Source organism: Pseudarthrobacter sp. fls2-241-R2A-127, assembly GCF_030209355.1.
Lineage (GTDB): Bacteria > Actinomycetota > Actinomycetes > Actinomycetales > Micrococcaceae > Arthrobacter.
This window is the reverse complement of record NZ_JARVSF010000041.1, coordinates 57,075-113,270: the sequence shown is the minus strand read 5'-3', so window position 1 is coordinate 113,270 and position 56,196 is coordinate 57,075. Positions and strand designations below refer to the sequence as shown.

The 56,196-nt window shown below is 67.4% G+C and carries 56 protein-coding genes (2 of these 56 running past the window's edge); 42 read left to right on the top strand and 14 right to left on the bottom strand.

Annotated elements, in window-relative coordinates:
• Nucleotides 1–1,346, top strand: the 3' portion of a protein-coding gene (locus QRN53_RS19435; RefSeq protein ID WP_285245441.1) for a dihydrolipoamide acetyltransferase family protein. The gene continues 52 nt to the left of window position 1, outside the view; 1,346 of the gene's 1,398 nt are visible here — the last part of the coding sequence; its start codon lies beyond the left edge, outside the window; the stop codon is at nt 1,344–1,346.
• Here the strand turns inward: QRN53_RS19435 and QRN53_RS19430 are convergent.
• On the bottom strand, nt 1,343–2,023 hold the full coding sequence (locus QRN53_RS19430; RefSeq protein ID WP_285245440.1) for an SACE_7040 family transcriptional regulator: 681 nt from the start codon (nt 2,021–2,023) through the stop codon (nt 1,343–1,345). The genes QRN53_RS19435 and QRN53_RS19430 overlap by 4 nt on opposite strands.
• Before the next feature lie 145 nt (nt 2,024–2,168).
• Here QRN53_RS19430 and QRN53_RS19425 point away from each other — a divergent pair, with 145 nt between their 5' ends.
• The 7 genes from QRN53_RS19425 to QRN53_RS19395 are packed head-to-tail and all read left to right on the top strand — an operon-like array spanning nt 2,169 to nt 10,187.
• The gene (locus tag QRN53_RS19425; RefSeq protein ID WP_285245439.1) at nt 2,169–3,776 is read left to right on the top strand and encodes a carboxyl transferase domain-containing protein; all 1,608 of its coding nucleotides are present in this window, start codon (nt 2,169–2,171) and stop codon (nt 3,774–3,776) included.
• Nucleotides 3,777–3,783: 7 nt separating this feature from the next.
• Nucleotides 3,784–6,033 carry an acetyl/propionyl/methylcrotonyl-CoA carboxylase subunit alpha gene (locus tag QRN53_RS19420; protein ID WP_285245438.1) on the top strand — a complete coding sequence of 750 codons (2,250 nt, stop codon included), beginning with the start codon at nt 3,784–3,786 and terminating at the stop codon, nt 6,031–6,033.
• Nucleotides 6,034–6,035: 2 nt separating this feature from the next.
• Entirely contained in the window at nt 6,036–7,199 is a 1,164-nt protein-coding gene (locus tag QRN53_RS19415) for an acyl-CoA dehydrogenase family protein (protein WP_285245437.1), read from the top strand.
• Between the two features lie 48 nt (nt 7,200–7,247).
• On the top strand, nt 7,248–8,012 hold the full coding sequence (locus tag QRN53_RS19410; protein WP_285245436.1) for a CoA transferase subunit A: 765 nt from the start codon (nt 7,248–7,250) through the stop codon (nt 8,010–8,012).
• Nucleotides 8,009–8,788 (top strand): CoA transferase subunit B, encoded by a 780-nt coding sequence (locus tag QRN53_RS19405; RefSeq protein ID WP_502934862.1) that lies wholly within the window; start codon nt 8,009–8,011, stop codon nt 8,786–8,788. The genes QRN53_RS19410 and QRN53_RS19405 overlap by 4 nt, the downstream gene beginning before the upstream one ends.
• On the top strand, nt 8,785–9,351 hold the full coding sequence (locus tag QRN53_RS19400; RefSeq protein WP_285245434.1) for a MaoC family dehydratase: 567 nt from the start codon (nt 8,785–8,787) through the stop codon (nt 9,349–9,351). Before QRN53_RS19405 ends, QRN53_RS19400 begins: the two co-directional genes overlap by 4 nt.
• A complete protein-coding gene (locus QRN53_RS19395) occupies nt 9,348–10,187 on the top strand; it encodes an HpcH/HpaI aldolase/citrate lyase family protein (protein WP_285245433.1) in 840 nt (279 codons plus the stop codon). The genes QRN53_RS19400 and QRN53_RS19395 overlap by 4 nt, the downstream gene beginning before the upstream one ends.
• Here QRN53_RS19395 and QRN53_RS19390 read toward each other — a convergent pair.
• Nucleotides 10,184–11,650, bottom strand: coding sequence for a lipase maturation factor family protein (locus QRN53_RS19390; RefSeq protein ID WP_285245432.1), 1,467 nt, complete (start codon nt 11,648–11,650; stop codon nt 10,184–10,186). The two genes, QRN53_RS19395 and QRN53_RS19390, sit on opposite strands and share 4 nt — an antisense overlap.
• Before the next feature lie 73 nt (nt 11,651–11,723).
• On the opposite strand from QRN53_RS19390, the gene dxr reads away from it, so the two are divergent.
• The 8 genes from dxr (at nt 11,724) to QRN53_RS19350 (ending at nt 18,776) form a co-directional block, all read left to right on the top strand.
• Nucleotides 11,724–12,908 (top strand): 1-deoxy-D-xylulose-5-phosphate reductoisomerase, encoded by a 1,185-nt coding sequence (gene dxr / locus QRN53_RS19385; protein WP_285245431.1) that lies wholly within the window; start codon nt 11,724–11,726, stop codon nt 12,906–12,908.
• A 17-nt stretch (nt 12,909–12,925) separates the two neighbouring features.
• The gene (locus QRN53_RS19380; protein WP_285245430.1) at nt 12,926–14,254 is read left to right on the top strand and encodes a M50 family metallopeptidase; all 1,329 of its coding nucleotides are present in this window, start codon (nt 12,926–12,928) and stop codon (nt 14,252–14,254) included.
• A 97-nt stretch (nt 14,255–14,351) separates the two neighbouring features.
• Nucleotides 14,352–15,089 (top strand): MarR family transcriptional regulator, encoded by a 738-nt coding sequence (locus QRN53_RS19375; protein ID WP_285245429.1) that lies wholly within the window; start codon nt 14,352–14,354, stop codon nt 15,087–15,089.
• On the top strand, nt 15,086–15,568 hold the full coding sequence (locus tag QRN53_RS19370; protein WP_285245428.1) for a hypothetical protein: 483 nt from the start codon (nt 15,086–15,088) through the stop codon (nt 15,566–15,568). The genes QRN53_RS19375 and QRN53_RS19370 overlap by 4 nt, the downstream gene beginning before the upstream one ends.
• 62 nt (nt 15,569–15,630) lie before the next feature.
• Nucleotides 15,631–15,924, top strand: a complete 294-nt coding sequence (locus QRN53_RS19365; protein ID WP_285245427.1) for a YciI family protein — start codon at nt 15,631–15,633, stop codon at nt 15,922–15,924.
• Between the two features lie 34 nt (nt 15,925–15,958).
• A complete protein-coding gene (gene ispG / locus QRN53_RS19360) occupies nt 15,959–17,125 on the top strand; it encodes a flavodoxin-dependent (E)-4-hydroxy-3-methylbut-2-enyl-diphosphate synthase (RefSeq protein ID WP_141161002.1) in 1,167 nt (388 codons plus the stop codon).
• The gene (locus QRN53_RS19355; RefSeq protein WP_285245471.1) at nt 17,088–17,978 is read left to right on the top strand and encodes a GNAT family N-acetyltransferase; all 891 of its coding nucleotides are present in this window, start codon (nt 17,088–17,090) and stop codon (nt 17,976–17,978) included. The genes ispG and QRN53_RS19355 overlap by 38 nt, the downstream gene beginning before the upstream one ends.
• A 39-nt stretch (nt 17,979–18,017) precedes the next feature.
• Nucleotides 18,018–18,776, top strand: coding sequence for a hypothetical protein (locus tag QRN53_RS19350; RefSeq protein ID WP_285245426.1), 759 nt, complete (start codon nt 18,018–18,020; stop codon nt 18,774–18,776).
• Here the strand turns inward: QRN53_RS19350 and QRN53_RS19345 are convergent.
• Genes QRN53_RS19345 through QRN53_RS19335 form a run of 3 tightly spaced genes read right to left on the bottom strand, consistent with a single transcriptional unit; the run spans nt 18,769 to nt 20,971 of the window.
• Complete coding sequence (locus QRN53_RS19345; RefSeq protein ID WP_285245425.1) at nt 18,769–19,404, bottom strand: TetR/AcrR family transcriptional regulator; 636 nt, start codon at nt 19,402–19,404, stop codon at nt 18,769–18,771. The two genes, QRN53_RS19350 and QRN53_RS19345, sit on opposite strands and share 8 nt — an antisense overlap.
• Complete coding sequence (locus QRN53_RS19340) at nt 19,401–20,144, bottom strand: ABC transporter permease (RefSeq protein ID WP_502934864.1); 744 nt, start codon at nt 20,142–20,144, stop codon at nt 19,401–19,403. Before QRN53_RS19340 ends, QRN53_RS19345 begins: the two co-directional genes overlap by 4 nt.
• Before the next feature lie 11 nt (nt 20,145–20,155).
• A complete protein-coding gene (locus QRN53_RS19335; RefSeq protein WP_285245423.1) occupies nt 20,156–20,971 on the bottom strand; it encodes an ABC transporter ATP-binding protein in 816 nt (271 codons plus the stop codon).
• Between the two features lie 470 nt (nt 20,972–21,441).
• On the opposite strand from QRN53_RS19335, the gene QRN53_RS19330 reads away from it, so the two are divergent.
• A complete protein-coding gene (locus QRN53_RS19330; RefSeq protein ID WP_285245422.1) occupies nt 21,442–23,253 on the top strand; it encodes a proline--tRNA ligase in 1,812 nt (603 codons plus the stop codon).
• Nucleotides 23,250–24,044 carry a sulfite exporter TauE/SafE family protein gene (locus QRN53_RS19325; RefSeq protein WP_285245421.1) on the top strand — a complete coding sequence of 265 codons (795 nt, stop codon included), beginning with the start codon at nt 23,250–23,252 and terminating at the stop codon, nt 24,042–24,044. Before QRN53_RS19330 ends, QRN53_RS19325 begins: the two co-directional genes overlap by 4 nt.
• A gap of 18 nt (nt 24,045–24,062) precedes the next feature.
• Here the strand turns inward: QRN53_RS19325 and QRN53_RS19320 are convergent, their stop codons facing one another.
• From QRN53_RS19320 to QRN53_RS19310, 3 genes are all read right to left on the bottom strand, one after another.
• The gene (locus tag QRN53_RS19320; RefSeq protein ID WP_285245420.1) at nt 24,063–25,058 is read right to left on the bottom strand and encodes an aminoglycoside phosphotransferase family protein; all 996 of its coding nucleotides are present in this window, start codon (nt 25,056–25,058) and stop codon (nt 24,063–24,065) included.
• A 40-nt stretch (nt 25,059–25,098) separates the two neighbouring features.
• Nucleotides 25,099–25,866: a VIT1/CCC1 transporter family protein gene (locus QRN53_RS19315; protein WP_285245419.1), complete on the bottom strand. Its 768-nt coding sequence runs from the start codon at nt 25,864–25,866 to the stop codon at nt 25,099–25,101.
• Between the two features lie 82 nt (nt 25,867–25,948).
• Entirely contained in the window at nt 25,949–27,040 is a 1,092-nt protein-coding gene (locus QRN53_RS19310) for a DUF4439 domain-containing protein (RefSeq protein WP_285245418.1), read from the bottom strand.
• A gap of 107 nt (nt 27,041–27,147) precedes the next feature.
• Here QRN53_RS19310 and rimP point away from each other — a divergent pair, with 107 nt between their 5' ends.
• The 5 genes from rimP to rbfA all read left to right on the top strand — a co-directional run bounded on the left by rimP (nt 27,148) and on the right by rbfA (nt 33,150).
• Nucleotides 27,148–27,762 carry a ribosome maturation factor RimP gene (gene rimP / locus QRN53_RS19305; RefSeq protein WP_285245417.1) on the top strand — a complete coding sequence of 205 codons (615 nt, stop codon included), beginning with the start codon at nt 27,148–27,150 and terminating at the stop codon, nt 27,760–27,762.
• Entirely contained in the window at nt 27,762–28,742 is a 981-nt protein-coding gene (gene nusA / locus QRN53_RS19300; protein ID WP_285245416.1) for a transcription termination factor NusA, read from the top strand. The genes rimP and nusA overlap by 1 nt, the downstream gene beginning before the upstream one ends.
• Nucleotides 28,743–28,921: 179 nt before the next feature.
• Nucleotides 28,922–29,269, top strand: a complete 348-nt coding sequence (locus tag QRN53_RS19295) for a YlxR family protein (protein WP_285245415.1) — start codon at nt 28,922–28,924, stop codon at nt 29,267–29,269.
• Nucleotides 29,270–29,421: 152 nt separating this feature from the next.
• Nucleotides 29,422–32,322: a translation initiation factor IF-2 gene (gene infB / locus QRN53_RS19290; protein WP_285245414.1), complete on the top strand. Its 2,901-nt coding sequence runs from the start codon at nt 29,422–29,424 to the stop codon at nt 32,320–32,322.
• Nucleotides 32,323–32,640: 318 nt separating this feature from the next.
• The gene (gene rbfA / locus QRN53_RS19285; RefSeq protein ID WP_285245413.1) at nt 32,641–33,150 is read left to right on the top strand and encodes a 30S ribosome-binding factor RbfA; all 510 of its coding nucleotides are present in this window, start codon (nt 32,641–32,643) and stop codon (nt 33,148–33,150) included.
• A gap of 65 nt (nt 33,151–33,215) precedes the next feature.
• Here rbfA and QRN53_RS19280 read toward each other — a convergent pair whose 3' ends face one another.
• Nucleotides 33,216–34,343, bottom strand: a complete 1,128-nt coding sequence (locus tag QRN53_RS19280; RefSeq protein WP_285245412.1) for a ScyD/ScyE family protein — start codon at nt 34,341–34,343, stop codon at nt 33,216–33,218.
• A gap of 173 nt (nt 34,344–34,516) precedes the next feature.
• Between QRN53_RS19280 and QRN53_RS19275 the strand changes: the two genes are divergently transcribed.
• Nucleotides 34,517–34,999: a nucleoside deaminase gene (locus tag QRN53_RS19275; RefSeq protein ID WP_285245411.1), complete on the top strand. Its 483-nt coding sequence runs from the start codon at nt 34,517–34,519 to the stop codon at nt 34,997–34,999.
• Nucleotides 35,000–35,001: 2 nt separating this feature from the next.
• A complete protein-coding gene (gene trxA, locus QRN53_RS19270; RefSeq protein ID WP_285245410.1) occupies nt 35,002–35,439 on the top strand; it encodes a thioredoxin in 438 nt (145 codons plus the stop codon).
• Between the two features lie 85 nt (nt 35,440–35,524).
• Here the strand turns inward: trxA and QRN53_RS19265 are convergent, their stop codons facing one another.
• The gene (locus QRN53_RS19265; protein ID WP_285245409.1) at nt 35,525–36,682 is read right to left on the bottom strand and encodes a pyridoxal phosphate-dependent aminotransferase; all 1,158 of its coding nucleotides are present in this window, start codon (nt 36,680–36,682) and stop codon (nt 35,525–35,527) included.
• A gap of 76 nt (nt 36,683–36,758) precedes the next feature.
• On the opposite strand from QRN53_RS19265, the gene truB reads away from it, so the two are divergent.
• The 10 genes from truB to QRN53_RS19215 all read left to right on the top strand — a co-directional run bounded on the left by truB (nt 36,759) and on the right by QRN53_RS19215 (nt 46,885).
• On the top strand, nt 36,759–37,700 hold the full coding sequence (truB, locus tag QRN53_RS19260) for a tRNA pseudouridine(55) synthase TruB (protein WP_285245408.1): 942 nt from the start codon (nt 36,759–36,761) through the stop codon (nt 37,698–37,700).
• 2 nt (nt 37,701–37,702) lie between these two features.
• Nucleotides 37,703–38,056, top strand: coding sequence for a hypothetical protein (locus QRN53_RS19255; RefSeq protein ID WP_285245407.1), 354 nt, complete (start codon nt 37,703–37,705; stop codon nt 38,054–38,056).
• Nucleotides 38,057–38,071: 15 nt separating this feature from the next.
• Nucleotides 38,072–38,521 carry a hypothetical protein gene (locus QRN53_RS19250; RefSeq protein WP_285245406.1) on the top strand — a complete coding sequence of 150 codons (450 nt, stop codon included), beginning with the start codon at nt 38,072–38,074 and terminating at the stop codon, nt 38,519–38,521.
• Between the two features lie 79 nt (nt 38,522–38,600).
• On the top strand, nt 38,601–39,584 hold the full coding sequence (locus tag QRN53_RS19245) for a bifunctional riboflavin kinase/FAD synthetase (protein WP_285245405.1): 984 nt from the start codon (nt 38,601–38,603) through the stop codon (nt 39,582–39,584).
• 36 nt (nt 39,585–39,620) lie between these two features.
• Nucleotides 39,621–40,475 (top strand): tryptophan 2,3-dioxygenase, encoded by an 855-nt coding sequence (gene kynA, locus QRN53_RS19240; RefSeq protein WP_285245404.1) that lies wholly within the window; start codon nt 39,621–39,623, stop codon nt 40,473–40,475.
• A complete protein-coding gene (locus QRN53_RS19235) occupies nt 40,472–41,731 on the top strand; it encodes a kynureninase (RefSeq protein ID WP_285245403.1) in 1,260 nt (419 codons plus the stop codon). Before kynA ends, QRN53_RS19235 begins: the two co-directional genes overlap by 4 nt.
• A 201-nt stretch (nt 41,732–41,932) precedes the next feature.
• A complete protein-coding gene (gene rpsO / locus QRN53_RS19230) occupies nt 41,933–42,202 on the top strand; it encodes a 30S ribosomal protein S15 (protein WP_285245402.1) in 270 nt (89 codons plus the stop codon).
• 242 nt (nt 42,203–42,444) lie between these two features.
• A complete protein-coding gene (locus QRN53_RS19225) occupies nt 42,445–44,703 on the top strand; it encodes a polyribonucleotide nucleotidyltransferase (RefSeq protein ID WP_285245470.1) in 2,259 nt (752 codons plus the stop codon).
• Nucleotides 44,704–44,815: 112 nt separating this feature from the next.
• Nucleotides 44,816–46,159 carry a M16 family metallopeptidase gene (locus tag QRN53_RS19220; protein WP_285245401.1) on the top strand — a complete coding sequence of 448 codons (1,344 nt, stop codon included), beginning with the start codon at nt 44,816–44,818 and terminating at the stop codon, nt 46,157–46,159.
• A gap of 114 nt (nt 46,160–46,273) precedes the next feature.
• Entirely contained in the window at nt 46,274–46,885 is a 612-nt protein-coding gene (locus QRN53_RS19215; protein WP_350224189.1) for a DUF1579 family protein, read from the top strand.
• A gap of 99 nt (nt 46,886–46,984) precedes the next feature.
• On the opposite strand, the gene QRN53_RS19210 is transcribed toward QRN53_RS19215, so the two are convergent.
• The 3 genes from QRN53_RS19210 to moaA form a co-directional block, all read right to left on the bottom strand.
• A complete protein-coding gene (locus tag QRN53_RS19210) occupies nt 46,985–48,724 on the bottom strand; it encodes an HNH endonuclease signature motif containing protein (protein WP_285245400.1) in 1,740 nt (579 codons plus the stop codon).
• Nucleotides 48,725–48,798: 74 nt separating this feature from the next.
• Nucleotides 48,799–49,065: a MoaD/ThiS family protein gene (locus QRN53_RS19205; protein WP_285245399.1), complete on the bottom strand. Its 267-nt coding sequence runs from the start codon at nt 49,063–49,065 to the stop codon at nt 48,799–48,801.
• Nucleotides 49,066–49,069: 4 nt separating this feature from the next.
• Nucleotides 49,070–50,197 (bottom strand): GTP 3',8-cyclase MoaA, encoded by a 1,128-nt coding sequence (gene moaA, locus QRN53_RS19200; RefSeq protein WP_285245398.1) that lies wholly within the window; start codon nt 50,195–50,197, stop codon nt 49,070–49,072.
• Nucleotides 50,198–50,307: 110 nt separating this feature from the next.
• Between moaA and QRN53_RS19195 the strand changes: the two genes are divergently transcribed.
• The 7 genes from QRN53_RS19195 to QRN53_RS19165 all read left to right on the top strand — a co-directional run bounded on the left by QRN53_RS19195 (nt 50,308) and on the right by QRN53_RS19165 (nt 56,070).
• The gene (locus QRN53_RS19195) at nt 50,308–51,933 is read left to right on the top strand and encodes a molybdopterin-dependent oxidoreductase (protein ID WP_285245397.1); all 1,626 of its coding nucleotides are present in this window, start codon (nt 50,308–50,310) and stop codon (nt 51,931–51,933) included.
• 23 nt (nt 51,934–51,956) lie between these two features.
• Nucleotides 51,957–53,219: a molybdopterin molybdotransferase MoeA gene (locus tag QRN53_RS19190; protein WP_285245396.1), complete on the top strand. Its 1,263-nt coding sequence runs from the start codon at nt 51,957–51,959 to the stop codon at nt 53,217–53,219.
• Nucleotides 53,207–53,698, top strand: coding sequence for a cyclic pyranopterin monophosphate synthase MoaC (gene moaC, locus QRN53_RS19185; RefSeq protein ID WP_285245395.1), 492 nt, complete (start codon nt 53,207–53,209; stop codon nt 53,696–53,698). Before QRN53_RS19190 ends, moaC begins: the two co-directional genes overlap by 13 nt.
• Nucleotides 53,695–54,225: a MogA/MoaB family molybdenum cofactor biosynthesis protein gene (locus QRN53_RS19180; protein ID WP_285245394.1), complete on the top strand. Its 531-nt coding sequence runs from the start codon at nt 53,695–53,697 to the stop codon at nt 54,223–54,225. Before moaC ends, QRN53_RS19180 begins: the two co-directional genes overlap by 4 nt.
• On the top strand, nt 54,215–54,691 hold the full coding sequence (locus tag QRN53_RS19175) for a molybdenum cofactor biosynthesis protein MoaE (RefSeq protein WP_285245393.1): 477 nt from the start codon (nt 54,215–54,217) through the stop codon (nt 54,689–54,691). Before QRN53_RS19180 ends, QRN53_RS19175 begins: the two co-directional genes overlap by 11 nt.
• Before the next feature lie 132 nt (nt 54,692–54,823).
• Nucleotides 54,824–55,594 carry a 4-hydroxy-tetrahydrodipicolinate reductase gene (dapB, locus tag QRN53_RS19170; RefSeq protein WP_285245392.1) on the top strand — a complete coding sequence of 257 codons (771 nt, stop codon included), beginning with the start codon at nt 54,824–54,826 and terminating at the stop codon, nt 55,592–55,594.
• A 2-nt stretch (nt 55,595–55,596) separates the two neighbouring features.
• Nucleotides 55,597–56,070, top strand: coding sequence for a hypothetical protein (locus tag QRN53_RS19165; protein WP_285245391.1), 474 nt, complete (start codon nt 55,597–55,599; stop codon nt 56,068–56,070).
• 55 nt (nt 56,071–56,125) lie between these two features.
• Here QRN53_RS19165 and QRN53_RS19160 read toward each other — a convergent pair whose 3' ends face one another.
• Nucleotides 56,126–56,196, bottom strand: the final stretch of a protein-coding gene (locus QRN53_RS19160; RefSeq protein WP_285245390.1) for a heparan-alpha-glucosaminide N-acetyltransferase domain-containing protein. 1,180 nt of this gene lie beyond the right edge of the window; only the last 71 of its 1,251 coding nucleotides appear in the window; its start codon lies off the right edge, out of view; the stop codon is at nt 56,126–56,128.

Here is a 56,196-nt window from a genome sequence, read left to right as displayed (position 1 = left end):
TCACAGAGTCAGAAATCCTCAGCTGGAAGGTGGACGTGGGGGACACCGTCAGCCTGAACCAGGTCATTGCCGAGGTGGAGACTGCCAAAGCCGTGGTGGAGCTGCCCTCACCGTTCGCCGGGGTCATCAAGGAACTTCACGAGCAGCCCGGTTCCGTGGTGGAGGTAGGCAAGCCCCTCGTCTCGTTTGAGGTGCCGGACGACGCCGGGACGCCTCCTTCGGGCCCGGCCGGCCGGATGCCGGCGGGGCTGGGGGAGCGCGGGGCGGAGACGCAGAAACGGGAACCGAACCTGGTGGGCTACGGCGCCGTCGTCGAAGGTTCCGGCCGGCCGGCGCGCCGCCCCCGGACCTTCTCCGTCGCCCCGTTGGTTGAATCTGCGGGTACGGGCATCCCTTTGGTTGAGCCTGCCGAAACCAACCCTGCCGAAACCAAGCCTGTCCACGCCGCAACTGCGGACCGGCCCCGCTCCACGCCGCCGGTCCGCAAATTGGCCAAGGATCTCCACTTGGACCTTACCCAGGTCCCGGGGAGCGGCCCCGGCGGGCTGATCACTCGAGAGGACGTGCTCGGCTTTTCCCGGGATCACGACGAGCCGGACGCCGTGCGGCCCGGGGCGCCGGTGGTCTCAGGAACGAGGCTGGGGGAGCGGGAAACCAGGACTCCCATCAAGGGTGTCCGCAAATACACCGCGGCCGCTATGGTGAAGAGTGCGTTCACCGCACCACACGCCACCGAATTCCTGACCGTGGACGTCACGCCAAGCCTTGACCTGCTGGCCAAGCTCAAGGGCGGCCGGGATTTCGCCGGCCTCAAGCTCACCCCGCTGACGCTCGCAGCCAAGGCAGTCCTGGTCGCCCTGCGCCGGAATCCGGCACTGAACTCCCACTGGGATGAGGAACGCCAGGAAATCGTTACTTACAACTACGTGAACCTGGGTATTGCAGCAGCCACGCCAAGGGGCCTCACCGTTCCCAACATCAAGGACGCGGACACCATGCAGCTACCGCAACTTGCCCAGGCCTTGACGGCGCTCGCCGAAACGGCCCGCGCAGGCAAAACCACTCCTGCCGAGCTGTCTGGCGGCACCATTTCCATTACCAACATCGGCGTTTTCGGCATCGATGCCGGTACTCCCATCCTCAACCCGGGCGAAGCCGCCATCCTGGGGCTGGGCGCCGTCCGGACCCTCCCATGGGAGTACCGGGGCGAGGTGGCGCTGCGCCAGGTGATCACGCTGAGCCTGTCCTTCGACCACCGCCTGGTGGACGGCGAGCAAGGCTCCCGGTTCCTTGCCGACGTCGGCGCCATCCTGGCCGAGCCGGGAATGGTGCTGACCATGGTCTAAAGGGGGTGCGGTGCGCCCCCTGCGCTGTCCGCCATCAGGGCTGCCAGCGCCATGCGCTCAAGCAGGGGGCGGGCCGCGCCGGCCGCGATCCGCCGGCCGTGGCTGCGGACGGAGTGCGGCGTGGAGTTGATGAGGCCGAACGTGGCGTGTGCCCGCACCCGGAGTTCGGCGGCGTCCGTGCCGGGGTGGACCTTGGCGAGGACGTCCACCCATAACTCGACGTAGCTTCGCTGCAGGGAGCGCACAGCGGACTGGCCCTGTTCGGAGAGGTTGCTGAGGTCCCGGTCCTGGACCCGGATCACATCGGGCTTGCCCAGCGCAAAGTCCACCTGGAACTCCACGAGCCGGCGCAGTGCAGCCGCCGGGTCGGTGCTGCTTTCCACCACTTGGCGCCCGCCGTCGAGCAGTTCCTGGCTCACGGTTACCAGGAGGTCGGCGAGGACTGCCTGCTTCCCCGGAAAGTGGCGGTACACCGCGGGGCCGCTCACGCCTGCTGCAGCGCCCAGGTCTTCGAGTGAAACCCGGTTGAACCCGTTGAGCGCGAACAGGGAAGCCGCCGCTGTCAGCAGGGCCTGGCGCCGGTTCTCCTTTGCCTTGCCGCGCTGCGTGGTGGGAGCAGGCTGCGGCGTGACGGTTGGCTGCGCTGCATTGCTGGGTTGTGTTCCCGTGCTGGGCACTTTTCCTCCTCGGACCGACGCAGATTCTACCAAGACCGCCATGTGTTGGACATCACAGTTAATCGAGACTAACCTGAATTTCAGTTATTAGTCACTAACCGAGTTGGCGTCGAGCCGGCCCGGTCCAGACAGGAACGGATCGTCAATGGAGACCCTGGCCAGCCGGCTCGACCCCTCGAGCGAGTCCTTCCGCGCCAACCGGGAAGCGCAGCTGGCGCTCGCCGAAGACCTCCGGAAAAGGCTCGCGGACGCGGCGCTGGGCGGACCACAGAAATCGCGGGACCGGCACGTGGCCCGGGGGAAGCTCCTACCGCGGGACCGGATCGACCAGTTGCTGGATGACGGCAGCCCGTTCCTGGAGATCGCGCCGTTGGCCGCCAACGGCATGTACAACGACGATGCTCCCGGCGCCGGCGTCATCGCCGGGATTGGCCTGGTGCACGGGCGGCAGGTGTTGGTCATCTCCAACGACGCCACCGTCAAGGGCGGCACCTACTATCCCATGACCGTGAAGAAGCACCTGCGTGCCCAGGAGATAGCGCTCGAAAACCGGCTGCCCTGTATCTACCTGGTGGATTCCGGCGGGGCGTTCCTCCCCAAACAGGATGAGGTCTTCCCGGACAAGGACCACTTCGGCCGGATCTTCTACAACCAGGCACGGCTGTCCGCAGCCAAGGTTCCGCAGATCGCTGCGGTCATGGGGTCCTGCACCGCCGGCGGCGCCTATGTCCCCGCCATGAGCGACGAGACGGTGATCGTCCGGAACCAGGGCACCATTTTCCTGGGCGGCCCCCCTTTGGTGAAGGCCGCCATCGGAGAGATCGTGACCGCGGAGGAACTTGGCGGCGGAGACGTGCACGCCCGGATTTCCGGGGTAACGGACCATCTGGCCGAGAACGATGAGCATGCCCTGCAGATTATTCGGGACATCGTTGCCACGCTGCCGCCTCCCGCAGCCCCCGCCTGGCAGGTGGAACCCGTCGTCGAACCGGCCGCGGACCCGGGGGGGCTTTACGGCGCCGTTCCCACGGACGTCAATGCCCAGTACGACGTCCACGAGGTGATCGCCCGGCTGGTGGACGGGAGCAGGTTCCATGAATTCAAGAGGGAATATGGCACCACCCTCGTCACGGGATTCGCCTGGATCGAGGGGCACCCCGTGGGGATCGTGGCCAACAACGGCGTGCTGTTCAGCGAGTCATCGCTCAAGGGCGCCCACTTCATCGAACTCTGCGACCAGCGCGGCATCCCGCTGCTGTTCCTGCAGAACATCTCCGGCTTCATGGTGGGCAAGGACGCCGAACAGGGCGGCATTGCCAAGAACGGCGCCAAGATGGTGACCGCCGTGGCCACCGCCCGGGTGCCCAAGCTGACCGTGGTGATCGGCGGCTCGTTCGGTGCCGGCAACTACTCGATGTGCGGCCGCGCGTACTCGCCGCGGTTCCTCTGGATGTGGCCTGCCGCGCGGATCTCGGTCATGGGCGGAAACCAGGCCGCCAGCGTCCTGGCCACCGTGAAGCGGGACCAGTTCGAAGCGGCGGGGGAGGACTGGCCGGCCGGGGACGAGGAAGCCTTCAAGGCGCCCATCCGCCGCCAGTACGAGGACCAGGGCAGCCCCTACTACTCCACGGCCAGGCTCTGGGACGACGCCGTGATCGACCCCGCGGACACCCGCACCGTCCTGGGACTGGCGCTCGACGTCGTCTCCCGCACCCCCTTGCCGGAGACCTCCTTCGGCCTCTTCCGGATGTGAGCCAGCAATGACCATGCAAACCCGAACAGATCCAGCCCCCGGCGGCACGTCCAACCCACGCCTGTTCGGCACGATCCTGGTGGCAAATCGCGGTGAAATCGCCTGCCGGGTCATCCGGACCCTGCGCCGCCTGGGCATCCGGTCGGTGGCCGTATACAGCGATGCCGACGCCGGCGCCCGCCACGTCCGCGAAGCTGACGCGGCCGTACGCATCGGCCCGGCAGCCGCCGTCGAGAGCTACCTGAGCGCCGATGCGATCATCGACGCCTGCCGGCAATCCGGCGCCGGCGCCGTCCATCCGGGGTATGGCTTCCTCAGCGAGAACGTGGACTTTGCCCGTGCCTTGGAGAAAGCGGGCATCACCTTCATCGGCCCCGGCGTTGAGGCCCTGAACGTCATGGGCGACAAAATCCGGGCCAAGAACCACGTGGCCGGCTACGGCGTGCCCGTGGTACCGGGCATCGCCAAGCCCGGCATGACGGACAGCGAACTGGTGGAGGCCGCCGGCGGGGTCGGCTTTCCGCTCCTGATCAAGCCCTCCGCCGGCGGTGGCGGCAAAGGGATGCAAGCCGTGGAAACGCCCGAGGCCCTGCCCGCGGCGCTGGCAACGGCACGGCGCGTGGCCGCCGCAGCGTTCGGTGACGACACCCTGTTCCTGGAACGCCTGGTGACCACGCCACGGCACATCGAGGTGCAGGTGCTGGCGGACAGCCACGGCAACGTCGTCCACCTGGGAGAGCGTGAGTGCTCCCTCCAGCGCCGGCACCAGAAAGTCATCGAGGAAGCGCCGTCGCCCCTGCTGGAGGGCCTCCCGAACGGGGCCGACGTCCGTGCCCGGATCGGCGAGGCCGCCTGCAACGCTGCCCGCAGCGTGAACTACACGGGGGCAGGAACCGTGGAATTCCTGGTGTCAGATGACGCGCCGGACGAGTTCTTCTTCATGGAGATGAACACCCGCTTGCAGGTTGAGCACCCGGTCACCGAAATGGTCACCGGCATCGACCTGGTGGAATGGCAGGTGCGGATCGCAGCAGGTGCGGAACTGACGCTCCGGCAGGCCGACGTCGGACTTTCCGGCCACGCTGTGGAGGCGAGAGTCTACGCAGAGGTGCCGGAGAAGAACTTCCTCCCCTCCACCGGGACCGTGCTGGTGCTGGATGAACTGCCTGGGCCGAAGCAGCGGCCCAGCGCTCCTGCCCCGGTCGAAGCGGACCCTGCCGGCGCTCGGGTCCGAGTCGATTCCTCCCTCGTGGAAGGGTTGGAGCTCTCGGCCCATTACGACCCCATGATTTCCAAGGTGATCGCCTGGGGTGAGGACCGCACGGCCGCCCTGAATGCCCTGGACGGGGCCCTGGCCGGCTACACGGCCTTGGGTATCGACACCAACGTGGAATACCTGAGGCTCCTGCTCAGCGACCCCGACGTCCAGGCCGGCCGCCTGGACACGGGCCTGATCGAACGGAAGCTGCCCGGCATGGAATTCCGGACCGCCGGGGATGCGGAACTCGTGGCCGCCGCCCTGTACGCGCTCTCCCTGGAGGACCAAAACTCTCCTGCTCCGGGGAACGGTCCGTGGCGGGCCCGCAACGGCTGGCGCCTGGGCAAACCCGCACCACGCCGCGTCAGCCTGGGAACACCCGACGGCGGCGTGGCAACGGTGGCGGTCACCGGTACCCCCAACGGGGGAGGCACCGCCGTGGTCGCGGTCAACGACGGCCCCCCGATGCCGGCGTCCCTCCAGTGGTCCAGCCGGCAAAGCATCGAACTTGACCTTGACGGCCAACGCCACGCCTACCGGCTGGCGCCCGACTATCCAGGGGCCGCCGCTCCGGCATGGGACAACCCCGTGCCCGCCGGGCCCTCCCGGATTTTCCTGGGGAGTGATGGCTGGTCCTGCCGGCTGGAGGTCCTCACCCGGGAGGCACGGCTGGACCGGGTGCTGGCCGCCGTCCAGCGCGAAGAAGGCTCAGCCGACCCCGAGGTGCGCTCACCAATGCCAGGAACCGTAGTGGCCGTCCCGGTCAGCGACGGCGACACGGTACAGGCAGGAGAGGTCCTGCTGTCCGTGGAGGCCATGAAGATGGAGCACCACCTCGTTGCCCCGCTGGCCGGGACCGTGCACCTCAGCGCCCGCACCGGGGACCTGGTTAAGGCCGACCAGGTCCTGGCCACCGTGCACCCCCACCCCGCTGACGCGGAACCACCGTCCACAGACCCGGACGCAGACACAGCCACCACCCAAGGCGAAGGAGCCTGACCATGACCGGATTCGAACTCAGCGAGGAATACCAGGACCTCAGCGACACCGTCCGCGACTTCGCGGACAACGTGGTGGCCCCGGTGTCCGCCAAGCACGATGAGGAACACAGCTTCCCTTACGAAGTGGTGAAGCAGATGGCCGACATGGGCCTGTTCGGCCTGCCGTTCCCGGAGGAATTCGGCGGCATGGGCGGGGACTACTTCGCCCTGGCGCTCGCACTGGAACAACTCGGCCGCGTGGACCAGTCGGTGGCCATCACCCTGGAGGCCGGCGTTTCACTGGGCGCCATGCCCGTCTACCGGTTCGGCACGGACGCCCAGAAGCAGGAATGGCTGCCCATGCTGGCGTCCGGCCAGGCGCTCGCAGGCTTCGGCCTCACCGAACCCGAGGCCGGCTCTGACGCCGGCGGTACCAAGACCCACGCCCGGCGGGAGGACGGCCATTGGGTGATCAACGGCAACAAGGAATTCATCACCAACTCGGGAACCGACATCACCCGCCTGGTCACCGTCACCGCCGTCACCGGGCAGCAGGAACGCCCCGACGGCAGCATCAAGAAGGACATCTCCACCATCCTGGTGCCCACCGGCACCCCGGGCTTCAAGGCGGAAAAGGCCTACAACAAGGTGGGCTGGAATGCCTCCGACACCCACCCGCTGACCCTGAAGGATGTCCGGGTCCCGGAAGAAAACCTGTTGGGAACCGAGGGGCGCGGCTACGCGAATTTCCTGTCCATCCTGGACGAGGGCCGGATTGCCATCGCCGCCCTGGCCACCGGTGCCGCGCAAGGCTGCGTTGACCAGTCCGTCAAATACGCCCGCGAGCGCCGCGCTTTCGGCCGCGAAATCGGGAAGTACCAGGCCATCTCCTTCAAGATCGCCCGGATGGAGGCCCGGGCCCACACGGCCCGCCTGGCCTACTACGATGCAGCCGCCAGGATGCTCGCCGGGAAGCCGTTCAAGACGCAGGCGGCCATCGCTAAGATGGTCGCAGGCGAGGCGGCCATGGACAACGCGCGGGATGCCACCCAGGTATTCGGCGGCTATGGCTTCATCAACGAGTTCACCGTGGCACGCCACTACCGCGACTCCAAGATCCTTGAAGTGGGGGAGGGCACCACGGAGGTCCAGCTGATGCTGATCGCCCGCGAACTGGGACTGTAAGCGCCTGCGCCAGCAGCACGGACCGCAGCCGGCCTGAAAGGATCATTGATGATTGACAAGGTTGTAGCCAGCGCCGACGCCGCCGTGGCAGACATCCCGGACGGGGCGTCCCTGGCGGTTGGCGGGTTTGGGCTCTGTGGAATCCCGGTGGCCCTGATCGATGCCCTGCACCGCGCCGGCACCTCCGGCCTGGAAACGGTCAGCAATAACTGCGGCGTGGATGACTGGGGCTTGGGCATCCTGCTCCGCGATGGCCGCATCCGCCGCACCATCAGCTCCTACGTAGGGGAAAACAAGGAGTTCGCCCGCCAGTACCTTGCCGGCGAGCTCGAGGTGGTGTTGACCCCGCAGGGCACCCTGGCCGAGAAGCTGCGCGCCGGCGGCGCCGGCATCCCCGCGTTCTACACCAAGGCGGGGGTTGGGACGCAGGTGTCCGACGGCGGCCTGCCGCAGAAGTACGACGCCGACGGCGGCATCGCCATCGCCTCCGCACCCAAGGAAGTGCGCTCCTTTGGGGGCGTGGACTACGTCCTGGAGGAGTCCTTGGCGCCTGACTTCGGGCTGGTGCACGCCTGGAAGGGCGACCGGCACGGCAACCTGGTCTTCCATGCCACGGCCATGAATTTCAACCCGTTGTGCGCCATGGCCGGACGCATCACCATCGCCGAGGTGGAGGAACTCGTCGAACCGGGCGAGCTGGACCCCGAACACATCCATACCCCCGGAATTTTCGTGCAGCGGGTGGTGCTGGCGCAGAACGGCGAGAAGCGGATCGAAAAGCGTACGGTCGCACTCAACCAGGCAGGAGCATGACCATGGATCCCAACAGCGCTGAGGCGCCCCGCCCGGAAGCCGTCCGTCCGGAATACCGGCGTGCCGGGCAGCATCAGCCCGGGTCTGGCGGAGCGGCCGACGCTGCAGGCAGCAAAGGCTGGACGCGGAACGAACTGGCCGCCCGGGTGGCCCGGGAGCTCCGCAACGGCCAGTACGTCAACCTGGGCATCGGGATGCCCACACTGATTCCCAACTACATCCCGGCCGGGGTGGAAGTGGTGCTGCACTCGGAGAACGGGATTCTGGGCGTTGGCCCCTACCCGGCAGAGGACGCGGTGGATCCGGACCTGATCAACGCCGGCAAGGAGACCGTGACGGTCAACAGGGGTGCGGCGTTCTTCGACTCGGCGACGTCCTTTGGCATGATCCGCGGCGGCCACGTGGACCTCGCGGTCCTGGGCGCCATGGAGGTCGCCGCCAACGGAGACCTCGCCAACTGGATGGTCCCGGGAAAGATGGTCAAGGGAATGGGCGGCGCCATGGACCTCGTGTTCGGCGCCAAGCGCGTGATCGTGATGATGGAGCATGTGGACCGCAACGGCAATCCCAAGATCGTCCGGGAGTGCTCGCTCCCGTTGACCGGCAAAGGTTGCGTGGACCGGATCATCACCGACCTTGCCGTGATCGACGTCGTCCGGGACGGCGGTCCGTCCCGGCTGGTCCTGCGTGAGCTGGCACCCGACGTTTCGGTCGAGGATGTTGTGGCCGCCACCGGCGCGGAGTTGTACGAGGAAGACCAGGAACTCACCGTATGACCGGCGACAACCCCGCGGACACGGTTCCGGCAGGCTCAGCGGCAGGAGTGGGAGGCCGGCGCGTCATTGAGCAGCGCGGGCTCTACTTCGACGAGTTGGAAGAGGGTGTGCTGTATGCCCACCGGCCCGGACGCACCGTGACGGAAACGGACAACGTCCTCTTCACCACCCTCACCATGAACACGCAGGCACTGCACTTGGACGCGGCCTGGAGCGCGGGCCAGCCGTTTGGCCAGCGGCTGATGAACTCCATGTTCACCCTCGCCACCATGGTGGGGCAGTCCGTTACCCAGCTGACCCAGGGCACCATCATCGCCCAGCTTGGCCTGACCGACGTCTCCTTCCCGCACCCGCTCTACCATGGGGACACGCTGTACACCGAGACAGTGGTCACGGCCAAACGGCTTTCGGCCTCCCGTCCGGGCCAAGGCATCGTGACCATGGAGCACACCGGGCGCAACCAGGACGGAGCCGTCGTGGCACGGGCCACGAGGAGCTGCCTGATGTGGACCAGGGACGCGCACCAGGACCAGCCCGGCGCACAGGGGAGAATGCCCGTATGACATTTTCGATGGGCCCCTCCCTGCTCTTTTGCCCCGCCGACCGCCCGGAGCGTTACCTGAAAGCAGCAGCGCGGGCAGATGCCGTGATCCTGGACCTTGAGGACGCCGTGGCGCCGCCGGACAAGCAACGGGCGCGCGGTGCAATCCTTGCCCAGGTGGGCGCAGCCGGCGACGACCCCGAACTCGACCCCAGCCGGACCATCATCCGGGTCAACCCGGTCGGCACCGAAGACTTCGCGAAGGACCTGCACTGCCTGGCGCATACGCCCTACCGCACCGTGATGCTCGCCAAGGCGGAATCGGCTGAACAGCTCAAGTCGCTGGAGGGCTACCAGGTCATTGCCCTGTGCGAAACGGCCCTGGGCGTGCTGAACGCCCCTGCCATCGCCGCGGCCCCCAACGTGGTGGCGCTGATGTGGGGCGCCGAGGACCTCCTGGCCACGCTGGGCGGCACGTCCAGCAGGAAGGACGACGGCGGCTACCGGGCCGTGGCGCTGCACGCCCGCTCCGCGGTGCTGCTGGCCGCCAGGGCCTTCGGCAAGGAAGCCGTCGACGCCGTCTACACCAACATCCCCGACCTCGACGGGCTGGCGGATGAAACCGCCGACGCCGTGGCCTCCGGATTCGGATCCAAGGCGTGCATCCACCCCGGCCAGGCCGCCGTCGTCCGCCAAGCCTACGCACCCTCCCCGGAGGAGGTGGCCGCGGCCCGTGAGCTGCTGGACGCCGCCACGGCGGCCGGCAGCGGCGTTTTCCAGTACCACGGAAAGATGATCGACGGGCCAATCCTCAAGCACGCCGAAGGCATCCTGCGCCGCGCCGGAAGGGACGCCTAGCTCCCTTTCCGCCCCGACGGCCGGCGCAGGGACGTTGGCGGGATCGGTTCGAAGAGCAAGGTCCGCACCCAACGGTTCCCTGTCTGGCGGAACTCTAGCCGGCTGGCGAAACGGTAATGGAAGCTGCGCACGCGCACCAGGCGCGGCGCGGCGCCGTCGAACGGGTCACGCCGGAGCAGCCGCAGCACCTGCCGGTCCGCGGCGAGCAGCTTGCCCAGGAAGGCGTAGAACCATTCCTCGTGCACGCTCCGCAGCGGCAGGAACCACATCAGCCAGTCCAGCCGCAGGTGGTACGGAGCCCATTGCCGCGGAATGCGCCGGACATCGCCGGGTTTGCCCTTGAAACCGTACTCGCGCCAGTCCGAGTCGTCCCCGGGGTTGCCGTCCAGGGTCCCTTCCACCACGATCTCGATGCGCTGCTTGGTCACCGTGCCGAATGCGCCATAGGCATTGACCAGCTGCCACCGGTTGAAACTGGCGTTCATCAGCTGCCGGCGGGAGAAGAGGTTCCGCAGCGGCCAGTAACTCAGGACCAGCAGCAGGAGTGACGCCGCCAGCGTTATGGCCAGCCACCACGGGGGAGTGGACGGTGCGGTGCCGGAGTGCCAGTCCGACGGGACGGCCGGGACCACGGCGTGGGCTACGGGGTCGCTGACCGCGGCAAACGCCAGGACGATCGCCATCCAGTTCAGCCACGCAAAGTTGCCGCTCGCCACCAGCCACAGCTGGGTGGCGACCACGACGGCCGCCGCCGCTCCCGCCACCGGCTGTGGCGCGAACAGCAGGAACGGCACCACCAGCTGGGCGATGTGGTTGCCCACCACTTCGATCCTGTGCAGCGGCTTGGGCAACAAGTGCGCCTGCCGGCTCAGCGGCCCCGGCATGGGCTGGGTCTCATGGTGGTAGTACAGGGCCGTCAGGTCCCGCCACTCCCGGCCGCCGCGGATCTTGATCATCCCGGCCCCGAATTCCAGCCGAAACACCAGCCACACCACCAGGATGAGGATGGTGCGCGGCGGTTCCGTCTGGTCCGATCCCAGGAAGGCCACGGTGAAACCCGCCTCCAGCAGCAGCATCTCCCAGCCGAACCCGTAGAAGGTCTGCCCCACGTTCACGATGGACATGTACAAAAACCACAGGGCAAGGAATGCCAGCAACGGAACCCAGGGCGGTCCGGCCTGGGGAAGCCCGGCCACGAGCAGTGCCGAGACCGCCAGGCCCACGGCGCAGACACCGCGCAGCAGCCGGTCCGAGTACCGCCAACGGAACAGGGTGGGCCGGGACAACCGGGAAAACGCGGCAAGGAAATCCGGCACCGGAAGGAGGCCGCGCTCGCCGAGCAACGCCGGAAACTGGTTCAGTGTGGACAGGAACGCAACGAAATACAACGCTGCGACGCCCCGTTGCAGCACCTGCCGGGCAAATTCATACTCCGGCGCATCGAACCAGGTGAGCCAGTCCACGGATTCCACGTTACGCCCGGCCGCCGGACGGTCAAGGCACAGCAGGCCCGGCCGCGTGCGGGATACTTAACGGATGCAGCCACGCAGAATCGTCCTCCTCGGATCCACCGGTTCCATCGGCACCCAGGCGATCGACGTCGTCGACGGCGCCCCCCATCTGTTCGAGGTGGTGGCGCTCAGCGCCGGTGGCGGCAACCTTGAACTGCTGGCACGCCAGGCGGTCCACACGGGCGCCGCCGCGGTGGGCATCGCCGCCGGGGATCCCGGTCGGCTCGAATCGCTCATCCGGGAAGCAGCCTCCGCCGCGGGCCGCCCCGGGTACCGCCCGGAAATCGTGGCCGGACCCGACGCCTCGGCACGGATCGCCGCAGTGGACGCGGACGTGGTGCTGAACGGCATTACCGGGTCCATTGGCCTGGCGCCGACGCTTGCGGCACTCCGCTCCGGGGCCACCCTGGCCCTGGCAAACAAGGAATCGCTGATCGTAGGCGGCAGCCTGGTCAAGGCAGCAGCCAGGGACGGCCAGATCGTGCCGGTGGACTCGGAACACTCGGCGATCGCCCAGTGCCTCCGATCAGGTACGGCCGCCGAGGTGGACCGGCTCATCCTGACCGCCTCCGGGGGGCCGTTCCGCGGAAAGAGCCGGGAGCAGCTGCACTCCGTCACGCCCCGCGAGGCGCTGGCGCACCCCACCTGGGATATGGGGGTCATGGTCACCACTAATTCGGCCACGCTGGTTAACAAGGGCCTGGAAGTCATCGAGGCCCACCTGCTCTTCGACGTCCCGCTGGACCGGATCGACGTTGTGGTGCACCCGCAGTCCATCGTCCACTCCATGGTCCAGTTCGTTGACGGCTCCACCATCGCCCAGGCCTCCCCGCCGGACATGCGGCTTCCCATTGCCCTGGGCCTTGGCTGGCCGGCCCGGGTGCCCAAGGCCGCGCCCGCCTGCGACTGGACCCAGGCCGCCACCTGGACCTTCGAACCTTTGGATGCGGCAGCCTTCCCGGCCGTGGACCTTGCCAAGGACGCCGCCAAGCAGGGCAGCACCTTCCCCGCCGTATTCAACGCAGCCAACGAAGAAGCCGTCGCGGCGTTCCACGCGGGCCGGATCCGGTTCACCGACATCGTCGATACCGTGGACAGGGTGCTCAGTGAACATTCAGGTTCCTCCGGGCTGACAGTGGAGTCGGTGCTGGATGCTGAAAGCTGGGCACGCGCCCGGGCCCACGAACGTTTAGCAGTCAGCAGTCTCTAGGAAGCAGCAGCACCTCCATGACCCCTGTCCTACTTTTCATCCTCGGCGTCGTCTTCGTGGCCGTCGGCATTGCCGTGTCCATCGCCCTCCACGAGGTGGGCCACTTGGTACCGGCCAAGCTCTTCAAAGTGCGTGTCACCAAGTACATGATCGGCTTCGGGCCCACGCTCTGGTCACGCCGCAAGGGTGAAACCGAGTACGGCGTGAAAGCAGTTCCGCTGGGCGGCTACGTGTCAATGATCGGCATGTATCCGCCTAACAAGGAGGACGGCTCGGTGCGGCCCTCCAGCACCGGCATGTTCCAGACGCTGGCCACGGAAGCCCGGTCCATGGCCCACGAAGAGGTAGGGCCCGACGACCACAACCGCGTCTTCTACCGGCTCCCGGTATGGAAGAAAGTGGTGGTGATGCTGGGCGGGCCGGCCATGAACATCATCCTGGGGGTACTGCTCACAGCCGTGCTGATGATGGGATTTGGCGTTGCCACCGCCACCACCACCATCTCCGACGTCTCCAAATGCCAGGTGGCTGCCGGGCAAACCGTCGATCCCGACTCTGCCGCCTGCCAGCTGACACCGGCCGCAGCCGCGGGACTGAAACCCAATGACACCATCACCTCCTTCGACGGCAAGTCGGTCACCAGCTGGGACCAGCTGACGGAATGGATCCGCGCCTCTGCCGGCAAGGAAGTAGCCATCACTGTGCAGCGGGACGGCAGCCCGGTGTCCACCACGGTCACGCCGGTACTCTCGTCCAGGCCGGTGATGGGAGCCGACGGGCGGCAGGCCACCGACGCTGCCGGCACCCTCCAGTACCAGGACGTCGGGTTCCTGGGCATCGGCGCGCAAACGGCGTTGGTGCCCCAGCCGGCGTCGACCGTCCTGCCCATGGCGGGAGAAAACATCCGGCAGGTGGCCGGCGTTGTGTTCAACCTGCCCGCCCGTGTGGTGGGCGTGGCCAAGGCCGCCTTCAGCGAAGAACCGAGGGACCCGAACGGCCCCATCAGCGTGGTGGGCGTGGGCCGGGTGGCCGGCGAAGTCGCCGCCATGGAAGCGGTGCCGCTGCAGTCCCGGCTTGCCACCCTTGTGGGCCTGCTGGCGGGCCTGAACTTCGCGTTGGCGGTGTTCAACCTCATCCCACTGCTGCCTCTCGACGGCGGCCACGTGGCCGGAGCCCTGTACGAAGGGGCGCGCCGCACCGTAGCCAGGCTGCGCGGACGCCCGGACCCGGGAGCGTTCGACATCGCCAAACTGCTGCCCGTGACGTACGTCGTGGCCGCTTTGTTGATGGGCATGAGTGCCCTGTTGATCTACGCCGACATCGTCAAACCCGTCAATCTCTTCTAGCAACCAGCCTCTTCTAACAATCAGCCGATTTAGGCTGATTTAAATAAATCAGTCAGATTTGATTGATTATTGTGAATCAGCTAGCTATGGTTGAGCTATGTTCGTGATGACCATCGACCAGCGCGGCAGCACCGGTGACCTTGACCGGGTCCCGGGGTTCATTGAGCAGATCGTGCGCCTCCACCCTGCGGGACCCGGCGGGCCGGTCTTCGAGCGGTCGGTTGGCGACGAAGTCCAGGGGGTGGTGCGGGACGCTGATGCCGTGGTGGACATTGCCCTGTACGCGCTGCGCGAGGGGTACTGGTACGTCGGCATCGGCGTCGGAACCGTGGCGCTGCCGGGAGCTGCCAGCCCGCGGGAAGGGACCGGAACCGCGTTTGTGGCCGCCCGCAAGGCGGTTGAGAGGGCGAAGGCCGCTGCTTCCCAGGTGCCCTTGTCAGTGGTGGCCGGCATTATGGCAGGGGAGGCAGGCGGGAGTGCCCAGGCCGGGGAAGGGGAGCGGACATGCGCCAAGGCGGAAGCCGTGCTCAGGCTGCTGGGCCGTCTGGTCCAGGAGCGGACGGAAGCCCAGTGGCGCGTGGTTGACGCCCTGCGGCACCTGGATGCCGCGCCGCACGGGGCAAGCCGGCCTGGTCCGGCCCGGCATGGCAGCCAGAAGCAGGTGGCTAAGGAACTCGGAATTACGGAGCAGTCCGTGAGCCGTACCGTCCTTCGCTCCGGCTGGCAGGAAGAATGGGCGGCACGGCCTGCAGCATCCTTGCTGCTTGATCTCGCCCGGGTGCAGCTGGTCCCGGACGGGGAAGGTGCCGGAGCCGGCGATGGAGGAGACAAGTGACCGCAGTCTGGGTGGCCGTGGCCTTGGTGGTGGCAGGCTTTGTGGGGTGGCCGGTCACGGCCTTGGTGTTCAAACTCGCCAGGACCATTGACGACAAAGCCGATGCCGCCACCGCGGCAAGCGAAGCCGGCGCCGCTGCCCAAGACCCCTCTGCCGACGTCACCGTGGACGGTGAGCTGACGGCTCAACCCGGGCCGCCGGCGTCGGAGGGTGCTGACGGTGCAGCGTCCGCACCCGCCCAGCGCATCCTGCGCGGTGGTGCAATTATCGGCGTGCTGGAACGGCTCGGTGTGTGCCTTGCCATCCTGGCCGGCCAGCCGGTGGCGATCGCCTACATCGTTGCCATCAAGGGCCTCGGCAGGTTCGCCGAACTCAAAGAAACCCCTGTGGCGGCAGAGCGCTTCATCATCGGAACCCTCACCTCCATGCTCTGGGCCGCCGGAACCGCCGCTGCCTTCAAGGTCCTCTTCCTGCAGTAAGCCGTGCATTGTCCGGACAGCCCGGATGGGTGCGAAGGCGGGCAGAGAGATAGGGTAGCCGTATGACAGTTTTTGCCGTTGAGTACGTTTACGCCGCCGAATCCACCGAAACCCGCAACGAGGTCCGGCCCGCGCACCGCGAATGGACAGGCGGACTGGCCCAGGACGGCGTCATCGTGGCCAGCGGCCCCTACGGCGACGGCGCCGGTGCCCTCCTGATCTTCACGGCCGCGGACGAAGCAGCCCTGAACTCGATCCTCAAGCAGGACCCGTTCGCCGCGGCCGGCGTCATCGCCGGAACCCGCATCACTGAATGGTCACCGGTCACCGGCATGCTCGCCGGGCTCGCCGCGTAGCCGCATCCCTACCCTTTCAACTCAAGGAGTCCACGTGACCTCGGTCAGCCTGGGAATGCCGTCAGCACCGCCGCCCGTCCTTGCGCCCCGCCGCAAGACGCGCCAGATCAAAGTCGGCTCGGTAGGCGTGGGATCTGATTTCCCCATCAGCGTGCAGTCGATGACCACCACGCCCACGACGGACATCAACGCCACCCTCCAGCAAATCGCTGAGCTGACGGCGTCCGGATGCGACATCGTCCGCGTGGCGTGCCCGTCCGCGGACGATGCCGAGGCGCTGCCCATCATCGCCCGCAAGTCCCAGATCCCGGTGATCGCGGACATCCACTTCCAGCCCAAGTACGTCTTCGCCGCCATTGAGGCCGGATGCGCGGCTGTGCGCGTGAACCCCGGCAACATCCGGAAGTTTGACGACCAGGTCAAGGAAATCGCGGCCGCCGCGAAGGACCACGGCACCTCGATCCGGATCGGCGTCAACGCCGGCTCCCTGGAACCGGGCATCCTCAAAAAGTACGGCAAGGCCACCCCCGAGGCGCTGGTCGAGTCCGCCGTCTGGGAGGCGTCCCTCTTCGAGGAGCACGGCTTCCACGACTTTAAGATTTCGGTCAAGCACAACGACCCCGTTGTCATGGTGGCCGCTTACGAAATGCTCGCCGAAAAGGGCGACTGGCCACTGCACCTCGGCGTCACCGAGGCCGGCCCGGCGTTCCAGGGCACCATCAAGTCCGCCACCGCGTTCGGAGCGCTTCTGTCCAGGGGCATCGGTGACACCATCCGCGTCTCCCTGTCCGCCCCGCCGGTGGAGGAGATCAAGGTAGGAAACCAGATCCTCCAGTCGCTGAACCTTCGCCCCCGCAAGCTGGAAATCGTCTCCTGCCCCTCCTGCGGACGGGCCCAGGTGGATGTGTACACCTTGGCCGAACAGGTCACCGCCGGGCTGGAAGGGATGGAGATCCCGCTGCGCGTCGCCGTCATGGGTTGCGTCGTGAACGGTCCGGGCGAGGCTCGCGAAGCCGACCTTGGCGTTGCCTCCGGAAACGGCAAGGGCCAGATCTTTGTGAAGGGCGAGGTCATCAAGACTGTGCCTGAGAGCGCAATTGTTGAGACACTGATCGAAGAGGCCATGCGTATCGCGGAAGAGATGGGGGAGGCCGATGGCGAAGATGCTGTCAAGGGTAGCCCCGTGGTTAGCGTCTCGTAGGGACGTTCCAGACCCTGCGGGTATTTCCGTCCGTACGCTGGACGGCCAGGACACTGCGGCGCTGGGCATGCTGGCGCAGCAGGATCCCGTCACCAACGTATTCATCCTGGCGCATTTGCGCGCCACCGGCACCGCGGCACCCACCGCCGGGGGCGCCGGCGTGATTGGCGTCTTCGACAACGGAGTCCTTGCCGGCGCCTGTTGGGCCGGTGCCAACCTGGTGCCGGTCCAGCTGGACCCCGCATTGACGCCCCTGGTGGCCGAGGCAGCGAACAGCTCCGGCCGCCGGTATGCGTCCGCTTTCGGCCCTGCTGAAGCCGTCCTGGCCCTCAATGCCGAACTCGCCCAACTGGGCCACCGCGCCCATGAAGTCCGGGCGGACCAGCCGCTGATGGTCATCGAGGAGCCGCCCCGTGTCCAGCCCCACCCCGGGTTGGCCAAGGGCAACCTCGCCGACTTCGACCGCATCCTTCCCGCCTGCGCCGCCATGTTCGAGGAAGAGGTGGGTTACTCGCCCTATCTGGGCGGCAGGGAGTTCTACAGCCGCCGCGTGGAAGGCCTCATCCGGCAGGGCCATTCCCTGGTCCACCTCAATGAGGCGCAGGAAGTGGTTTTCAAGGCCGAACTGGGGGCTGTGACCGCCGACGTCACACAGGTCCAGGGTGTGTGGATGAATCCCCGGTATCGCGGACAAGGCCTGAGCTCAAGCTACATGTCCGCAGTGGTGGAAAAGGCGCAGCAGATCGCGCCCGTGACCAGCCTGTACGTCAACGGCTTTAACACCAAGGCCCGGTCCACCTACGAACGTGTTGGCTTCCGGCAGGTGGGGACGTTCGCTACAGTTCTTTTCTAGCGGCGTCCGCCGCAGGAGAACTGAAAATTTGGGGGAAAAATGAAGAAGACCGTGCTGGGAACATTCGGGGCTTCTGCCCTCCTGGCCGTGGCGGTATCCGGCTGCGGGGGTCCGGCAGCCCCGCAGGCAGCAGATTCCTCGACGGCAGCGCCTGCAGCGTCGCAGACCGCGTCAGCCCCGAGCCCCTCGGCAACGTCCACACCCACGGCCAAGGCCTATACGTCCGAGCAGCTGGCGGCCATCGTGGGACAGGTCAGGGACGGTGCCGACCGGAGGCTGAACGTCCTGCCGACCGGCGACATCGCCACGACACTGGAACAAACCAAGACCATGCTCGCCTCCATCGACGTCAAGCCTGCCGAGTGCAAGGAACTCGCTGCCGCCAGCACCGTTCCGTCCGTGGACGGCGCCACCATGGCGGTCGGCATGAGTACCGATACCGGCACCGGGGCGGTCACGGCACTATCGCTGATAGCGGGCCTCGACCAGAGCTTCATTTCAAAGGTCACGGACTCGTCCGAGCAGTTGGCGAAGTGTTCGTCCATGACCATGACTGCCTCCGGAATGGAGATCGCGGTCACCGTGAAGGCCCTGTCGGGAGTCAGTTCGGTTCCCGGCGCCGTCGCGTACCGTACGGACAGCAAGTTGCCGGACGGCCGCACGCAGTCCACGGTCACGGCACAGGTGGTGCAGCAGGGCGTGGTGCTTTCGTCTGTCGCCTCCGGGGGCGCGAGCGAGGCCGACGCCGTCCAGCGGGCGGGTGCGCTCCTCGATTCTGCCGCCGCCCTGGTCAAATAGGGCCGGTCAGGTAGCGTTGCACGGCCGGCGCCACCAGGCGCACCACGTCCTCCGCGGGCGCTGACGCGAGCGGTTCCAGGCGCACTACGTAGCGGACCATCATCAGGCCCACGATTTGGGTTGCCACGAGGGTTCCGCGCAGCGCCACCTCCTGCGGCGGCCCGGGAACCGAGGCGGTGATCCTGGTGATCACCCGGCGTGCCACTGCCTCCCGCAGCAGTGCCGTCTTGGCGGTGGATCCGATGGTTCCGCGGAGGAAGGCCAGGAGGCCGGCCTGGGCGGGGCTTTCCCAGAGCCGGAGGACCGTGCGGACCATCAATTCCGCCCGCTGGTCCGGGGAAGTTTCGGCCATGCCTGCCAGGACTTCTTCCGGGTCGGCGGGCAGTTCAACGCTGAGGGCAAACAGTTCGTCCTTGCCGTTGAAGAAGTGGTGGATCATGGCCGGATCCACGCCTGCTGCGCGGGCCACCTGGCGCAGGCTGGTCCCGTCGAAGCCGTGCTCGGCGAAAAGCTTACGGGCGGCGTTGAGGATGTGGTCCCTGGACGCGGTGGCACCCCCGCGGCGTCCGCGGCGGCCGGCGGATGCTGCCGCGTGGGTGGCAGGATTCCCCGGTCCGGGCAGGCTCACGCCGTCCGCCGGCGGAGTGTCAGGGCGGCAAGCACCAGGATGCCCAGTGAGATGCCGGCCATGGCCGCCACGTCCTGCCACAGCCGGCTGGTGGCTTCCGCATGCGCTGCGACTTCCTGGAGGGCGTCCACGGAGTACGTCAGGGGGAGCACGTTGGAGATGGCTTCCAGCAGGTCATTCATCCGGTCGCGGGCCACGAACAGGCCGCAGAGCAGGATTTGCGGCACCACCACCACCGGCATGAACTGGACGGCCTGGAACTCGGTCCTGGCAAAAGCCGAACAGAACAAACCCAGCGCCACGCCCAGGACGGCGTTGATCACCGCGATCAGTACCACGTAGGCGGGGGCGCCGACGATGTCCAGGCCAAAAATCCAGTAGGCCACCGCTGTGGCCACCAGCGACTGGAGTGCGGCCATCAGGGAGAAGGCCACACCGTAGCCGAACAGCAGGTCGGCTTTGTGCACGGGCGTGGTGAGCAGCCGCTCCAGTGTCCCGGACGTGCGCTCCCGCAGCATGGTGATGGACGTGACCAGGAACATCACCACGAACGGAAAGATGGCCAGCATCATCAGTCCAACCCGGTCGAACGTCCGGGGAACGCCTGGCGGCAGCGACTCATTCTCATAAAGGAAGTACACCGCCGTAAGCAGCATGGCCGGCACCACCAGGATCAGGGCGATGCTGCGGTGGTCGTGGCGGAGCTGGCTGAGCACCCGGCGGGTGGTGGCAAGCATCATCAGGAAGTCCATCAGTGCAACCTCCCGTCCCGGCGGGCTGATTCCGCGGTTTCGGGCTCAACAGCCGTCCCGGCGTGGTCGGCGGCCTGAATCATAGCCAGGAAGGCTTGTTCCAGGTTGCTGCTGTGCCCCCTCCTGCTGAGCTCGGCGGGTGTGAGCTGCGCCAGGAGCCGGCCTTCGCGCAACAACAGAAGCGTGTCGCAGCGGCTGGCCTCCTCCATCACGTGGCTGGAGACCAGGAGGGTGGTGCCGGCCCGTGCCATGGCCCGGAACCGTTCCCACAGGTCGGCCCGGAGCACGGGGTCCAAGCCGACGGTGGGCTCGTCCAGCACCAACAGGCGGGGGTGCGCCACCAGGGCGCACGCCAGTGAGACGCGGTTGACCTGGCCGCCGGAGAGGTCGGCGGTCTTGCGGCGTGCCAGTGGTTCGAGGCCGACGGCGGCAATCGCCTCGGCCACGTCGGTCTTGCCCTTCCGGTGCATGGCGCCGAAATAGCGGACATTCGCTTCGACGGTCAGGTCCGGGTAGACGCTGGGGGACTGGGTGACGTAGCCAACCTGCCTCCGCAGCGCGGCGGTGCCGGCAGGAAGGCCCAGGACTTCGACGGTGCCGCCGGCAATGCGCTGCGCACCCACGATGGTGCGCATCAGGGTGGTCTTGCCGCTTCCGGAGGGTCCCAGGAGGCCGGTGATGCCTCCGGCGGGGATACTGAAGTCGACGCCCAGGAGGACGGGACGCCGGCCCAGGTTCACCCTCAGTGCCGACGCTGCCACGGCCGCGGCGTCCTGCCCGCGGGCCGTTCCCAAGGGTGCTGCAAGGTGGGACATGCCGCCTCCGTCGGTGCATCAGGCCTGGCCGGGCGGATCAGCCCGAGGAATTCATCACCTGGTGAATTAAATGTAGGCCCGGGCAGCTGCAGTGACAAGGAAAGTGACAAGGAAATCGTGCAGCCTGAAAACACTTGTCAAACGTGGGCACCATCACATAGGTTCAATCTAGCTGCGCTGGAAGTGGGGTGGGCGGTCTCACCAGTCCTCACCAGTACTTAGGCGATAACGGCGTTGGGCCACGCCCGGATGCGATGACCAGCCTCACTGGGGGGCCAGGGGCTTTGTATTTTCCGGGCGTGGCCCTACTGTTTCCGGGCGTGGCCCAACTGTTTCCGGCGCGGCGCCCTGCCCGGCCCGGCCGCGGTGCCTGCCCCGTCCGTGCCGCAGGGTGTGTGCCGGTAGATTAGTACCCAGACGAATTGTCCGGCCCTGCTGACCCAGCACCTCCCCAGAAACGGATACCACCCGTGGTCCTACGACTCTCCCAGCTTTTCCTGCGCACGCTGCGCGAAGACCCCGTCGACGCCGAGGTTGCCAGCCACAAACTGTTGGTCCGCGCCGGCTACATCCGCCGCGCCGCCCCCGGAATCTACACGTGGCTTCCGCTGGGGCTGAGTGTCCTGCGCAAGGTCGAGGAGATCATCCGCCAGGAAATGGCTGCCATCGGCGCGCAGGAAGTGCACTTCCCGGCCCTGCTCCCGCGCGAGCCCTACGAGGCCACGAACCGGTGGACCGAATACGGAGAGGGCCTGTTCCGGCTCCAGGACCGCAAAGGCGCCGACTACCTGCTGGCTCCCACGCACGAGGAAATGTTCACGCTCCTGGTCAAGGACCTCTATTCGTCCTACAAGGACCTGCCGCTGAGCCTGTACCAGATCCAGAACAAGTACCGCGATGAGGCCCGCCCGCGTGCAGGGCTCCTGCGCGGCCGCGAGTTCATCATGAAGGACTCCTACTCGTTCGACGTCGACGACGCCGGCCTGGATGCCAGCTACGCGGCCCACCGGGGCGCCTACCTGAAGATCTTCGAACGCCTGGGCCTGGAGGTGGTCCCGGTGGCAGCCACCGCCGGCGCCATGGGCGGGTCCAGGAGCGAGGAATTCCTGTTCCCCACCGAGATCGGCGAGGACACCTTCGTTCGCTCCGCCGGGGGTTACGCAGCGAACGTTGAGGCCGTCACCACCGTGGTTCCAGCCGAGATCGACTTCAGCAATGCCCCGGCCGCGGACGTCCTGGACACCCCGGATACGCCCACCATCGAGACCCTGGTGGCTGCGTCGAACCAAATTGCCCCGCGGGCAGAGGCCGACGGCGGGGCCTGGACTGCCGCGGATACGCTCAAGAACGTGGTCCTCGCCGTCACGCTGCCCACCGGTGAGCGGCAGCTGGTGGTCATCGGCGTTCCCGGTGACCGCGCGGTGGACCTCAAGCGCGTGGAGGCCAACATCGGCGCCTTCCTGCCGATCGCGGGCGAAATCGGACTGGAGCAGGCCGGCGAGGAGGACCTCAAGAAGCAGCCGCTGATCGTCAAGGGCTACCTGGGCCCCGGCCTTTCCTTGGACCAGCCGCTTCTTGGTTCGGACAGCGCCACCAAGCTGCTCTACCTGGTGGACCCGAGGGTGGTCAGCGGAACGGCATGGATCACCGGCGCCAACCAGGCAGGCAAGCACGTCTTCGGCCTGGTGGCGGGACGCGACTTCACCTGGGATGGCGTCATTGAATGCACGGAAGTCCGTGCCGGCGACCCTTCACCCGACGGCTCCGGCCCCTTGGAGACCGCCCGCGGCATTGAGATGGGCCACATCTTCCAGCTCGGCCGCAAGTACGCCGAAGCCCTGGACCTCAAGGTGCTGGACCAGAACGGCAAGCAGGTAGTGGTCACCATGGGCTCCTACGGCGTCGGCGTGACCCGTGCCGTGGCCGCGCTGGCCGAAGCCAACCACGATGACCGCGGCCTGGTCTGGCCCCGTACGGTGGCCCCGGCGGACGTCCACGTCGTGGCCGTTGGCCGGGGGGATGAGATCTTCCAGGCAGCCGAAAAACTCTCGGCGGAACTCGAAGAGGCCGGCTTGTCCGTCATTTACGATGACCGACCCAAGGTCTCGCCCGGCGTCAAGTTCGGTGACGCCGAGCTGCTGGGCGTCCCCACCATCCTGGCCGTGGGCCGCGGGCTCGTGGACGGCGTGGTGGAGATCAAGGACCGCCGCAGTGGCGAAGCCGAGAACGTTGCAGTGGACAAGGCAGTCGACTACGTGGTCAACGCCGTCCGCAACAAGTGATCTCCGGCTTCGAATCGATCCAGCTCACCACCATCATCCTGATCGTGGTGGCCGGTTTCGCAGCCGGCTGGGTTGATGCGGTGGTGGGCGGCGGAGGCCTCATCCAGCTTCCGGCGCTGCTCCTGGTTCCCGGGATTGCGCCGGTCCAGGCCCTGGCCACCAACAAGATGGGCTCCATCTTCGGAACCGCCACCAGTGCCGCTACGTACTACCGGCGGGTGGGACCGGACCTTCGGACTGCTGTTCCCATGGCCGTCATCGCCCTGGGCGGCAGTTTCGGCGGCGCCAGCCTGGCCGCTTCCCTGCCCGCCGGGGTGTTCAAGCCGATCATCGTGGTGGCGCTGATCGCCGTCGCGCTCTTTACCGCGCTGAAACCCAACGTGGGAGACCTCACGGCGCTGCGGCACGACGGCCACAAGCACTACGTCGTCGCCTGCCTCATCGGTGCCGTGATCGGCTTCTACGACGGACTCATCGGCCCCGGCACAGGGTCATTCCTGGTGATCGCCTTGGTGTCCGCCATGGGCTACGCGTTCCTCGAAGCCAGTGCCAAGGCCAAGATTGTGAACATGGCCACCAACGCGGGTGCCCTGCTGTTTTTCCTGCCGCACGGGTCCATCCTGTGGGGCATCGGCCTGCTGCTCGGGGCGGCCAACATGGCCGGCGGCTACCTTGGCGCGCGTACCGCCGTTAGCCAAGGCAGCAAGTTCGTCCGGGTGGTCTTCCTGGTGGTGGTTGCCGCGCTGATCATCAAGCTCGGCTACGACGTCTGGCTGGATAACTTCGCCTGATCCCTCCCCGGCCGGCTCTTAACCGCCCTGGCCCGGCTCCGGCAGTGCGTGCGGATGCGGCAGGACGTCCAGCGTGCTCCCGGCCAGGGTGCTGGCCACCCACAGCGACCTGGCCAGGTCACCGTGGTGCCCGTGCGCGGCGTACCACAGCGCGTTGTCCACCTCCCTGGCGATACCCCACTGCCGGGCCACGTCCGGGTCCAGGCCGGCGGCCGTGCTGAAGTCGCCGCACCGCCGCAGCAGGCCGCGGCCGGCATCCTGAACCGGCAGGTCCGCCAGGCGGTTCCACAGCAGGGGAGCGACCGCGAATTCCGGTTCGCCGATCATTGGTTGCGGGTCGATGGCCGCATAGCCGTCCCGCAGGTGTGGTCCATTCGGTGCTGAGGTCCCCGGACGGGCCAGGACATTCAGGAAATGCAGGTCCGTGTGCACCAGAAGGTCCCGGGAAGACCTCCGCCCCACCGCGCCGCGGGTCTGGCACACCTCCAGGGCCGCCTCCAGCAGCCAGCGGGGAAAAGGCCGTCCCAGCTCCTCCCAGTCCGCGGGAAAGTCGTCGCTCCACTGCTCCGCCCGCGCGGCGATGTGGCCGAACTCCTGCCACTGTGCGCGGTGGTCCGGGGCCAGCCCCAATTGCCGGACCAGGCCGCCCCACACCGGCGCGGCGTCGTCCATGGCCAGGGCAGCCAAGGACCGGCCGGCGTCAAGGCGTTCCAGGAGCATGGAACACGAACGCGGGTCCGAGGCCAGCAGGGCCACCGCCCCCTGGCCGTTCCAGAGCGCCAGCGCGTGGCGCTCCACCTGGGCCTCGTCGTGGGGAAACGCGACCTTGAGGGCCGCAGGGGATCCGTCGTCCTGCCTGACCGGGACCACCATGCCGCCGTGCCCGCTCCAGGAAAGGCTGCCCGGTGCCAGGTCGACCTCAAGGCGCCACTGCGCCAGGCGGTCCGCCAGCAGCCCGGGCAGGGCGGAGATCCATGCCCGGCCCGCGCTGGTGCGTGCGTAACGGGCCTCCAAGTCCGGAGGGATGCATACGGCGTGCCCCCGGGTGACCGGGTCAGACAACGCCCGAGGCTCCGAGCAGGTTGCCGATGAGGAACGTTGCCGCCAGTGCCAGGGCGCCGCCCACGACTACCCGGACAGCCGCCTTGGTTCTGGAGCCGCCGCCAATCCATGCCCCCAGGGCTCCCGTCAACGCCAGGGCCACTAGGACCGATACGAAGGTCAGCGGGATCCGGAGGTCCGGCGGCGGAAGCAGGATCGCCAGCATGGGCAGGATGGCACCGATCGTGAAGGCGAGCGCCGAGGCGAACGCTGCATGCCAGGGACTGACAATATCCGTTTCGTCGATGTTGAGCTCTGCGGACAGGTGCGCGGCCACAACATCACGGGCCGTGAGTTCCTTGGCCATCTTGGCTGCCGTCTCCGGGCGCAGGCCCTTGGCTTGGTAGAGGGCGGTCAACTCGGCCAGTTCCTCGTCCGGTGATTCAGCCAGTTCCCGGCGCTCCTTTTCGATGAGGGCCCGCTGGCTGTCGCTCTGGCTGCTGACGGAAACGTACTCGCCCAATGCCATCGACACCGCACCGCCCACCACGCCGGCGACGCCCGCTGTCAGGATGGGCCCGGATCCCGCGGTGGCCCCGGCCACGCCCACCACGATCGCCGCCACGGAGACGATGCCGTCATTGGCTCCCAGCACGCCGGCACGCAGCCAGTTCAGCCGGTGGGCTGTATCGACGCCGTGGGGTTCTGTTGCACTGTGGCCGTTCAACTCAGGGGTTCCGGGATTGGTGCCCCGGGCATCGGCCGGTTCGTCCGCGTTCATGCCTTCAGCAAACCATTCCGGACGCGCGGGTACCAGCCCCGGGCGCTTGCCTTGAAATCAATGCGGGAGGGGCAGCCCGTGTTCAGGATGCTGCGGGTGAGGCCACGGCGGGGCCGCCGGCATCCAGGGCAGGCAGTTGTCCCACATCCAGGATGAGTCCAGGCACCGGTCCCGGGTCCACACCCCACCGCGCGGCACGGGCTGCCGCTGACTGCATCGCTCCCAGCGCCCAAGCCCTGTCCTGGCCGCGGGACAGTGCCACGGCATCACCGTAAGCGGTCAGGGTGGAAGCTTCGATCCGGCCCAATCCCGCCACCGGTGCGGAGAGGAAGCCGGCATCGAGGAGGTAACCCGGCTGCTGCCGCACGGACGCAGCGCAGGCACCCCGGAGGCGGTCTTCCGCGGACGCGGCGAGGCTCTTGTGCTGGCCCAGGAATTCCGACGCCGGCCCGGCGTCCGCCGGCGCGAGGCGGGGGAGGGCCGCCTGGTAGGCGTAGATGGCCTGCTGCTCGACGGCGGTTACGGCGGCCAAGGCCTGGCGCGCATCCGCAGGATCACCGGGCCCGGTGGACTCTGCCGCTGCAGGCGGCGCCGCGCAAGGGGACGCGCTGGAGGCAGCCCCGGAGACTTCCGCGTCCGGAATTGCGGACGTGACCTGCGGGGCCGGCACTCCCGCGGCCGCAGCGAGCCTCCCGGCAGTGAGCAGCTGGGCGGTGCCGGTCCCGGCCAGGAGGCGTGCCATCCCGCCGTCGGCCCCTTCTGCGTCCTTGACACGGGCGGCGCCGCTGGCAGCGAGTGCCTGGACCAATCCGGCCACCCCCGTGGCAGGGTTGGCCGCGACCGGCGATGGGGACGGGGCCGGGGACGCAACAGGTGCGGACGAGGGGGACTGGAGTGCCCTGGCCTGGATGGTCAGCAACGTCACAACGCCGTCCAAGGTGGTGGAATCCACTGTCCCGCCGGCAGCCAGGCCCTGTCCCGCAGCCCGCAACTCCAGGGCGTCGCTGAGCGCCGCCGCCCTGGCCTGCTCCGAAAAGCCGGGCTTGGCCGGTGCGGTTTTTTCCGCGGGAACCAGGGCGAAACCGAGGCTCAGGACAACCAGCGCCGCCAGGGCGGCCGCGGCAAAGCGGAGCGGGCGCAAGGGCAGGTGGTTGTCGTCGCGGCGGTCGTTCACAACAGACCATGGTGTCACGCTGCGGGGGCACCCCGGTGCACCACTGGGCCGGTAAAATAGCTACGCTAGTAGACACCACATCATCTATAGGGAGGGCGGCCGGCATCGTGAGCAATGCAGAAGCCACTGCTTCACCAGACCACACCGGTACGGGAAGCGGATCCGCACCGGCCCACAACCCCGAAGCCGCCAGGCTCCGGACTCTCCTGGAGCCCGCGGTCCAGGCCAACCGGCTCTATCTTGAGGACGTGGCCATCAACATCGCCGGCTCACACCGGGTGGTCAACGTCGTGGTGGACCTGCCGCAGGAGGAAACCGGCGGCGTCAGCCTGGACATCATTGCCGACATCTCCAAGGTGCTCTCCGACATCCTGGACAGCGACCCTGGCGCAGACACCCGCCCATACGACCTCGAGGTGTCCTCACCCGGCGTCGGGCGTCCCCTGACCGAACCCCGGCACTGGCACCGCGCCCGTGGCCGGATGGTCAAGGTCAACGTACTCCAGGGTGAGAACGTCACCGGGCGCATCCAGTCGGTGGACGACGACGGCGTGACCCTGGTCCCCGAGGTCGCCGTCAAGAAGGGCATGAAGCCCCGGCAGGGCGAACCCGTAAAGCTTCCTTTCGACAGGATCCGCAACGGAAAAGTCGAGATCGAATTCAGCCACCTCTCCGAGGATGGTCTGGAACCTGAACACAATGGACCTTCCGAGGAGGCCTGATGGATATTGACATGAGCGCACTGAGACTTTTGGAGCGTGAGCGTGAAATCCCGCTGGACCTCCTGATCCCCACCATCGAGCAGGCGCTCCTGGTGGCTTACCACAAGTCGCCCGGCGCCTTCGAAAAAGCGCGGGCCGAGCTTGACCGCAAGAGCGGCCACGTGACCATCTGGGCTGTCGAGATTGACGACGACGGCGCTCCGATCGGCGAATTCGAGCACACCCCCGAGGGGTTCGGCCGGATCGCTGCCAGCACCGCGCGCCAGATCATCCTGCAGCGGCTCCGCGACGTCGAGGACGACAACGTCCTGGGCGAATTCAAGGGCCGCGAAGGTGAACTGGTGTCCGGCACCATCCAGCAGGGCAACAACCCGCAAATGATCCAAGTCAACCTCGGTTCACTGGAAGCGCTGCTGCCGCCGCCGGAGCAGGTTCCCGGGGAAAAGTACGTCCACGGCAACCGCCTGCGCGCCCTGGTGATCGACGTCCACCGCGGCACCAAGGGCCCGTCGGTTACGCTGTCCCGCTCCCACCCGGGCCTGGTCCGGAAGCTCTTCGAACTCGAAGTGCCCGAAATCGCCGACCACTCAGTGGAAATCGTTGCGCTGGCACGCGAGGCCGGACACCGCACTAAGATCGCCGTGAAGGCCAACACTCCCGGGATCAACGCCAAGGGAGCGTGCATCGGTGAAATGGGGTCCCGGGTCCGTGCCGTCATGACCGAACTCAACGACGAAAAGATCGACATCGTCGATTTCAGCGAGAACCCGGCAACCTTCATCGCCAGCGCCCTCTCGCCGTCGCGCGTGAATTCCGTCACCATCACCGACGAAGCAACCCGGTCCGCCCGGGTGGTGGTCCCGGACTACCAGCTGTCCCTGGCCATCGGCAAAGAAGGCCAGAACGCACGCCTGGCGGCCAAGCTGACCGGCTGGCGGATCGACATCGTCTCCGACGCCGCGGCGCCCCGCGACAAATAACCTGGCGGGGCCGGTGGCTGGCGGACTCCGGCAGCCACCCGGTTTCGGGCAGAATGGCCCAAAGGGGCTAGAATAGATAAGACCGCGCCTAACGGCCGGCAGCCGTGTGCCTTGTGCATGCCAGTTTTCCGGAATCCCGGAGGCAGGTATTCCGGGCCAGCAGAGTGAACGTCAGGACGATGACCGTGGCAGAAGTGCTTTCCACCGGGAGTCAGCCCGAACGTACCTGCATCGGATGCCGGAAGAAAGGCCAGCGGTCGCAGTTGCTCCGGCTCGTCGCCGAAGGCAGCGGGTCATCCGCTGTCCTGGTGGATGAACGACGCCGGATGGCTGGCCGGGGTGCTTGGCTGCACCCCAACGAAACGTGCCTGGCTCTGGCGATCAAGCGGCGAGCATTCGGACGTGCCTTTCCGGGCGCGACCGGGACCGCCGCCGTTGAACACCGGATCACGTCAGGCCCGGCCGTTGACGTCGCCGCGGCGGCTGCAACACCAATCGTCCAACCTGAAAGCGGGTCAGAAATCTGATGGAAACCCGATGAGTTCCCAGCGATGAGTGCGTAACGATGACAACTTTGTTGCGCTCTGCAATGGGCCCTTCCGCAGTATCAGCGGCTGGGGTCCGCAGTAAGAAGTAGACGGTTCGTGCCTGGCTCGGTGCGGACCGAGACAGGAGAAATGTGGCCAAGGTCCGCGTACATGAGCTCGCCAAAGAGCTCGGTATAACTTCCAAAGATGCAGTGACGAAACTGCAGGAACTGGGCGAATTCGTTCGCTCCGCCTCATCCACCATTGAGGCCCCCGTTGTGCGGAAACTGCGCAACGCCTTCCCCGACGCCGCTGCCAAGTCAGCGGCCCCTGCCGCGACGCCCGCGGCCGCCCCCAAGGCGCCCGCACCCGCAGCAGGATCACGTCCTTCAGCACCGGCCCCCGGCCCGGCTGCGCCCAAGGCTCCGGCCCCCGCGGCGCAGGCACCGGCCGCACCTGCCCAGGCTGCCCCGGCAGCTTCCGCAGCTGCAACCCCCGCGGCTGCAACCCCAGCGCCTGCCGCTCCGGCGGCTCCGTCCACGGGCGCCAAGCCCGGCGCCCGCCCTGCCCCCAAGGCAGAGACCCCGGCTCCCGCCACCCGTCCGGGTGGTTCCACGCCGGGTGCCTCCGGTCCCCGTCCCGGCGGTCCCCGTCCGGGCAACAACCCCTTCGCCACCTCACAGGGCATGCCCCGTGGCCGCGGCGGAGACGGTGAACGCGCTCCGCGTCCGGGCAACAACCCCTTCGCCACGTCCCAGGGCATGCCCCGTCCCGGCGGCGGCCGCGACGGCGACCGCCCCGGTGGTCCCCGTCCCGCAGCCGGTGCCGGCGGCCCCCGTCCCGGTGGGCCGCGTCCCGCAGCCGGTGCCGGTGGACCCCGTCCCGCAGCCGGTGCCGGCGGCCCCCGCCCCGGCGCACCGCGCCCCGGCGGTCCCCGTCCCACGCCCGGCATGATGCCCAACCGCACCGAGCGTCCCGCACCCGCAGGTGCAGGCCGTCCCGGCGGCGGCCGCGGACCCGGACGCCCTGGCGGCGCTCCCGGTACCGGTGGTCCCGGCGCAGGCGGCGGTGCTCCGGCCGGCGGTGGCTTCGGCAAGGGTGGCCGCGGTCGCGGTGGTACCCAGGGTGCCTTCGGTAAGGGCGGCGCAGGCCGTGGCAAGCAGCGCAAGTCCAAGCGCGCCAAGCGCCAGGAACTTGAGCAGATGAGTGCCCCGTCGCTGGGTGGCGTGAGCGTACCCCGCGGCGACGGCAACACTGTGATCCGGCTCCGCCGCGGCTCGTCCATCACGGACTTCGCCGACAAGATCGAGGCAAACCCCGCCGCACTGGTGACGGTCCTCTTCCACCTGGGCGAAATGGCCACGGCCACGCAGTCCCTGGACGAGGAAACCTTCGCACTGCTGGGCGAGGAGCTGGGCTACAAGCTGCAGGTCGTCTCGCCGGAAGACGAGGAGCGCGAGCTGCTCTCCGGCTTCGACATCGACTTCGATGCCGAGCTTGAGGCCGAGGGCGACGACGAACTCGAGGCACGTCCTCCGGTTGTCACCGTCATGGGCCACGTCGACCACGGTAAGACCCGGCTGCTCGATGCCATCCGCAAGTCCGACGTCATGGCGGGCGAGCACGGCGGCATCACCCAGCACATCGGTGCCTACCAGGTCACCCACAACCACGAGGGCAACGACCGGAAGATCACCTTCATCGATACCCCGGGCCACGAGGCGTTCACCGCCATGCGTGCCCGTGGTGCGAAGGTCACCGACATCGCCATCCTGGTGGTCGCGGCGGACGACGGCGTGATGCCGCAGACCGTTGAGGCGCTCAACCACGCCCAGGCGGCCAACGTGCCGATCGTCGTAGCCGTGAACAAGATCGACAAGGAAGGCGCCAACCCGGACAAGGTCCGCGGCCAGCTGACCGAGTACGGCCTGGTTCCGGAAGAATACGGTGGCGACACCATGTTCGTTGAGGTCTCTGCCCGCCAGAACCTCAACATCGACGAGCTGCTCGAGGCCGTCCTGCTCACCGCGGACGCCGCCCTGGACATGCGCGCCAACCCGAACAAGGACGCCCGCGGCATCGCGATCGAAGCCAACCTGGACAAGGGCCGCGGTGCTGTTGCCACCGTCCTGGTCCAGTCCGGCACCCTGCGCGTCGGCGACACCATCGTGGCAGGCACGGCCCACGGCCGTGTCCGTGCGATGTTCGACGACGACGGCAGCGCCCTGACCGAGGCTGGCCCGTCCCGCCCCGTCCAGGTGCTGGGTCTGTCCAACGTGCCGCGCGCCGGCGACACCTTCTTCGTGACCGCTGACGAGCGCACCGCCCGCCAGATCGCCGAGAAGCGTGAAGCAGCCGACCGCAACGCCGCCCTGGCCAAGCGCCGCAAGCGCATCAGCCTGGAAGACTTCGACCAGGCCGTCGCCGAAGGCAAGATCGACACCCTCAACCTCATCCTCAAGGGTGACGTCTCCGGTGCCGTGGAAGCCCTCGAAGATGCACTGCTCAAGATCGACGTCGGCGAAGGCGTCCAGCTGCGCGTCATCCACCGCGGTGTGGGTGCCATCACGCAGAACGACGTCAACCTGGCAACGGTCGACTCCGCCGTCATCATCGGCTTCAACGTCAAGCCCGCCGAGCGGGTTGCCGAACTGGCAGACCGCGAAGGAGTGGACATGCGCTTCTACTCCGTCATCTACGCAGCAATCGATGACATCGAAGCGGCGCTCAAGGGCATGCTCAAGCCGGAATACGAAGAATTCCAGCTTGGCACCGCCGAGGTCCGCGAAGTGTTCCGCTCCTCCAAGTTCGGAAACATCGCCGGCTCGATCGTCCGCTCCGGCATCATCCGCCGCAACACCAAGGCACGGGTCAGCCGCGACGGCAAGATCATCGGCGACAACCTCACCATCGAGACGCTCAAGCGCTTCAAGGACGACGCCACCGAGGTCCGCACGGACTTCGAATGTGGTATCGGTCTTGGCTCGTACAACGACATCACCGAGGGTGACATCATCGAGACCTTCGAGATGCGCGAGAAGCCGCGCGTCTAGTCTGGATCTGCCTGCAGGCGACTCAGCAGTGCAAAGGTGCGGGGCCGTTGGATTTTCCGGCGGCCCCCGCTTTTCCGCCGTAAAGGGGGCCCCGCCCCTACGACGGGTGGCCGGCGATCTGCGATCGTCAGCCACCCGTCTCCGGCAGGCCCGATGCCACTCCCGGGCCCCCTTCACGGCTCCAAAGCGCCGCCGGAAGATCCCGACGGCATCGTCCCTGGCTCACCAAGGCGCGCGCCACGCGGGGCGACGTAATCGCCCAAGTAGCGGCGTCGCCGTCGTACGTCCCTAATTTTTTTCTTCTTATAGGAGTTGTTCATGGCTGATCCGGCACGTGCTGCCAAGTTGGCGCAGCGGATTAAGGTTGTTGTTGCTGAAGCTCTGGGCCGGAAGGCCAAGGATCCCCGGCTTGAGGGCATTACTGTCACCGATGCCCGGGTGACCAATGATCTGCAGCACGCCACTGTTTACTACACGGTCTTTGGCGACGAGACCGTCCAGGCCGATGCCGCCAAGGGGCTCGAAAAGGCCAAGGGGGTGCTTCGGCAGGAAGTGGGCCGGAACATCACCGTCCGGCTGACCCCTACCCTCGAATTCGTGGCTGACCAGATCCCGGTCAACGCTTCCAACCTCGAGGAACTGCTGCGGGAAGCCCGCAAGCGTGACGCTGAAGTGGCCGCGCTGGCTGCCAACGCGCAGCACGCCGGCGACGCCGACCCCTACAAGGCCGACGTGTCCGACGACGTCGACATCGACGAAGACGACTTCGACGAAGAGGACACCGACCTCACCAGCGACGGCGACGTCGAAGAGGACAGCAACAAGTAGAACGCGCACAGGGCCCGGGAGCTGATCCCGGGCCCTGCCGCTTTTAACCCAGCAGTGCTGGATCCTTAATGCAGATCAGCCCTGATGACTTTTCCGGACGGCCGCTGCGCGGGATCCCCGAGCCCGTCAGCCGTGGCGTAGAGCGTATGGCCGCTGATGTCGACGTCGGCCGGCATGTTCACCGCCAGGAATTGGGAACGGCTGCCCTCACACGTGAACTTCAGGATCTCGCCGCCGAACAGCGACGCCACATACACGTCACCGTTGCCGGCCACGGCCAGGCCCGTGGGGCTGAGAATGTGGTCCGCCCAAAGGTCGGTGTCACCGTTCCACGGATTGATCTTGAAAATCGCGCCGCGGGCGCCCAGGTCAGGACCTTCCGGTCCGCCTGGCAGCGACGTCACGTACAGCATCCCGTCCGGGCCGATTCCAACATCGGTAGGTACAGGCTCGAATGCGTACTTGTGCCCCACCACGCAGTCCGGCACCGTCATGGTGTTCCCCTGCATGTCCACCGGGATCTTCAAACCCGCCGGGATGGTGGCCGTCCGTGGCGGCAGGACAGCGACCGTATCGATGTCGCCGTTCTTCAGGTTCACCTTGAGGACGGCGTTCATGCCCGCGTCGGCCACATAGGCGGTGTCATCCTTGACCGCCAGGGCGTAGGGATGGGAATCCACAATGCCCTTGTACCTCACCGGCGGGAACGCGGGCCAACCGGCAAGGCACTGTTCGCTGACGTCCTTGCCAAACCCGTAGTGCTGGGAGCCGTCCGGGTTGTGCCGCCGTTCGTAGTCGGCAATGTTGGCGATGGTATCCACGTCGCCCTTGGAGTCGATCGACTTGAGGTATCCGTGCAGCGCGGCGGGGTCTCCCTGTCCGGCGCCCACACTTTCAAGGTAATACGTGGTGCTGCCGCGGGTGTCGGAACCGGCCACCTCCCAGCCCTGGGGCGTACCCGTCGCCAGGTCGGCAGTGGAGCCGTCCTTCCTGATGCTGGTGAGGTTCCCGGCAAAGTCCTGGGACACCAGGACGGTTCTTCCGGTCCCCGCACTGACATGCAGGGGTGAGATGAGTCCATCCGCAAGGACATCGTAACCAGGTGTGCGGGTGGAGGCGGAGGCGGGGCCAGCGGACGCCATGGCAGCGGCGGTGGCCGCGATACAGGCTAAGAGTGCGAGTCTTTTTTTCATTGGGTTCTCCGGGTGCGAGGCCCTTGACGGGCCGGATAGGAAGCCTCCGTAGAGGCAAAATGTTTCCCCCGCGGGCAAGCGTAGGCTCGTGCCCGCGGGTTGTCGCCGGGGGAATCTCCCCTTCTTTGCCCCCTTTTCATCCCCCTCGCAGTCCCGGTGGCTAGGATCGTGCTATGACCTCCGAAGACCACGGCACCACCTCGACGTACCTCGAACAGGCAGTGGACCTTGCCACGCGGAACGTCGGCCTGGGCGGGGGACCGTTCGCCGCCGTCGTGGTGACCGCCGACGGGCAGGTCCACACCGGTGTCAACCGCGTCACCCGCGACAACGATCCCACCGCCCATGCGGAGGTAGTGGCCATCCGGGCAGCGGCAGCGGCCACCGCAAACTTCGACCTCACCGGATCCGTGCTGTACGCAAGCTGCGAGCCGTGCCCCATGTGCCTGGCCTCGGCCTTGTGGGCCAGGATCGGCCACGTGTACTTTGCCGCAGACCGGTACGGGGCTGCGGCCGCCGGCTTCGATGACGCCCTCTTCTACGACTACTTCAACGGCGCCAGGCCGGACCTGATGCCGGTCACCCGGGGTGAGATCACGACGTCGGACCTCCCCTTCCAGGCGTGGGGCGCCTTCGCCGGCAGGAAGGACTACTAGCCATGGACCCCGCACTTATCGCCTGCCCCGCCTGCGGAAAGACGAACCGGGTGCCCGCCCGGGCATCCGGGCATCCGCGCTGCGGCAACTGCAAGGCGGACCTTCCGTGGATTGTGTCCGCCGGTGACGCGGATTTCGCCGCCGTCGCCGAGCAATCCTCTGTCCCGGTCCTGGTGGACTTCTGGGCCGCATGGTGCGGCCCCTGCCGGATGGTCAGCCCTGTCCTGGACAAACTGGCCCGGGAACGGCCCGGGAAGATCAAACTGGTAAAGGTGGATGTGGACACCTCTCCCGGCTTGTCCCGGCGGTTCGACATCCAGGCCATCCCCACGCTCATGGTGATTGTCGACGGCAAGGTCGCGGCCCGCCAGGCCGGCGCGGCACCGGCGGACGTCCTGCGCTCCTGGCTGGACCGCGCACTCGCCGGTGCCCGAAGCTGACGCTACTGCCCAAGGCTGACGCCAGCGCTGGACTGCGCACATGCCGGTGCCGGACCTGTCGCCGGCCGGCTGGTCCTGCGCGCAGCTAGCGGGAGGCGGCAGGAAGCCGCGACACGCCCTCGATGAGTTCCTGCTTCCGGCCGCACAACGCGATCCGCACCCATCCTTCGCCGATGGAGCCGAACGCTGTCCCCGGCGCCAGCGCCACCCCTGAGTCTGCGAGGAAACGCCGCACCCAGGTGCGTACGTCGCCTCCGGTCACGTGGGACATGTCAGCCCACAGGTAGAACGCACCCTGTGCCGGAAGGAAACGGATCCCCTTGGCCACCAGGACCGACGAGGCCGCGTCCCGGTTCTCCCGGTAATGCTGGTGGGCGTGCCGGACGTAATCCTGCGGCCCGGTCAGGGCGGCGAGCGCCGCGTACTGCGGGGCCGACGCCACACAGGAAACGATCGACTCCATGACGTTGTCCATCTTCTGCTTGAGGCCAGGCGGGCAAATAAGCGCGCCAATCCTTAGCCCGGTGAGGCCGTATGTCTTGGAGAGGGTCAGGGAGGTGAACACGCGGGCTTCTGCCGGGCTGCTGGAGTCGAACCGTGCCGGGCTCACGTGCGGCACGTCGTACGTGAAAGCCTCGTAGCACTCGTCGGAGATGACCCAGAGATCGTGCCGGCGGGCCAGGTCCATCAGGTCCCGGACCAGGTCTTCGCCCAGGACGGCGCCGAGCGGGTTCGATGGGGAGTTCAGCACCAGGACCCGGGTGCGGCTGGTGATCAGGGCCTCTACGTCGGCCACCCGTGGCTGGAAGTCGTGGTCCGGGTGCAGCGGGTACTCCACAGGCACGGCATTGAGCAGCCTGCCGGTCATGGCAAAGGTGGGATAGCCCGGGTTGGGGATCAGGACCTCGTCGCCGGGGGAAAGCAGCAGGCTCATGGCGAAGTGCAGGCCCTGCTGCGCGCCGGACACCACGTAGACCCGGTCGGCGCCGATGTCGACGCCCTGTTCCTGGCTGAACCTGGCCGCGAATGCCTCGCGCAGGGCCGGGATCCCCGCGTTCGGCGTGTAGTTGGTTTCATCCCGGTCCAGGCATGCGATGCCGGCGTCCAGGACGTGGCGGGGGAGCGGGAAGCCCGGCTCTCCGATGCTCAGTACCAGGGCGCCCGGGGTGCGCCAGGCGGCCTCGGTGATCTCGCGGATCTGGTTGACGGGCACGTCGCGGACATGGGCGGCAAGCTCGGGCATGCCAGCCATCCTAGCTGCCCGGCCGGCTGCCGCCTGGCGTGCGGGCGTCCCAACCAGCGCCGATATACTGGGAGGCGTGCTTTCTGGACTGGTAATAGTGGACAAGCCGCAGGGATGGACCAGCCATGATGTGGTTGGCCGGATGCGGCGCCTCGCAGGTACCCGGAAAGTGGGGCACGCAGGAACCCTGGATCCCATGGCCACCGGCGTGCTGGTCCTCGGCATCAACAAGGCCACGCGCCTGCTGACCTACATCGTGGGCACCACCAAGACCTACACGGCCACCATCCGGCTGGGCCAGTCCACCGTGACGGACGACGCCGAGGGCGAGGTTACCGCCACGGCCGGCACATCCGGCGTGGACGAGCAGGCAATTTACGACGGCGTCTCAGCCCTCACCGGCGCGATCGAGCAGGTGCCCAGCAGCGTCAGCGCGATCAAGGTCAACGGCGAACGCGCCTACGCACGGGTGCGCTCCGGCGAAGACGTTAAGCTCGCCGCGCGGCCAGTCACCATCCACCGGTTCGAGGTCCATGCCGTCAGGCGGGATCCGGACGCGGACGTCATCGACCTCGATGTCACCGTCGAGTGCTCCTCCGGCACCTACATCCGGGCCCTCGCCCGGGATCTCGGCAACGCCCTTGGCACCGGCGGCCACCTCACTGCGCTCCGCAGGACCCAGGTGGGCCCCTATTCGCTGGACGAGGCGCGAACCCTCGAGGAACTCGCCGAGGAACTTACCGTCCTGGAAATGTCGCAGGCAGCCCGGGCCCTGATGCCCAACCGGGAGCTGAGTGCGGAGGAAACGACGGAAATCTCCTTCGGCCGGCGGATCGCGGCCGGAACCGCCGCCGGCACACCCGGCGCGGCCACGGCGGAACACCCGGCCGCAGCTTTCGCCCCTGACGGCACCCTGGTGGCCCTGCTCGCCGACGCGGGCAGCTACGCCAAACCGGTGCTGGTCTTTGCCCCCGGCAGTGGCACAGGCCCGGCCGCGACCGCCCCCGCGGAGGCATAGACGTGGATGCCTATTTTTGGATCATCCTTGTGGTCGGCCTGGTGTCCACGGTGCTTTGCCTGGGCGCGGGAATCCTCAAGAAGGCGCCGAACGACGTCACCATCCTCTCCGTCGCCGCCGTGGAACTGGCCCTCGTGGTCTACCTGGTGGGATCCATCGTGCGGGTTATCGCCGGCGAACATATCGCGGGTGAAACCTGGGAATTCTGGGGCTACATGGCCACCGCCATGCTCCTGCCCCCGGCAGCGGCGTACTGGTCCATCCTGGAACGGACCCGGTGGAGCAACTTTGTCCTGGCCGCCGTCGGCGTCACCGCATTGGTGATGGCCGCGCGGATGAACCAGATCTGGTACTGAAGTGGAGGCAGCACAATGAAAGACCAGCAGGCCGGCCCGGCCGCAGACGCACCCGCCCGCAACACCCGGAACACCGGGCCAGGAAGGTTGTTGATCGCGGTTTACGGCGTTTTCGCGATCTCCGCCACGGCACGCGCCGGATACCAGATCCTCACCAAATTCTCCGAGGCCCCGCTGGCCTACCTCCTGTCGGCCTTCGCGGCGCTGGTATACGTGGTGGCCACAGTCTCCCTTGCCAAAGCAGGGACCACCTGGTTCAAGGTTTCCGTGGCGGCGGTACTGGTGGAACTGGCGGGTGTCCTGGTGGTGGGGACACTGAGCGTCCTGGACTCGGTGCAGTTCCCGCACGAGACCGTCTGGTCCCTGTTCGGCCGCGGCTACGGCTTCATCCCGCTGCTGCTGCCCGTCCTCGGGCTGGTGTGGCTCTACCGCCGCCGCCCGTCGCAGGCCAAAGCGGCGCAGTGAATCCGGGTAACCTTGAAGAGTTCCGCGGCCGGCGTGGCTCCGGAACACCGATTTTTGCAGGCAGCTTAAGGCGAGGGTGATGGTCTACATCTGGAACGATCCGTCCGATGTCCCGGCGGACTTCGGCCCATCCGTTGTCACTTTCGGCAACTTCGATGGCGTTCACCGCGGCCACCAGCAGGTGCTGTCCCAGCTGATCCGCTCAGCCCGCCTCGCGCAGGCCAAAGCCGTGGCCATCACCTTCGATCCGCACCCGGCGCTGATCCACCGCCCGGAGGCCGCGCCGGAACTGATCATGGGCCTGGAGGACAAACTGGAGGCCCTGGGCGAGCTTGGCCTGGACGCCGTCCTGGTGGTCAAGTACTCACTGGACCTTGCCAGCCTGACCGCCGAAGAATTCGTGGAGCAATACCTGGTGGACTGCCTGCATGCCAGCCGCGTGGTCATCGGCCACGACGCCCGCTTCGGCCGGGGCAACTCAGGTGACCTGGACACCATGAAGTCGCTTGGCGAAAAGTTCGGCTTCGAGGTCCAGGTAATCAGCGAGTTCGGCTCCGAGGGCTACCCGCTGCATGACGACGACGCCACCGACCGGCGCTGCTCGTCCACCTGGGTGCGTGAAGCCTTGCAGGCGGGCGACGTCGCCACCGCCGCTGCCGTGCTGGGCCGGGCCCACCGCATGCGCGGCGAAGTGGTCCACGGTGCGGCACGGGGCAGGGCGCTCGGTTTCCCCACCGCAAACCTCGCTCCCAACGCCACGGGACTGATCCCGGCCGACGGCATCTACGCAGGCTGGCTGGTGGACCAGTCCGGAACGCGCAGGCCGGCGGCGATCTCGGTGGGCTCCAACCCCACGTTCGACGGCGTCAGCCGGCAAGTCGAGGCGCACGTTATCGACAGGCCCAAGGAAGCCGTGGAGGACTTCGATCTGTACGGCCAGACAGTGATCGTGGAATTCGTGGAGCGGCTGCGAGGCATGGTGGCCTATCGTGGCCCTGAGGCTCTGGTTGAACAGATGCGGCTGGATGTGGCGCAGGCCCATCAGCTTCTGGGTGCCCGCTGACAGCTTTGCCGGGGCCATAACAACGAAAGGCAGTGCGTGTCAGTCGAAAAGAACACCCGCAAGCTCGATCAAGGGATCGTCCGCGACTTCAGCTCGCGGATGAGCTACGCCTCCTACCTGCAGTTGCCCACGCTGCTCAGCGCTCAGAAGCCTGTCAGCGAGCCCGAACACCACGACGAGATGCTGTTCATCATCCAGCACCAGACCACGGAGCTGTGGCTGAAGCTGGTCCTGCACGAGTTGCGCAGCGCCGCCGCCTGGCTCCGCGCGGACGACCTCGGCTCGGCGCTGAAGGGCATTGCCCGGGTCAAGCACATCCAGAAGACGCTCACCGAACAATGGTCCGTGCTGGCCACCCTCACTCCCACCGAGTACTCGCAGTTCCGCGGTTTCCTGGGCAATTCCTCGGGCTTCCAGTCCGCCCAGTACCGGGCGGTCGAGTTCGTCCTGGGAAACAAGAACCGCAAGATGCTGCCGGTTTTTGAATCCGATCCCGAGGCACACGCCATGCTGGCGGAACTGCTCGCCGCCCCCAGCATCTACGACGAGTTCCTGGCGTACCTGTCCCGGCACGGATTCGAGGTGCCCGCCGCGGTCCTGGACCGGGACGTGACCCGGGCCCATGAGTTCACTCCGGACCTGGTCCCCCTCTTCAAGCACATTTACGAGAATGCGGCGGACAACTGGGCCGCCTACGAGGCGTGCGAGGAACTGGTGGACCTGGAGGACAACTTCCAGCTCTGGCGGTTCAGGCACCTGCGCACCGTCCAGCGGACCATCGGCATGAAGACGGGCACGGGCGGGTCCAGCGGTGTGACCTTCCTGCAGAAGGCCCTTGAACTGACGTTCTTCCCGGAACTATTCGCTGTCAGGACGGAGATCGGACAATGAGCATCCACCAGGAAAACCCCGCAAGCGTGGCCCCGGATGAGCTCCGGCAGCGCGCCGAAGAGCTGGACCGTAAAGACGCCCTGGCGCACTACCGGGACCATTTCATCGGCACGGACACTCCGCTGTCCTACCTGGACGGCAACTCGCTGGGCAGGCCACTGAAGCGCACCGCCGACGACGTCGCTGCCTTCGTCCGGGACGAGTGGGGCGGCCGGCTGATCCGCGGCTGGGACGAAAAATGGCTCGCCCTCCCGCAAACCATCGGGGACCAGCTGGGACGGGCCGTCATCGGTGCAGCGGCGGGCCAGACCATCGTCGCCGACTCCACCACCGTGGTGCTGTACAAGCTGATCCGTGCTGCCCTCGCCGCCGTGCAGGACCCGGACCGGAACGAGCTGGTGCTCGATACCGAAAACTTTCCCACCGACCGCTACCTGGTGGAGGGCATCGCCCTCGAGGAGGGCCTGACACTCCGCTGGATCGAGCCGGACCCCGCCGCGGGGGTGACCCTTGACCAGGTGCGTGAGGCTGTTGGGCCGCGCACCGCCGTCGTGCTCATCAGCCAGATTGCCTACCGCTCAGGCCACCTCGCTGACCTGCCCGGCATTACCAAAGCAGTGCACGACGCCGGCGCCGTGGTGGTGTGGGACCTTTGCCATTCCGCGGGCTCGGTGGAGATCGACCTGGACGGCGCGGACGTGGACTTCGCCGCGGGGTGCACCTACAAGTACCTCAACGGGGGCCCCGGTTCGCCGGCGTTCGCCTACGTCAATGCCCGCCACCTGCCCTCGCTGAACCAGCCGATCTGGGGCTGGATGGGACGCAAGGACGCTTTCGAAATGGCCGCCGGCTACCAGCCGGCCGACGGCATCCGCGGGTTCCTCAGCGGCACTCCCGCGATCTTCGGCATGATTGCCATGCAGGGAACCCTGGACCTCATCGAAGAAGCCGGCATGGCCGCCATCCGTTCGAAGTCCAAAGACCTCACCGCCTTCGCTGTGGAAATCTTCGACGCGTGGCTGGCGCCCCTGGGCGCCGAACTGGCCACGCCACGGAGTCCGGGGGAGCGGGGCGGGCACATCACGGTGGACCACGCCGGCTTCACCAAGGCCACGGTGGAGGCGCTGTGGGACGGCGATGTCATTCCGGACTTCCGCTCCCCGCACGGCATCCGGGTGGGACTTTCGCCCCTGAGCACCAGCTTTGCCGAGGTGCTTGACGGCATGGCTGCCATCCGGGACAGGCTGCAGGGCTGACCCCGGCGCCCGGCCGGCCGCGCGTGTTTCGACAACGTTAGGCCCGGGCCGGTAAACTGGACGATGGATCCGGCTGCAGTCCGTGGCGGCTGGTTCCTGTTGTTGGCGGCCCCTTTCGGTTTACCGGGGCGGGACCACCACGGCAGACCCGGCAGTGAGTTACTGACTTGGGCCCTCACGGCACATTCCCAAGGAGTTATTGTGGCACTTGACGCCGCTGTAAAGCAGTCCATCATCAAGGAATACGCAACCGCCGAAGGCGACACCGGTTCACCCGAGGTCCAGGTTGCCGTCCTTACCCAGCGGATCAAGGATCTGACTGAGCACATGAAGGAGCACAAGCACGATTACCACACCCAGCGCGGTCTGCTGGGCATGGTTGGTCGCCGCAAGCGCATGCTTGGCTACCTCAAGAAGACTGACATCGCCCGCTACCGTTCGCTCATCGAGCGCCTCGGCCTGCGCCGCTAGTCTGGCTTTAGGGCGGCCCAATCCATCTGGAACGGGCCGCCTTCTTCAAATGAAAAATTAAACAGGAGGATCAACCGCATCACGCATTCGCGGTCCTCGGTAGTGATCCCCGGGAACGGCTTCGTTGACTGAAGCCGGCGGCCCGTGGGTCTCGATCGATGACCGGGTGCAGGGCCAGTAGACAGATGCTGGCTGGGTTGATGCGGCTGGATCTCCGTAAAACAGAAACGGAGGTGACTCTCTTGGAGGGTCCCGAAATCCAGTTCTCGGAAGCAGTCATTGACAATGGCCGTTTCGGCAAGCGCGTAATCCGGTTCGAAACCGGCCGCCTTGCCAAGCAGGCAGCCGGCGCAGCCATGGTGTACATCGACGATGACACCGCGCTGCTGTCCGCCACCACCGCCGGCAAGCACCCGCGTGAAGGCTTCGACTTCTTCCCGCTGACGGTCGACGTCGAAGAGCGCATGTACGCTGCCGGCCGCATCCCGGGCTCGTTCTTCCGCCGCGAAGGCCGCCCGTCCACCGAAGCCATCCTGGCCTGCCGCCTGATGGACCGCCCGCTGCGCCCCGCCTTCATCAAGGGCCTGCGCAACGAGGTCCAGATCGTGGTGACCGTCCTGGCCATCAACCCTGACGAGCTCTACGACGTGGTGGCCATCAACGCCTCCTCGATGTCCACCCAGCTCTCCGGCCTGCCGTTCTCCGGCCCCATCGGCGGCGTCCGCGTTGCCCTGGTCGCTGACGAGAACGGTACCCAGTGGGTTGCTTTCCCCAAGCACTCCCAGCTTGAGAACTCCGTGTTCAACATGGTTGTGGCCGGCCGCGTCGCCGGTGACGACGTCGCCATCATGATGGTCGAGGCAGAAGCCACGGACAACGCCTGGAACCTGATCAAGGAACAGGGCGCTACCGCACCCACCGAAGAGGTTGTCTCCGAGGGCCTTGAGGCTGCCAAGCCGTTCATCAAGGCACTCTGCGACGCCCAGGCTGATCTTGCCGCGCGCGCCGCCAAGCCCACGGTCGAGTTCCCGGTGTTCCTGGACTACGAGGACGACGCATACGCCGCCGTCGAGTCCGCTGCAGCCGACAAGCTTGCCGCTGTCTTCCAGATTGCCGACAAGCAGGAACGCGACAACGCTTCCGACGCCCTCAAGGATGAGGTCCTCTCGGGCCTCGCCGGCCAGTTCGAAGGCCGCGAGAAGGAACTGTCCGCAGCCTTCCGCTCCGTCACCAAGCACGTTGTGCGCCAGCGCATCCTCAAGGACCAGGTCCGCATCGACGGCCGTGGCCTGACGGACATCCGCCAGCTCACCGCTGAGGTCGAGGTCCTGCCCCGCGTGCACGGCTCCGCTATCTTCGAGCGCGGCGAGACCCAGATCATGGGTGTCACCACGCTGAACATGCTCAAGATGGAACAGCAGATCGACTCGCTGTCTCCGGTGACGCGCAAGCGCTACATGCACAACTACAACTTCCCGCCGTACTCCACCGGTGAAACCGGCCGCGTGGGCTCGCCCAAGCGCCGCGAAATCGGCCACGGCGCCCTGGCCGAGCGCGCCATCGTGCCCGTCCTGCCGTCCCGCGAGGAATTCCCGTACGCCATCCGCCAGGTGTCCGAGGCCCTCGGATCCAACGGTTCGACGTCGATGGGTTCCGTCTGCGCCTCCACCCTGTCCCTGCTGAACGCCGGTGTGCCCCTGAAGGCCGCCGTCGCCGGCATCGCCATGGGCCTGGTCTCCGACCAGGTTGACGGCCAGACCCGCTACGCAGCCCTGACCGACATTCTCGGCGCCGAAGACGCCTTCGGTGACATGGACTTCAAGGTGGCCGGTACCGCCGAGTTCGTCACGGCCATCCAGCTGGACACCAAGCTCGACGGCATCCCCGCCTCGGTGCTGGCTGCAGCACTGAAGCAGGCCCGCGAAGCACGCCTGCACATCCTCGAGGTCATCAACTCGGCAATCGACACCCCGGACGAGCTTTCCGAGTTCGCTCCGCGCGTCATCGCCGTGAAGATCCCCGTGGATAAGATCGGCGAGGTCATCGGCCCCAAGGGCAAGATGATCAACCAGATCCAGGAAGACACCGGCGCCGACATCTCCATCGAGGACGACGGCACGGTCTACATTGGCGCCACCAACGGCCCGTCTGCCGACGCAGCACGCTCCGCCATCAACGCCATCGCCAACCCGCAGGTCCCGGAAATCGGCGAGCGTTACCTCGGTACGGTCGTCAAGACCACCACCTTCGGTGCCTTCGTGTCGCTGACCCCGGGCAAGGACGGCCTCCTGCACATCTCCGAGCTCCGCAAGCTGGCCAACGGCAAGCGCGTGGACAACGTTGAGGACGTCGTCTCCGTGGGCCAGAAGGTCCAGGTGGAAATCACCAAGATCGATGACCGCGGCAAGCTCTCGCTCGCACCGGTGGTCGCTGAGGAAGAGGCTCCGGCCGACACCGAGCGCGTCCACGCCACGGAGCCGGCTGAAGGCGCTGACGTCTAACAGCCCGGGATTCCCGGTATAAGCATGAATCGGCGGGACCGGTGGATGATCCACCGGTCCCGCCGCTGTTACGATGGCAGCCAGATCCGGCTGCCCGTCCTGAAAGGCTTCAATGACTGTTGTACCCCTGCCGCTTGAGCAGAACCACGCCGGCGACACCCTGGTCCATGGCTCCGACGGCGGGTCCGAGGTCCGCCGTTCCGTGCTGCCAGGGGGAGTGCGGGTACTGACGGAAGCGATGCCGGGCCAACGGTCGGCCACGATCGGGTTCTGGGTGGGCGTCGGGTCACGGGACGAAGCCCCCGGCCAGCATGGGTCCACACACTTCCTTGAGCACCTGCTGTTCAAGGGCACCAAGCGCCGCACGGCCCTGGAGATCGCCTCCGCCTTTGATGAGGTGGGCGGCGAATCGAACGCGGCTACCGCGAAGGAAAGCACCTGCTACTTTGCCAGGGTCCTGGACTCGGACCTGCCCATGGCGATCGACGTCATCGCGGACATGATCACCAGCGCGGTCCTGGACCCGGATGAGATGGAGCAGGAACGCGACGTCATCCTGGAGGAAATCGCCATGGACAGCGATGACCCCACCGACGTTGCACACGAGCATTTTGTTGCCGCTGTCCTGGGCAGCCACCCGCTGGGCCGCCCCATCGGCGGCACCCCCGCCGCGATCAAGGCAGTGGCCCGCGACTCCGTCTGGGAGCACTACCGCAAGTACTACAAGCCCGAGGAACTGGTCATCACCGCTGCGGGCGGCCTGGACCACGACGTCGTCTGCGGGCTCGTAGTTGACGCACTCCAGACGGCGGGCTGGTCCCTGACGCCCGACGCGGCGCCGGTGCAGCGCCGTTCCACCGAACGCGCACTAATCACCGGAACCGCCGGCCTGCACGTGGTCAAGCGGGCCGTGGAGCAGGCGAACATCATCATGGGATGCCCCACGATCGTTGCCACGGACGAACGCCGCTACGTCATGAGTGTCCTGAATGCGGTCCTGGGCGGCGGGATGTCCTCCAGGCTGTTCCAGGAAGTCCGAGAGAAGCGCGGCCTGGTGTACTCCACGTACTCCTTTGCCTCGTCTTACGCCGACGCCGGCTACTTCGGCATGTATGCGGGCTGCACGCCGTCCAAGGTGCGGCAGGTGGTCGACCTGCTGGGCGTGGAGCTGGACAAGCTCGCTGAGCACGGCATCTCCGAAGACGAACTCCGCAAGGCCGTGGGCCAGCTCGGCGGCGGGATCGTCCTGGCACTGGAGGACACCGGTTCGCGGATGTCCCGGCTGGGCCGCGCCGAACTGGTGTCCGGCGAATACCAGGACATCGACGAGACGCTGCGCCTCATCAAGGCCGTCACCGTGGAACAGGTCCAGGAACTGGCTGCCGAACTTGCTGCGGCCCCGCGCACGGTCACCGTGGTGGGCCCGTTCGACGAGACCGAGACGTTCGGGCTGTAACCCGCTGGCGCCAAGCCACTGGTGGCTTGGCGCTGAAAGGTCCATCCTGAGTTACAGCATGCCCGTGGCAAATGGCCGTGAGCAGCTTGTCCCCGGGCAGGAGGTGGGGCGGTGATGCTGAGTCCAACACCCGAACGCGGACATCCGGCGTTGTTGGCCATGCTGGGCCACTGGCGCGGCAAAACCCTGGTGGCTGCGGGTCCCTGGGGTCCTGAGCACAGCTTGGATGCCGAAGTGACCTACAGCCAGGTGGCCGGGGGACTGGGCGTCGTGCAGAGCTACCGCCACGCTGAACCGGATGGCAGCCATTTTGAAGGGCACGGCATCTTTACCGTCGACCCCGTCCATAACGACGTGCTCTGGTACTACATCGACAACCATGGCGCCCCACCGGGTACCGCGGCCCGCTGCACCTGGCACGACCACGTCCTCCGCGTTGAACGCCGTGGCGCGGGACGTTGGACGAGGCACTCCATTTGGGTGGAAGGGGGCGTCCTTACCCACGTCACCGAGCTGAGGTCAGCAGCCAAGGACGGCCACAACGCCCCGGAAACAGGCGATGCCCCGGAATCGGGCGACGCCGCGGAAGCAGGCAACACCCCGAAATCAGGCGATTCCCCGGAATCAGGCGACGCCGCGGAAGCAGACGACGTTCCCGAAGCAGGCACGGACGGAAGGCGTTCGGCCTACAAGCCGTTCATGCGCTCGGTCTTTCACAAGGCCTAGCGTTCGTCCTGCAAGGCTTCGCCGGTCTCGGTCAAGGCCCCACCCCGCGTGCTTCCTCGGTCACGGGGCCTCGCACGGCTGGGGCTCAACGCGCCCGGCTCATGTCAATAAAGCCGCGTCCTTGTGGGGGTCCGGGGGCAAGTCGAACAGCCCGGCAAGGAGGTGGTCCCACAGGGGGTCGTCCGGCGAAAGCTCATCTGGATCAAGCATGTCATCACCGGGCGGTTCTTCGGGTGGCGGGTCCGGCCACGAGGGCATTCCGTCGATGATTTGCTGGAACTGCCATGCCTCCAGCTGCTTTCCTGCCAGTCCGTGGGTCAGTTCCTGCAGGGTAGACGAAGTCGGCGGGGCGGCCGACTCAACATGTCGCCGCGGGTTAACGTTCACGGGCATTGCGGCGGTGCCGGCCGGCGGGGTGTCTGGTGGCCAGTGGGTTGGTTCGGGGTCGGGTTGTTCGGGTTTGTAGTGGCGGCCGGTGGGTGAGGTCCAGCCGGGTGGTTCGTTCGTGGTGGCTGGATGTGGTGTCCATTGGCTGTGGTGTTTGAGTCGGTGGTGTTTGGGGCATAGTTGGGCCAGGTTGGGCACGCCGGTGGTGCCGCCGTGTTGCCAGGCGGTGAGGTGGTCGGTGTCGTTGTCGGGGGTGTGGTTGGTGCAGCCGGGGAAGGTGCATTTGGCATCCCGCATCCTGATCCATTTCTTGATGGTCTCGGTGAGTCGGTAACGTGTGCGGCCGATCTGAAGGGGTGCCCCGTCGCGGGGGTCGACCAGGACCCGGTAGAAGGATTCGGCGCCGTCGGCGACGAGTTTGCGGGCCATGGAGGCCGGGATCGGGCCGAACCCGTCCAGCACTGCTGGCTCATCTGTGAGGCCAAGCAGCGAGAAGACCGGGACCGTGACCAGGACATCGGCCCGAGGGGTGGGGACTTTGCCGAGTTTGGTGTTGGTTTCCGAAGCCGCGTGTGGATCTTCACCGGTAGAGGTGGCAGTTCCTGTGCCGGTCGTGCTCCCGGCGCCGAGGAGCAGGGAGGCGGCGACGTCGGGGCGCAGCTGGGTGAGCGTCCGCTCTTCCGCAGCGCCCTGCAAACCCCGGGCGGTGGCGGTGGTCCGGTTCCAAATGGCGCAGGCAGTGTCCCCGGGCAGGTAGAGCGACAGCCAGGCCATGCCATCCCGGTCCGGCGCGTAGTCCATCCGCCGGTCATCCAAACCTTTTACATGCCGCTTCTCGATCGATTCGGGATGGTGGCGTTCCCGCCAGGCACGGACCTTCGCCCGGAACCGGGACGGCACGAGCTCACCCGGGGCGGTACCCCGGGCAGGGTTGGGCGCGTCGGGGTCGAAGAAATGCGCCACCAGCCCGGCCGCCCCCACCGGATCAAGGCCTTCGGTTTCGTCGGCGACGATGCGGGCGTGCTGCCACGACATGTCCCCAGCGGACAGCGCCCCAAACACCAAGGGCAGGGAACAAACGCGCCGGGAAACGTCCACCAACGCCCCCACGGCCGCGGAACTGACGGTCAGGACCCCGGCGATCTCCTCCACCACCGACATCTCCGCAAACGTACGCTCATGCACCGGCCCATCCGGCGGAAGCATGGCCTGCTGCAACCCCATGCACTCAGCCACATCCCGCGCCTTCACTGCCGCCAGCTGCGCCTCCAGCCGGGCAACAACCTCCAACCGCTCCAGGCACAACTCATACCGGCGCTGCAGCACATCAACCTCAGCAGCGACACCGGCACCGGTCGCCAAGGCGGCATCTTCCATAGCCAGCCGGCGGAGGGCAGCCAGGGAGGACTCAAGTCCTCCCAAATTCGCTGCACCATCCGCTCCGATTTCCATAAAGACATCATCCTGCGAGGGTCCGACATTCAACGCCGCAAGCCGTGGAGCTCCCGAAATGCCGCCCGGCTGCCTTAGCCGCCGGCGAACGGGGGCAACACGTCCACCACGTCGTCGGGGCCAAGAACCGTTGCCTGGTCCCGGACGGCAACTTCGTTGAGCAGGAAGCTGCTGCGGGACAGGAGCCGTGGAAGCGGCGGGGTCCCCGCCGGGGGCTCGGCACGGGGCACGGCCATAACCGCCTCCAAGAGGTCTGCCACAGTGGCCCCCTCCGGCAGCTGGAACTTTTCTTCCTCCTGGCCGGCAGCAGCGCGTGCGGCAGCGAAGTATCGTACAAGCATCCTGTCAGCCCCCGATGGCGCTCATGCTGCGGTCCGGCTGGACGAAGTCCGGAGCATCCAGTCCCACGTGGTCCATGCCGTGGGCTTTTGGCTTGAGCCACATGGCATCCTGCCACCGCTGTGCCAGCTCATCGTCAGTCGCCCCCGAGCGCAGCAGGCCCAGCAGGTCAAATTCTTCGCGCGAGAACAGGCAGCTCATGATCTTCCCTTCGGCGGTGATCCGGGTACGCCGGCAGTCGGCGCAGAACGGCTCGGTGACGGAGGCGATGATCCCCACGGTTCCCAGCACCGGGCCGTCGGCGTCCAACGAACCGGCCGCCCGGCGTCGTACGTCAAAGCGCTCGGCCGGAGCGCCGTCACGGGCCCGTGAATCCGGGCTGAGGACAAAGTCCCGGGACAGCAGCCCGCGGATCTCGGCGGCCGTGATCATGTTGCGCCGGGTCCAGCCATGGTCGGCGTCGAGGGGCATTTGCTCGATGAACCGCAGTTCGTATCCCCGCTCCAGGGCCCAGGCCAGCAGCTGCGGCGACTCGGTGTCATTGATGCCGCGCATGAGCACAGCGTTCAGTTTCACCGGGCCCAAGCCGGCCGCCCAGGCCGCGTCCACACCGGCCAGGACCTGGTCCAGGAAGGGCCGCCGGGTGAGCTTGGCGAAGGTTTCCTCGTGCAGGGAATCCAGTGAGACGTTGATGCGGGTCAGCCCGGCCGCCTTGAGCGCCGCGGCTTTCTTCGCCAGGCCCACAGCATTGGTGGTCATCGAGATCGGCAGGTCGGGGTGGTTGGTTCGCAGTGCGGCGATGATCTCCACAAGGTCGTGCCGGACCAGCGGCTCGCCGCCGGTCAGCCGAAGTTCACGGACTCCCAGTTGCTCCACGCCCACGCGGACAATCCGGACGATTTCGGCGGCAGACATGACTGCCTGCTTCGCGAGCCATTCCAGGCCCTCCGCCGGCATGCAGTACGTGCAGCGGAGGTTGCATTTGTCCGTCAAGGACAGCCTCATGTCCGTGGCGCGGCGGCCGTACCGGTCCACCAGGCCGGCCGGTGCGTCCGCCGGGCGGGGTGTGGGGACGTTCGGCAGCGCCGATGCTGCTTCCTCCCGCGGCTGCGGCATGCCTAGCTGGACACTCATGGATTCAGGCTACGCCACGTTGAGCCGCCCATCACACCCGTGACTGCCCGCGTGCGGGCCGGTCCCGCCGAAGCGGTGCCGGCGGGCGGTGGCAAACCTATGCTGGAGGTATGGAGAGTTCCCGGCACCGGATGGCAGCGGACGACGACGGCCCGGGCCTTGGGGAGCAGCAGGAACGTCCCGTGCCGCACCAGGCAGTCCCGCGCGCACTGGGCAGGTGGGCGGCGGCCGCAGGCATAGCAGCAGTGGGCGGCGGCGTGGCCGTGGGGGAGTTGCTGGCAGGATTTGCCAGTCCTTCGGTGTCGCCGCTGACGGCCGTTGGCGGGGCGGTCATCGACGCTGTCCCGCCGGGCGTCAAAGACTGGGCAGTGTCGGTCTTCGGTACGGCGGACAAGGCTGCCCTCCTGACGGGCATGGCCCTGGTCATCGCCGTCCTGGCCGCACTGGCGGGGGTCCTGGAGTTCCGCCACCGGTTCCGGGGCGCGGCCGTGGTGGGCGTCTTCGGAGCCGTGGGGGCCGCCGCTGTCCTCACCCGCGCCCAAATGACGCCGATCGCCGTTGCGCTGCCGGTCGTGGCCGCGGTGGTGGCCGTGGTCCTGCTGCGCTTCCTGGCCGGCAAGCTGCGGGAATGGGACGCAGGCAGCCCCGGGACAGCTGGGGCCGGCAGTTCCCGGCGGAGCTTCCTCCAGGCCGTTGCCGGTACCGCGGCGGTGTCTGCGGTGGCTGGAGTCCTGGCGGGCGCGTGGCGCGGGGCAACCAGCGCCGTCAGCGACGCCAGGGCACGCATCACCTTGCCCGCCCCGGCGTTACCCGCCCCGCTGGTTCCGGCCGCCGCCGACCTGGGCGTGGCGGGAGCGACGCCGTTGGTCACGCCAAACCGGGAGTTCTACCGGATCGACACCGCGCTGTCCGTTCCGGCAGTGAACCCGGACAACTGGGTCCTCAAAGTCACCGGCATGGTGGACCGGGAAATCCAGCTGTCCTACGCGGAACTCCTGGCAAAGCCGCTGACCGAGCGCCACATCACCATCGCCTGCGTCTCCAACGGCGTCGGCGGCGACCTGATCGGGAATGCCCGGTGGCTGGGCTGGCCGGTCCGCGAATTGCTGGCCCTGGCCGGCCCCCACCCCGGGGCGGACATGGTGCTCTCCCGGAGCTCCGACGGCTGGACGGCCGGGACGCCACTGGAGGTCCTCACGGACTCCAGGGACGCTCTGCTTGCCATCGGCATGAACGGGGAGCCGCTGCCGCTCGACCACGGCTTTCCGGTCCGGATGATCGTCCCCGGACTCTACGGCTACGTGTCCGCTACCAAATGGGTCACCGAACTCAAAGTCACCACGTTCGCGCAGGACGCCGGGTACTGGACTCCGCGGGGCTGGTCCGAGCGCGGCCCCGTCAAGACGTCCTCCCGCATCGACGTGCCCCGGAGCGGACGCCCGGTCAGCGCGGGGTCCGTGGTCTTCGCAGGCGTCGCCTGGGCCCAGCACACCGGGATCCAAAGGGTTGAACTGAGGATCAACCGAGGACCGTGGCGGGAAGCCGAGCTCGCCGCGGGCGTGTCAACGGACACTTGGTATCAGTGGAAACTGGCCGTTGACCTCACCCCCGGGCAGTACGAGGTCCAGGTCCGCGCCACGGACCTCACGGGCCAACCCCAAGACGAAACATCGAGGCCGCCCGAGCCTGACGGGGCCACCGGATTCCACACGGTTAGAGTGGACGTGAAATCCTGACGTCCACTCTCAAAGGCGCACCCATGACCAGCCACCCTCCGCACGGCCATCCGCCGGAAGGCCACGCCCGGCACCCGCACCATGCCCGCTCTGTCGCTGAGCATCGTGCTGCGGTCACGGACCTCCTGGCCCGGCTGGCGGCAGAGTCCCGCGTTGAAGTCCTTCCGCTGTCCGGTGCGCTCGGCCGGTCGCTGGTGCACGGTTTCGTTGCGCCGCTCAGCCTTCCCCCCTTCGCCAATTCGCAAATGGACGGTTACGCCGTCCGGTCGGCGGACATTCCCGACGGCGGCGCTGAGCTGCGCATCATGCCTCCCGTTCCCGCGGGGTCGCGCCCGCAGCCGCTCCAGCCCGGGACCACGGCGCCCATCATGACCGGTGCCATGATCCCGGCAGGTGCTGACGCCGTCGTACCGATTGAAAAAGCCGTGCCTGACCACTTCCAGGAGCCCGGACGGCATGGCTCCGTGGCCCTGCCGGCTACGGCTCCGGGAACATACGTGCGTGCCGCCGGGAGCGACATTTCGGTGGGGGAGCAGGCTTTGGCGGCCGGGACCTGCCTGGGCCCGGCGCAACTGGGACTGCTCGCCGCCCTGGGCATGGCGGAGGTGGAGGTGTACCGCGACGTGTCCGTCCTGCTCGTCACCACCGGCGACGAAGTGGTCGAACCGGGCTCGGCCCTTCCGGAGGGTAAGATCTACGACTCCAACGGAACCCTCCTTGAGGCGGCCATGACGCAGGCGGGCCTTCGCGTCCGGCGTGCCGGCATTTCCACCGACAACCCCGGAGAACTGCAATCGCTGCTGCGGACCGCCGGCAGGGACGTGGACCTCATCGTCACCACTGGCGGCGTCAGCAAAGGCGCCTACGAAGTGGTGCGGCAGGCCATGGCGGACCAGCCGGTCGACTTCCTGCACGTTGCCATGCAGCCCGGCGGACCTCAGGGGCTGGGAACATTCGACGGCATCCCGTTCCTCGGCTTCCCCGGCAACCCCGTCAGCTGCCTGGTCTCCTTTGAAATGTTCCTCCGCCCCGCCCTGTCGGCACTGCTCGGCGCCCCGGCACCGAGGCTGCCGCTGCACGGCCGGCTGTCCCGGGCCCTGACGTCTCCGGCGCAGAAGCACCAGGTCCGGCGCGGAACCCTGCGGCCGGACGGCACCGTCAACCTCGAAGGCGGCGAAAGCTCCCACCTGATGCACGCGCTGGCGGGCTCCAATGTGCTGGTCCATGTCCCCGCGGGCGTCACGGAGCTCGCCACCGGCGACGAGGTGGAAGTATGGATGCTGTGAACGCAGAACAGACCCCCGCACTGACGCACCTGCGCCAGGACGGAAGTGCCCAGATGGTGGACGTCTCCGCCAAAGCAGAAACCACCAGGGAAGCCACGGCCACCGCCACCGTCCGGACCACCACCGGGGTAATGGAGCTCCTGGGAACCGGCGGCCTCCCCAAGGGAGACGCGCTGGCCGTCGCCCGGGTGGCCGGCATCATGGCCGCCAAGAAGACCCCCGAGCTCATTCCGCTGTGCCATCCGTTGCCCTTGTCCAAGGTCACGGTCGATTTTGAGCTTGGCCCCGATGCCGTCACCATCAGTTCCACCGTGAAGACCCGCGGGGTCACCGGAGTGGAAATGGAAGCACTGACGGCAGCGTCCGTGGCTGCACTCAGCGTCTACGACATGATCAAGGCCGTGGACAAGCACGCCGTCCTGACGGACATCAAGGTGCTGGCCAAGAGCGGCGGCAAGAGCGGAGACTGGGCGCTGTGACCAACTCCAACACACTTGACGCGGCCGAGCCGCACCGGCACGGCGACGTGCAGGGACGGAAGGCCGGGGTGGTGATCGCCTCCACCCGCGCTGCCGCGGGGATCTACGACGACGAGACAGGCCCGGTGATCACCGACTGGCTGACCGAGCACGGCTTCGACGTCGTCCCTGCCATGGTGGTCCCGGACGGCGAGCCGGTCGGAGCTGCCATCAGGGCGCTACTGACGCTGCGCCCCGCCGTCGTCATCACCAGCGGCGGGACCGGCCTGAGCCCCGACGACCGGACTCCGGACGTGACGCTGCCCCTGCTGGACCGGGAGATCCCGGGCATCATGGAAGCCATCCGGCGGGCCGGCGCCGCGAAAACCCCGCTGGCCGCCCTGAGCAGGGGCCACGCCGGCGCGGCCGGTGCAACTTTTATTGTGAACCTGCCCGGTTCACCCAAGGGCGTCATGGACGGGCTTTCCGTCCTGGACCCGGTGATCGGGCACCTCTGCGACCAGCTGGAAGGCGGACATGGGCACTGACGCAGCATTCGAGGTGGTCCGGGCGGTCCTCAGCGCGGAACCCATCTCCGTGGACCAGGCGATCGTCGCCGTCGAAAGCGACACCGCGGGAGCGGTGGTCAGCTTCAGCGGGGTGGTGCGCAACCACGACGCCGGCAAGGCAGTGGAGCGCCTCAGCTACAGCGCGCACCCCACGGCACACCGGGTGATGGCCGACGTGGTAGCCCGCCTGGTTGCCGAGCAGGAGGCCGCGCCGGGCTCCGGCGGCGACGCCGTCCGGCAACCCGTCCGGATCTGGGCGGCACACCGCATTGGCATGCTGGAAATCGGCGATCCCGCCCTGGTCTGCGCGGTGTCCGCGGCACACCGCGGCCAGGCCTTCGCCGTCTGCTCCGAACTTGTGGACCGGATCAAGGAGCAGGTTCCCATCTGGAAGGAACAGTTCTTCGCCGACGGCACCGTCGAATGGGTCGGCGCGGACGGCTGATGCCGGCGGCTCCCGGAACCCTGCGCGCCCATGCCGGCCCGGGCTGGTTGCCCTGGGTTGGGCGCTCCGTTGCGAGGTAACGCACAGTGCCCGGTTCCTGCGGCAACCTCTCCCGCCGGTAGGCTTGATGGCATGACCGAACAACACTCCGCTCCCATGCTGGTAGCCGTCCTGGGCGCCAACGGGCGCATGGGCGCCGAGGCCGTCAAAGCCGTCGAGGCCGCTCCCGATATGAAGCTGGCAGCTGCCTTGGGCCGGGGTGACTCGCTGGAGAAGTTGACGTCCTCCGGCGCGCAATACGTGGTGGACCTGACAGTTCCCGAAAGCACCGAGGCGAACATCCGCTTCGCCGTCGAACACGGCATGCACGCCGTCGTAGGCACCACCGGCTGGGACGCCGGCCGCCTGTCCGCGCTGGAATCCCTCCTGGCGGAGCACCCGGAAACGGGTGTCCTCATCGCGCCGAACTTTGCCTTGGGCTCGGTGCTGGCATCTGCTTTCGCCGCGAAGGCTGCGCGGTACTTCGAATCCGTCGAGATCATCGAACTGCACCACCCGGACAAGGTGGACGCGCCGTCGGGCACCGCTGTCCGGACGGCCCAGCTCATTGCCGCGGAGCGCACGGCCGCGCAGGTGCCTGCCAGCCCGGACGCCACCGCCACTGAACTTGCAGGTGCCCGCGGCTGCGAGGTTGACGGCGTGCGGGTGCACAGCGTCCGGCTCCGCGGCCTGGTGGCGCACCAGGAAGTCCTGTTCGGCGGTCCCGGCGAGCAGCTGACCATCCGCCACGATTCCTTTGACCGCGCCTCGTTCATGCCCGGAGTGCTCCTGGGTGTCCGTAAGGTCGCCGCGCATCCCGGCCTGACCGTCGGGCTGGACGGTTACCTGGATTTGGGGCTCTGACCATGAACGGACTGGTTGCCGGTTTCCGGAAGAACCGCACCAAGATCTGGGTGGGAGCGGTGACGCTGCTGCTGGTCTTCTACCTGGTGGTGTCCTTTCAGCGGTCCCTGCTGCTCCTTGGGGACAGCAACCTGACGGCCAAAGCCATCGGCGCGGCCTACCTCGTGCTGCCCGTCGTGGGCGCGTGGGCGCTGATCCGGGAATTGATGTTTGGTGCCCGGACCGAGCAGATGGCCAAGGTCCTTGAGGCTGAGGGCGGCTTGCCGGTGGATGAACTGCCGCGCACGCCCGGCGGCCGCATCGTCCGTGCCGCGGCAGATGCAGAGTTCGAAAAATACCGGGTGGAAGCCGAATCTGCTCCCGAGGACTGGCGCTCCTCGTTCCGGCTCAGCTGCGCTTACGACGCCGCCGGCGACCGCAAGCGGGCCCGGGCCTCGATGCGCGACGCCGTCCGGCTGTTCACCGCAGCGTCCTAGAATCGCCGTTCCAGGGGCCGGCGCGCGCCGCCCCGCGCATCCTGGGCGTCCAGTGTCACCTGGACGCCCCCGTAGCAGCCCACGGGAGGACCCCGCGGCCCAGTCCGGCCGCCGCGTGGCCCAGCC

What these genes read in the sequence shown, in the direction of transcription:
- QRN53_RS19425 (WP_285245439.1), top strand. Translation starts at nt 2,169, where the DNA reads ATGGAGACCCTGGCCAGCCGGCTCGACCCCTCGAGCGAGTCCTTCCGC.
- QRN53_RS19420 (WP_285245438.1), top strand. Translation starts at nt 3,784, where the DNA reads ATGACCATGCAAACCCGAACAGATCCAGCCCCCGGCGGCACGTCCAAC.
- QRN53_RS19415 (WP_285245437.1), top strand. Translation starts at nt 6,036, where the DNA reads ATGACCGGATTCGAACTCAGCGAGGAATACCAGGACCTCAGCGACACC.
- QRN53_RS19410 (WP_285245436.1), top strand. Translation starts at nt 7,248, where the DNA reads ATGATTGACAAGGTTGTAGCCAGCGCCGACGCCGCCGTGGCAGACATC.
- QRN53_RS19405 (WP_502934862.1), top strand. Translation starts at nt 8,009, where the DNA reads ATGACCATGGATCCCAACAGCGCTGAGGCGCCCCGCCCGGAAGCCGTC.
- QRN53_RS19400 (WP_285245434.1), top strand. Translation starts at nt 8,785, where the DNA reads ATGACCGGCGACAACCCCGCGGACACGGTTCCGGCAGGCTCAGCGGCA.
- QRN53_RS19395 (WP_285245433.1), top strand. Translation starts at nt 9,348, where the DNA reads ATGACATTTTCGATGGGCCCCTCCCTGCTCTTTTGCCCCGCCGACCGC.
- dxr (WP_285245431.1), top strand. Translation starts at nt 11,724, where the DNA reads ATGCAGCCACGCAGAATCGTCCTCCTCGGATCCACCGGTTCCATCGGC.
- QRN53_RS19380 (WP_285245430.1), top strand. Translation starts at nt 12,926, where the DNA reads ATGACCCCTGTCCTACTTTTCATCCTCGGCGTCGTCTTCGTGGCCGTC.
- QRN53_RS19375 (WP_285245429.1), top strand. Translation starts at nt 14,352, where the DNA reads ATGTTCGTGATGACCATCGACCAGCGCGGCAGCACCGGTGACCTTGAC.
- QRN53_RS19365 (WP_285245427.1), top strand. Translation starts at nt 15,631, where the DNA reads ATGACAGTTTTTGCCGTTGAGTACGTTTACGCCGCCGAATCCACCGAA.
- QRN53_RS19355 (WP_285245471.1), top strand. Translation starts at nt 17,088, where the DNA reads ATGCTGTCAAGGGTAGCCCCGTGGTTAGCGTCTCGTAGGGACGTTCCA.
- QRN53_RS19350 (WP_285245426.1), top strand. Translation starts at nt 18,018, where the DNA reads ATGAAGAAGACCGTGCTGGGAACATTCGGGGCTTCTGCCCTCCTGGCC.
- QRN53_RS19340 (WP_502934864.1), bottom strand. Translation starts at nt 20,144, where the DNA reads ATGATGCTTGCCACCACCCGCCGGGTGCTCAGCCAGCTCCGCCACGAC.
- QRN53_RS19335 (WP_285245423.1), bottom strand. Translation starts at nt 20,971, where the DNA reads ATGTCCCACCTTGCAGCACCCTTGGGAACGGCCCGCGGGCAGGACGCC.
- QRN53_RS19315 (WP_285245419.1), bottom strand. Translation starts at nt 25,866, where the DNA reads ATGAACGCGGACGAACCGGCCGATGCCCGGGGCACCAATCCCGGAACC.
- nusA (WP_285245416.1), top strand. Translation starts at nt 27,762, where the DNA reads ATGGATATTGACATGAGCGCACTGAGACTTTTGGAGCGTGAGCGTGAA.
- QRN53_RS19295 (WP_285245415.1), top strand. Translation starts at nt 28,922, where the DNA reads ATGACCGTGGCAGAAGTGCTTTCCACCGGGAGTCAGCCCGAACGTACC.
- rbfA (WP_285245413.1), top strand. Translation starts at nt 32,641, where the DNA reads ATGGCTGATCCGGCACGTGCTGCCAAGTTGGCGCAGCGGATTAAGGTT.
- QRN53_RS19280 (WP_285245412.1), bottom strand. Translation starts at nt 34,343, where the DNA reads ATGAAAAAAAGACTCGCACTCTTAGCCTGTATCGCGGCCACCGCCGCT.
- QRN53_RS19275 (WP_285245411.1), top strand. Translation starts at nt 34,517, where the DNA reads ATGACCTCCGAAGACCACGGCACCACCTCGACGTACCTCGAACAGGCA.
- trxA (WP_285245410.1), top strand. Translation starts at nt 35,002, where the DNA reads ATGGACCCCGCACTTATCGCCTGCCCCGCCTGCGGAAAGACGAACCGG.
- QRN53_RS19265 (WP_285245409.1), bottom strand. Translation starts at nt 36,682, where the DNA reads ATGCCCGAGCTTGCCGCCCATGTCCGCGACGTGCCCGTCAACCAGATC.
- QRN53_RS19250 (WP_285245406.1), top strand. Translation starts at nt 38,072, where the DNA reads ATGAAAGACCAGCAGGCCGGCCCGGCCGCAGACGCACCCGCCCGCAAC.
- QRN53_RS19245 (WP_285245405.1), top strand. Translation starts at nt 38,601, where the DNA reads ATGGTCTACATCTGGAACGATCCGTCCGATGTCCCGGCGGACTTCGGC.
- QRN53_RS19235 (WP_285245403.1), top strand. Translation starts at nt 40,472, where the DNA reads ATGAGCATCCACCAGGAAAACCCCGCAAGCGTGGCCCCGGATGAGCTC.
- QRN53_RS19220 (WP_285245401.1), top strand. Translation starts at nt 44,816, where the DNA reads ATGACTGTTGTACCCCTGCCGCTTGAGCAGAACCACGCCGGCGACACC.
- QRN53_RS19215 (WP_350224189.1), top strand. Translation starts at nt 46,274, where the DNA reads ATGCTGAGTCCAACACCCGAACGCGGACATCCGGCGTTGTTGGCCATG.
- QRN53_RS19210 (WP_285245400.1), bottom strand. Translation starts at nt 48,724, where the DNA reads ATGGAAATCGGAGCGGATGGTGCAGCGAATTTGGGAGGACTTGAGTCC.
- QRN53_RS19205 (WP_285245399.1), bottom strand. Translation starts at nt 49,065, where the DNA reads ATGCTTGTACGATACTTCGCTGCCGCACGCGCTGCTGCCGGCCAGGAG.
- moaA (WP_285245398.1), bottom strand. Translation starts at nt 50,197, where the DNA reads ATGAGTGTCCAGCTAGGCATGCCGCAGCCGCGGGAGGAAGCAGCATCG.
- QRN53_RS19195 (WP_285245397.1), top strand. Translation starts at nt 50,308, where the DNA reads ATGGAGAGTTCCCGGCACCGGATGGCAGCGGACGACGACGGCCCGGGC.
- QRN53_RS19190 (WP_285245396.1), top strand. Translation starts at nt 51,957, where the DNA reads ATGACCAGCCACCCTCCGCACGGCCATCCGCCGGAAGGCCACGCCCGG.
- moaC (WP_285245395.1), top strand. Translation starts at nt 53,207, where the DNA reads ATGGATGCTGTGAACGCAGAACAGACCCCCGCACTGACGCACCTGCGC.
- QRN53_RS19175 (WP_285245393.1), top strand. Translation starts at nt 54,215, where the DNA reads ATGGGCACTGACGCAGCATTCGAGGTGGTCCGGGCGGTCCTCAGCGCG.
- dapB (WP_285245392.1), top strand. Translation starts at nt 54,824, where the DNA reads ATGACCGAACAACACTCCGCTCCCATGCTGGTAGCCGTCCTGGGCGCC.
- QRN53_RS19165 (WP_285245391.1), top strand. Translation starts at nt 55,597, where the DNA reads ATGAACGGACTGGTTGCCGGTTTCCGGAAGAACCGCACCAAGATCTGG.